Here is a 56,247-nt window from a genome sequence, read left to right on the forward strand (position 1 = left end):
GGTGCAGCCAGCCCTCGAACGTGCCGGGCGTGTAGGTGGACAGGGAGCGGAAGACCCGCACGAAGACCTCTTGGGTGAGATCCTCCGCGTCGTGCTGGTTGCCGGTCAGGCGGTACGCCAGCCGGTAGACCCGGGCACTGTGCGTGCTGACGATCTCCTCCCAGGAGGGAGGCGTCCACGCCTGAGCGTCCCCGTCGGTGGCGAACGTCGCGGTCGCGGTCGCGGGAGTGTTGTCGCGTGAACGATCATCAGCAGTGTTGGTCACGGATTTCGGCTGTCCGGCGGACCGGAGAATACGCCTGAGCGTTCCCCTGTTGTCACCGGCCGCAGCCGCACCTCCCCTGTCGGCTCTGGTGGTGTCCAGTAGAGCCCCTACCATATCCACCTCGCCCGTTAGCTCCGGATAAGTGCGCTGTTGCCATTGCCTTTCCGGGACTTCCGCGGGCCGCGGAGGGCCGAAGTCGCCTTCCGCCCGTATCGTCCCGCCCGTATCAGTCCCGTATGCCTAACGCGCGGTCCCATCAGCGGGTTCCCGCCCCCAGCGGATACAGTCGCCGGGCGGGCCGCAACTGTGACGGGAATCCACTGCGGACAGGGAGAGGGACATTACCGGGAACCGGCAGGCGAGCTGGGCGTTCGCCGACGCCTTCGTCGCCGAGGACGACGCCCTCATACGCGCCCGCGCCCGTGCCCACGCGGCGGGTCTGCGGCCGGTCTCGCCCGGCACCGGCGCGACGCTGCGGCTGCTGGCCGCCGCGGGCGACGCGAAGTCGGTGGTGGAGATCGGCACCGGCACCGGGGTCTCCGGCATCCACCTGCTGCGCGGGATGCGCGCCGACGGTGTGCTGACCACCGTCGACACCGAGCCGGACCGGCTGCAACTGGCGCGCGAGGCGTACCGCGAGGCCGGTTTCGCGGCCAACCGCTCCCGGGTCATCCCCGGCCGCGCCCTGGACGTGCTGCCCCGGCTCACCGACGGCGGCTACGACCTGGTCTTCTGCGACGCCGACCGGCTGGAGTACGTGGACTATCTCGACGAGGCGCTGCGGCTGCTGCGGCCGGGCGGCCTGGTCTGCTTCGAGGGCGCCTTCGCCCGCGGGCGCGCCCTGGACGCCGCGCACCAGGACCCGGAGTCGCTGCGGCTGCGCGAGCTGATGCGGGCGGTGCGGGACAGTCCGCGGCTCGCGCCGGTGCTGCTGCCGACCGACGACGGGCTGCTGTGCGCGGTGCGGCGCAAGTAACGCGTGCGGCCGCGGGCGCGGAATGGCGGGACCGTACGACGACGGCCCCGCGCACGGAGGAAATCCGTGAACGGGGCCGTGACGAATTGTGGGACCGCTGGTCTCAGGCGATGGCCTTCTTCAACGCGTCGCCGAGGGCATCCGCCTCGTCCGGGGTCAGCTCGACAACAAGCCGCCCGCCGCCCTCAAGCGGAACGCGCATGATGATGCTCCGCCCCTCCTTGGTCACCTCGAGCGGGCCGTCACCCGTCCGCGGCTTCATGGCCGCCATGCTCGTTCCCCTTCCTGAAACCAGCTCGGACTCGAACACATTGGTTCTCGGCCATTATCCCGCATCGATCGTCCCGATGACCAACGGCGGTCGTATTTCGTTCGGCAAGGCCCCTCCCCAAAACCGGCCAATTCGCCGAGCGCGCATGGATCGGCCGGGTGGGCCAAGCCTATCGGCCGGGTCCGACGTTTGACGTACGTCACATGCCCGGGCGCCGCGATGTCCGGCATTCTGGCCAGGACCGATGCCGCGACGAAGGGGTTCTGCCATGGCCGACAGCGTTCTGTACGAGGTGACCGAGGGGCTCGCGACCGTCACTTTCAACCGTCCGGAAGCGATGAACGCGCTCGACACGGACACCAAGAACGCGCTGCGGGACGCTCTGCGGGAGGCGGCCGGGGACACGGCGGTGCGGGCGGTGCTGCTGACCGGGACGGGGCGGGCCTTCTGCGTCGGGCAGGACTTGAAGGAGCATGTCGCCGTGCTGGCGGCGGGCGGCGGCATGACGACGGTCTCCGAGCACTACAACCCGATCGTCACGGCGATCGCGACCATGGACAAGCCCGTGGTGGCGGGGGTGAACGGGGTCGCCGCGGGCGCCGGGGCCGGGTTCGCCTTCGCGGCGGACTACCGGGTGGTGGCGGACACCGCGGCCTTCAACACGTCCTTCGCCGGGGTGGCGCTCAGCGCGGACTCGGGTGTGTCGTGGACGCTGCCGCGGCTGGTCGGGCAGAGCCGGGCCTCGGACCTGCTGCTCTTCCCGCGGTCGGTGGGCGCCGAGGAGGCGCTTGCGCTGGGCATCGCGAACCGGGTGGTGCCCGCGGCCGAGCTGGCGGCCGAGGCCGCGGCCGTCGCCCGCCGCCTCGCCGACGGGCCCACCGTCGCGTACGCGGCCATCAAGGCCGCCCTCGCGTACGGCGCCGCCCATTCCCTCCCCGACACCCTCGCCCTGGAGGACACCCTCCAAACCCGCGCCGGCTCCTCCGCCGACCACCGCATCGCGGTCGACGCCTTCCTCAAGAAGGAGGCCCCGAAGTACGTGGGCCACTGAGGGGAGCGCTCATAGCCGCTGGGCCTGGTCCTCAATCGCCGGACGGGCTTGATGGGGCGGGGATATGGCATCCCCGGCGCGGGGCACGGCTTCGCGGGGCCGGGCAGCCCGCCCGCGCTCATTGACCAGCCCGTCCGGCGATTGAGGACCCCCGTCCGGGGAGGACATACAGGGCGGGTGGGTGGGGAAGGCTCAGCGGGCGGTGCAGGTGGGGAGGTGGTCGTTGACGAGGCCGCAGGCTTGCATCAGGGCGTAGGCCGTGGTGGGGCCGACGAAGCGGAAGCCGTGGGATTTGAGGGCCTTGGCGAGGGCGACGGACTCGGGCGTGGTGGCGGGCACGTCGGACAGGCGCCGGGGGCCGGGCCGGGTCGCCGGGTCCGGCGCGAAGGACCAGATCAGGCCGTCGAGCCCGCCCTCGTAGGAGTCCCGCACCCCGCGCGCGGCGGCCGCGTTGACGACGGCCGCCGCGATCTTCGCCCGGTTCCGGATGATCCCCTCGTCCAGCAGCAGCCGCGCCTCGTCCTCCGCCGTGAAAGCGGCCACCTCGTCGATCGCGAACCCCGCGAAAGCGGCCCGGAAATTCTCCCGCCGCCGCAGAATCGTGATCCACGAGAGCCCGGACTGGAACGCCTCCAGGCAGATCCGTTCGAACAGCGCGTCGTCCCCGTGCACCGGCTTGCCCCACTCGGTGTCGTGGTACGCCACGTAATCCGGTGTGGACAGCCCCCACGGGCAGCGCGCGAGCCCGTCGGGCCCGACGACCGTCCCGTCCTCGCGCACCGCCGCGGGCGCCGCCTCACTCACCGGCGTCGTCCCGCCGCGCGGGCCCCTCGTCCTTGGTGAGCGACGGCGCCCCCACCGCACTGGCCTGCGCCCCGGCGAGCGTGGCCTCCAGCTCGGCGATCCGCGCGTCGCGCTCGGCGAGTTCCGCCCCGAGCCGGTCGAGCACCTCGTCGACGTCGAGCATGCGGTAGCCGCGTACCGCGATCGGCAGCCGTACGGCGTCGATGTCGGAGCGGACCAGCGGGCGGTCCGGCGGCAGCCGGTCCTCGATCCGGTCGGGCTCGGAGTCCCGCAGCGTGCCACCGTCGCCGAGCACGGCCATTGCCACCGCGGCGACCACCGCGACCAGCGCGATGAGCATGAACCAGAACAAGTCGATCTCCCGGGTCGGTCCCTCATGCCTTCATGTCAGGCACGATCGTGCCACGATCGCATGAGTCTGAGATGAGGAGCGGCAGTGGCACTTCGGCTGGGCACCCGGGAATTCGCGGATCGGGAGCCGGTGATCATGGCGATCGTGAACCGTACGCCGGATTCGTTCTACGACCAGGGCGCCACTTTCACCGACGAACCGGCGCTGGAGCGGGTCGCGGCGGCGGTCGCGGAGGGCGCGGCGATCATCGACATCGGCGGGGTGAAGGCGGGCCCGGGCGAAGAGGTGTCGGCGGCCGAGGAGATCCGCCGTACGGTCGATTTCGTCGCCGAGGTGCGCCGCCACCACCCCGATGTGGTGATCAGCGTCGACACCTGGCGGCACGAGGTCGGCGAGGCGGTCTGCGAGGCGGGCGCCGATCTGCTGAACGACGCGTGGGGCGGCGTCGACCCGAAGCTGGCGGAGGTCGCGGCGCGGTACGGCGTCGGCCTGGTCTGCACGCACGCGGGCGGGGCGCAGCCGCGGACGCGGCCGCACCGGATCGGCTACGAGGACGTGATGGCCGACATCCTGCGGGTCACGGTGGGCCTGGCCGAGCGGGCGGCGGCGCTGGGCGTGCCGCGCGAGGGCATCCTGATCGACCCGGGGCACGACTTCGGCAAGAACACCCGGCACTCGCTGGAGGCGACCCGGCGGCTGCCGGAGATGGCCGCCACGGGCTGGCCGGTGCTGGTGTCGCTGTCCAACAAGGACTTCGTCGGCGAGACGCTGGACCGCCCGGTCAAGGAGCGCCTGATCGGCACCCTGGCGACCACGGCGGTCTCGGCCTGGCTGGGCGCGCAGGTCTACCGGGTGCACGAGGTCGCCGAGACCCGGCAGGTGCTGGACATGGTGGCGTCCATCGCGGGCCGGCGTCCGCCGGCGGTGGCCAGGCGCGGCCTGGCCTGACCACCGCCGCGCGTGAGCGCTACGCGCTCTCCTTCGTCACCCGGGCCACGGCCTCGTCCACGTCGTCCGTGACGTGGAAGAGGTCGAGGTCGGCGGCGGACGCCTTGCCGCCGGCGATGAGGGTGGAGCGGATCCAGTCGACCAGGCCGCCCCAGTAGGCGGTGCCGAAGAGCACGATCGGGAAGCGCGTGACCTTCTTGGTCTGGACGAGGGTGAGCGCCTCGAAGAGTTCGTCGAGCGTGCCGAAGCCGCCGGGCAGCACGACGAAGCCGCGCGCGTACTTCACGAACATCGTCTTGCGGACGAAGAAGTAGCGGAAGTTGACGCCGATGTCGACGTAGGGGTTGAGGCCCTGCTCGAAGGGCAGCTCGATGCCGAGGCCGACGGAGACGCCGCCCGCCTCCAGGGCGCCCTTGTTGGCGGCCTCCATGGCGCCGGGGCCGCCGCCGGTGATGACGGCGAAGCCCGCCTCGGTCAGCGCGCGGCCGATCCGTACGCCGGCCGCGTATTCGGCGGAGTCCACCGGGGTGCGGGCCGAGCCGAAGACGCTGACGGCCGGGCCGAGTTCGGCCAGCGCGCCGAAGCCCTCGACGAATTCGGACTGGATCCGCATGACCCGCCAGGGGTCGCTGTGCACCCAGTCGGACTCGCCGCGGCTGTCCAGCAGCCGCTGGTCGGTGGTGCCGGGCTGGACGGCGCCGCGCCGCCGGACGACGGGTCCGGTGTGGCGTTCGGGCCAGCCCCTGCCGGTCAGGACGGCCTCGGCCGCCTCGTTGGCCGCCGCGGCCGCGTCCTGCGCGTCGCGTACGTCCGGGTCACGCGCGTCCCGCGCGTCGATCACGTGGTCGGACTTCCCGGAATCCCCGAATACGGATTCCCCGAAAGCTCCCTTGTCTGCGTCGGTCATACCGGAAGCGTACGCATCAAGGGGCCGCCGACGGCGCCAACGGGACGGCCCGTGGCGCCTCGATCCGGCCGCTGACCCAGGTGAAGGCGGCCGGGAACATGCCCGCCCAGGTCTTCCAGTTGTGGCCGCCGTTGTCGATCCGCAGGGTGGTGACGACGGTCGGCGGGTGGCAGGCGCTGGTGATCCAGTCGGCGAATTTCGGCGGGCTCTCCGGGTCCTGCTTGCTGGACTCGACGAGTATCTGCACGTCGGGGTTGGTGTTGCGGGCCAGCCAGACCGGCGAGCGGGCGCCGCGCGCGGCCTGCTCGGGGTTGTCGGGGGCCATGGCGGCGCCGGCCGCGAACCGGTCGGGGTGTTCCAGCGCGAGCCGGGCGGCGCAGTAGCCGCCGGTCGATATCCCCATCACGGCCCAGCCGCGCGGGGCGGGCAGCGTACGGAAATTGTGCGCGATGGTCTGCACGACGTCGTCGGTGAGCCAGGTGCTGACGTGGCTCTTGCCGGGCACGTCGGCGCAGCCGGTGTTGACCCGGTCGGGGGTGATGGTGGGCAGCACGAGTATCGCGGGCTCGGCGCGGCCCGCGGTGATCTCGTTCTGCATGATCCGGCCGAGCCGCATGCCGCGCAGGAAGCTGTGCGGGGTGCCGGGTATGCCGTGCAGCACCTCGATGACGGGGAAGCGGGTGTGCGCGTACTCCGCCTTCTTGTACTGCGGTGGCGTCCAGACGATGACGTCGCCCTTGGTGCCGGATTTCCAGCCGCGGACGCTGGCCTTCTCGAAGCCCTGGGAGTAGGAGGCGAATTTCACCCGGTAGTCGGGCTTGGTGGGGGTGGGCGTGGGGCCGGGGCCCGCGAGGGGCTTGCCGCCGCCGCTGTTGGCGTTGCCGAGCAGGTCGTCCCAGGAGGCGTAGAAGCCGTTCTCGTTGTTGACGGTGACCATGACCACGAAGATCGCGGTGACCTGGCAGAGGACGATCATGCCGACCCGCGCGGCGACCCGTAGCGGCCGCGGGCCCCGCACCCGTGGCCAGAGCAGTACCGCGCCGGCCACCGCGGCGACCGCGACGACCAGGAGCGTCACCGCGAAGGTTCTGCTGGTCAGTCCCACGACACGCCTCTTCCCCCACCCGGTTGCGCACTCGTCCAGAAGTGCTCCGATCACACCATGCCGGGAGAAAGGACCGATGGGCACCCCTGTTCGGTTGCTCCGGCCGGGAGTGACGCGCGGGACACACGGCGGGCGGTGGGGCCGTCAGGACGCCGGGGGCTTCAGGCAATGGGGCCGTCGCGGCCTCAGGCGGTGAGCCAGGCGCGCAGCCGCTCCTCGGCCTCCAGGACGGCGGCGACCGCGACGTGCTCCTCGCGGGCGTGCGCGAGCCTGGGGTCGCCGGGGCCGTAGTTCACGGCGGGGACGCCGAGCGCGGAGAAGCGGGCGACATCGGTCCAGGCGTCCTTGGGCGCAGGTTCCGTGCCGATGGCACGGACGAAGGCGGCGGCGGCCGGGTGCGCGAGGCCGGGCAGCGCGCCGGGGGCGCTGTCGGTGAGCACCACGGGGAAGCCGGCGAAGACCTCCTCGGCGTGCAGCAGCGCGTCGGCCTCGGTGCGGTCGGGCGCGAAGCGGAAGTTGACGATCACCGCGCAGGCGTCGGGGATCACATTGCCCGCGTGGCCGCCCTCGATCATCACCGCGTTCAGGCCCTCGCGGTATTCCAGGCCGTCGATGACGACCCGCCGGGGCTCGTACGACGCCAGCCGGTCCAGGATCGGCGCCGCCTTGTGGATGGCGTTCTCGCCGAGCCAGCTGCGGGCGGAGTGGGCGCGGCGCCCGGTGGTCTCGACCCGGAAGCGCAGGGTGCCCTGGCAGCCGCCCTCGACCTTGCCGTCGGTCGGCTCCATCAGGACGGCGAAGTCGGCCGCGAGCCAGTCCGGGTGCCGCGCGACGAGTCGGCCGAGGCCGTTGAACTCGGCGGCGATCTCCTCGGCGTCGTAGAAGACGTAGGTGAGGTCGCGGTTGGGCTCGGTGAGGGTCGCGGCGAGCCGCAGCTGGACGGCGACGCCCGCCTTCATGTCGGAGGTGCCGCAGCCCCACAGCAGTCCTTCGTCGTCCAGCCGGGACGGCAGATTGTCGGCGATCGGCACGGTGTCGATGTGCCCGGCGAGCAGGACGCGTTCGCCGCGGCCCAGCTCGGTGCGGGCCACGATCGCGTCGCCGTCCCGGTCCACCCGCAGGTGCGGCAGCCCGCGCAGCGCCTCCTCCACCAGATCGGCCAGCGCTTTCTCGTCCCGGCTGACGGACGGTACGTCCACGAGCTGGGCGGTGAGGCGGGCGGCGTCCTGGCCGAGGTCGAGCGTGCGGGAAGACATGCGCCCAGCGTAGGCGGTCGGCGCGGGCTCGCGGGCCGCGCCGCATCGCGGTCGGCGCCGGCGCGCGGTGCGCGCCGCATCGGGGTCCGCGCGGGCTCGCGGGCTCAGACTCCTTCGGTACGCTTCGCCCGTGCCCGGCCGTCCCCCACGAAGCCTGTGAAATCCGCGAGATCCATGTCCCAGAAGTCCGGCAAGTCCGGTAGGTCGACCACGTCGACGAAGCCCGCCAAGCGCAAGCGCCGCGGCCGTACGTTCCTCACGGCGGCCGTGGTGCTGCTCGGCCTGGCCGGCTACGGCCTGTACCACGCGCAGGACAAGGGCCCGGCGGCCGCGGGCTGCACGGTGACGGCGGACGGCGACACGCTGGACCTGAGCCCGTCGCAGGCGGCCAACGCGGCGACGGTCGCGGCGGTGGCGACCTCGCGCGGGCTGCCGGAGCGGGCGCTGACGATAGCCCTGGCGACCGCGCTCCAGGAGTCGCGTCTTGACAATCTGGACCACGGCGACCGGGATTCGCTGGGCCTGTTCCAGCAGCGCCCGTCCCAGGGCTGGGGCACCGCGCAGCAGATCCTGGACCCGGTGTACGCGTCCAACGCCTTCTTCGACGGCCTGGTCAAGATCGAGGGCTATTCGCGGCTGCCGCTGACCGTGGCCGCGCAGCGGGTGCAGAAGAGCGGCTTCCCGCAGGCGTACGCCAAGCACGAGACGGACGCGACGCTGCTGTCGGCGGCGCTGACCGGCCGCAAGGCGGCGGCGCTGAGCTGCACGACCGGCGCCGACACCCCGTACAGCGCGGGCGGCAGGCTGGGGCGTACGGAGCGGGTGACGGACCGGCTGACGCGCGAATTCGGCAGCCAGGTCAAGCCGCGGGCGGCCGTCGAGCCGCGGACGGTCGCGGTGCCGGCGGCCCCGGCGGGCGGCGCGGCGGAGGGCGACGGGGCCCGGCGCGGCTGGGAGCTGGCGCAGTGGGCGGTGGCGCACGCGCACGATCTGAAGGTCGAGCAGGTGACCTTCGGCGGCCGGAAGTGGGCGGCGGCGCAGTCCGGCAAGGGCTGGCAGAAGCAGCGGCCGGACAGCGCGAAGGGCGGTTCGGGCGCCGCGCCGGACGGATTCGTACGGATCACCGTCGCGCAATAGTGCGCGGATTCACCCGCAGGTGCTTCTTCGCGCGGTCAAACACGCCCGCGCGGATTGCCCGGAAAAACCACTCGACGGTATGTCAATTCCCGTGCCGCATAAGGGAAGTGACGTTTCGTCAAAGTCATATGAGCTGTCCGTTATCTCCGATCTGCCGGACTCCGATAATGCGACGCATTACCCACTCTTTACCTTGGACGGCCGCAACCTTCGGCCGCGTCGAGCGGTAGTCACCACGTCCGCCCGGCGGACGTGAGACGTCCCGCCGCCGTGAGCGGCCACCCCGTAAGCCGTCGAAGGAGCACCATGTCCCTCCCCCTGACCCGCCGGTTCGCCCAGGCCGCCCTGCTGATCGGCGCCGCCGCCGCGCCCCTGATCGGTGCGGGCGCCGCGCAGGCCGCCACCCCGTCGCCGACCGACCTGGGCGGGCTGACCAACCTGGACGGCGCGAACATCGGCAATCTGGACGGCGCGAGCGTCGGCAACACGGTGGACGGCGCCGCCCAGCAGGCGACCGGGATCACCGGTCAGGTGGGCACCCAGGCGCTGAAGACCGCGCTGCCGGCCACCGGCCGGGTCGTCGGCACCGCGAGCAAGACCGCCGCGCCGGCCGCGCAGAAGGCCGCGGGCGACGCCGCCGACTCCGCCGGCCGGATCGTCGGCCAGACCGCCGAGTCCGCGACCGCCGCCGCGCCGGGCACCGACACCCTGCCGGTCAGCGCGCTGCCCAACACCGGTGAGCTGCCGACCAACGCGCTGCCCACCACCGACATGCTGCCGCTCAAGGGCCTCCCGCTGGTCTGAGCCGCGTCGGGCGCGTGCGAAAGGGGGGCCCGGGAGCGTCACGCTCCCGGGCCCCCCTTTCGCGCGCCGAAAAGGCGTGCCCCGTACGGGTCAGGCCGCGTCGTCCAGGCGGGCCACGGCCGCCGCCACCCGCTCGTCGACCGCCGTGAAGGCGATCCGCACGAACTGCTCGCCGCCGGGCCCGTAGAACTCGCCCGGCGCGACCAGGATGCCGCGCTTGGCCAGGTCACCGACGGTGTCCCAGCAGTTCTCGCCCCGGGTCGCCCACAGATACAGGCTGGCCTCGCTGTGCTCGATCCGGAAACCCGCGCCCTCGAAGGCCGTCCGCAGGGCGGAACGGCGGCGCGCGTAGCGCTCCTTCTGCTCCACCGCGTGCGCCCGGTCACCGAGCGCGGCGATCATCGCGGCCTGCACGGGCGCGGGCACGATCATGCCGGTGTGCTTGCGCACCGCCAGCAGATCGGCGACCACCGCCGGGTCACCGGCCAGGAAGGCGCCGCGGTAGCCCGCGAAGTTGGAGCGCTTGGACAGCGAGTGCACGGCGATCAGGCCCTCGTGGCTGTCCCCGCACACCTCCGGGTGCAGCACCGAGACCGGCTCGGCGCCCTCCCAGCCCAGCTCGATGTAGCACTCGTCGGAGGCCACCAGCACACCGTGCTCGCGCGCCCAGGCCACGATCCGCCGCAGTTCGGCGGCGGACAGCACCCGGCCGGTCGGATTCGACGGGCTGTTCAGCCACAGCAGCTTCAGCCCGGCCGGGTCCAGTTCGGCCACCGGGTCCTCGTACGTGACCGGCTCCGCGCGGGCCACCAGCGCGCCGATCTCGTACGTCGGGTAGGCGAGCCGCGGATACGCGACCCGGTCGCCCGCCGTCAGGCCGAGCAGCGTCGGCAGCCAGCCGACCAGTTCCTTGGAGCCGATCAGCGGCAGGACGTGCGCCGGATCGGCGCCGGTCACGCCGTGCCACTGCCGCAGGTATCCGGCGGCGGCCTCGCGCAGCACGGCCGTGCCGTACGTCAGCGGATAGCCGGGGCTGTCGGCCGCGGCGGTCAGCGCCTGCCGGATCACCTCAGGCACCGGGTCCACCGGTGTGCCCACCGACAGGTCGACCGCGCCGCCGCTGTGCGCGACGGCCGTCGCCTTGTACGGCTCCAGGCGGTCCCACGGGAAAACGGGAAGGCGGGCGGAGATGCTCACGTGCTCACTCTCGCTTCTGGCGGTCGTGGACGTACGCCACGGCCCCGTACGGCGTCGCTCTGGGCGCCGTACGGGGCCGGGCGGACGTGCGGCCTCAGTGGTCCTGCTCAGTGGTCCTGGTTCTGCGGGGGCAGCGCCGCGATGAAGGGGTGGTCGCGCTCGATGAGGCCGAGCTTGGACGCGCCGCCGGGAGAGCCCAGTTCGTCGAAGAACTCCACGTTCGCCTTGTAGTAGTCCTTCCACTCCTCCGGGGTGTCGTCCTCGTAGAAGATCGCCTCGACCGGGCACACCGGCTCACAGGCGCCGCAGTCGACGCATTCGTCCGGGTGGATGTACAAGGACCGGGAGCCCTCGTAGATACAGTCGACCGGGCACTCTTCGATGCACGCCTTGTCCTTCAGGTCGACACAAGGCTGCGCGATGACGTAGGTCACGCTGTCGTTCCTCCTCGATAGGGCTCATCTCGCGCGGGAGCGCGGCGTCGTCGATGCCCGCACCTAGTATCTCCGTTCCTGAGCACGAACCGAACAGGAGGGGCACGCATGGCAGCCGATTTCTCTTCCGGAGCGCGGCTCGTGGTCCGGATTACCCCGGCTGACGTGGGAAAACGTGTTTCCGTGCGCCAACTGCTGGAGATCACCGACGGGCATCCTACGTTCACCGATACGGTCGGTGTTCTCGTATCGTGGGATGCCGGAGTGGTGTCCGTCACGCGGAAGAGCGGGGAAACGGTACTAATTGATGAGGCCGCGCTGGTCGCCGGGAAGGTGGTGCCGCCCGCGCCGCCGTCACGGAGAATGGTGCGGGTGACGTCCGCGTCCCCCGAGGAGCTGGAGGCCGTCGCCTCGCGCGCCTGGCCCGCCACCGAGACCGAGCCGCTCGGCGGCTGGACGCTGCGTGCGGCCGGCAGGTTTACGAGGCGGGCCAATTCGGCGCTGGTGGACGGTGATCCGGGGCGGCCGCTGGACGAGGCGCTGGCGTACGTCACCGGCTGGTACGGCGAGCGCGGTACGACGCCGTATCTCCAGGTGCCCGACGGGTCGCCGTACGCGGCCGCGCTGGCGGACCGCGGCTGGGTGCGGGAGGCGGACACCGTGGTGCGGACCGCGCCGCTGGCGCCGCTCACCCGGCTGCCCGGCGCGGACGCCGTGACGCTGTCGCGTACCCCTGACGCGGCCTGGCTGGCCGCCTACCACCGCACCGGGGAACTGGCGGACGCGGCACTGAAGGTGGTCTCGGGTGGTCCTTCCGTGTGGTTCGCGACGGCGCCCGGCGCGATCGGGCGGTCGGTCGTCGAGGGGCCGTGGGCGCTGTTCGGCGCGATCGAGGTGGCACCGGAGCACCGCAGGAAGGGCCTGGCCACCGCGGTGATGGGCGCGCTGGCACAGCGCGCCGCCGACGAGGGCGCCACCGTCGCCTACCTCCAGGTCGAGGCCGACAATGCCGCGGCCCGCGCCCTCTACGACGGACTGGGGTTCACCGACCACCACGGCTACCACTACCGTCGACCACCGGTATGAGCGGCGACGTACGGGAACGGTTCGCGGCGGCGGCCCGCGAGGAGCGGCCCGACCTCGCCGAACTCTGCCTGCTCATCGGTGCGGAGGCCGACCCGGCGCTGGACGGCGCCGCGATCGACGCCGCCCACATCGAACTGGACCGGCTCGCCGGGCTGCTGCCGTACGGCCTGGCGACCCCGCTGGAGTGGGCGAACGCCACGCACCGGCTGCTCGGCGCCGGGCTCGGCTTCCACGGCGCGCCCGGCGACTACCAGAAGCTGGCGTCCTCGCTGCTGCAACAGGTGCTGCGGCGCCGCCGCGGGCTGCCGATCCTGCTGTCGGTGGTCTGGACGGAGGTCGCACGGCGGGCCGGGGCGCCGGTCTACGGGGTGGCGCTGCCCGGCCACTACGTCGTCGGCTTCGGCGATCCCGCGGGCGGGTACGTGCTGGTCGACCCGTTCGACCGAGGGCGGGTGCTGTCGGGGCCCGACGCCGAACTCCTGGTCGCCGGCGCCACCGGCGAGGCGCTGTCGCCCACCATGCTCACCCCGGCGGACCCGCTCGACACCGTCCACCGGGTGCTGAACAACATCCGGGCCTGGGCCTCGCCCCGGCTGGAGCAGTCCGCGGTCGAGCTGTGGTCCATCGACCTCGCCCTGCTGCTCCCCCGGCACCCCGCGCGGCTGCGCTACGAGCGCGCCCAACTCCTCGTCCGCCTCGGCGACTTCACCGCGGGCGCCGCAGCGCTCGACGAATACGCCGATCTCATCGGGGGGTTCGACCCGGAGACGGCGGAGAAGATCCGCCGCAAGGCGAACGCGGCCCGCGCACAGCTCAATTGACGTTCCGTCGGATCCTCGTCACAACCAGCCCTTCTCGCGGGCGATACGGACCGCCTCGGCGCGATTGCGCGCGCCGGTCTTCTGGATGGCGGTCGACAGGTAATTGCGGACGGTGCCCTCGGACAGCAGCAGGCGGCGGGCGATCTCGGCGTTGACCGAGCCGTCGGCGGCGGCCCGCAGCACCTCGCGCTCCCGGCCGGTCAACGGGTCCGCGCCGTCCGCGAGGGCGGCCGCGGCCAGGCCCGGGTCGATCACCCGCTCGCCGCGCAGCACCTGGCGGACCGCCTCCGCCAGTTGGGACGCGGGCGCGTCCTTGACCAGGAACGCCTCGGCGCCCGACTCCATCGCGCGGCGCAGATAGCCGGGGCGGCCGAAGGTCGTGACAATCACGATCTTGACCTCCGGGAGTTCCGCGCGCAGGCGGGCGGCCGCCTCGATGCCGGTCAGGCCCGGCATCTCGATGTCCAGCAGCGCCACGTCCGGTGTGTGCTCCCGGGCCGCTGCCAGCACCTCGTCGCCGCGGGCGACCTGCGCCACCACCTCGATGTCGTCCTCGAGGCCCAGCAGGGTCGCCAGTGCCTCCCGCACCATCGACTGGTCGTCGGCGAGCAGGACGCGGACGGTTCTCACGGTCATGCGGACAGGTTAGACACCTCGGGTGTCAGCCGGTGATCCGCATCAGGGTGATGCCGTCGCCCTCGACGGTGAAGGCGAAGTCCGACGGGCCGTTGAAGCCGTTGCCGCCCACCTGGGCGCTGACGACGGTCGTCGGACCCTCGGTCCTGACCGCCGTCACCTCCAGCGAGACCTGCTTCCCGATGAATTCGGCGTCGCTCCATTCCCGGATCGCGTCCCGGCCGCGGAACACCCGGCCCCAGTCGTCCACGGCGCCCTCCGGGGTGAACGCCGCCAGATACGACTCGACGTCGCCGTCGTTCGCGGCTTTCACCGCTGTCGCTACGGGCCCCGACAACTCGGTGCGGCTCATCTCCGTCTTCCCTTCCGTAGGTCCGCCTCGACCGTACCCCGTGGCCCCGGGCCCCGCCCGCCGGAAAAGGGGTGCCCTTTCGCCTGACGGCGAGCGAGGTCTTTTCAGGGGCACCCCCTTACGTGACGCGCGGGTCGCGTATGACATCTGTCATCTGCAAGACACGACGGCAGCCACTGACGGGACCCGGGCGGGGTCCGGGAAGGTGGGGGCATGAGCGCAACTGAAGTGATGACGGGGGACGGCCCCGGAGCCGTGGACAGGGCCGGGGCCGTGGTGGCCTTCACGGACGTGAACAAGAGCTTCGGCGCCGTACGGGCCGTGGCGGACCTGAGCCTGACACTGCACCCGGGCGAGACCGTGGCGCTGCTGGGCCCGAACGGCGCGGGCAAGTCGACCGCGCTCGACCTGATGCTGGGCCTGCGCAACGCGGACACCGGCACGGTGCGGCTGTTCGGCACGACACCGGCGCAGGCGATCGCGGCCGGCCGGGTCGGCGCGATGCTGCAGAGCGGCGGCCTGATGGAGGAGGTCACCGTCAAGGAGCTGGTGAGCCTGGCGTGCGACCTGCACCCGAAGGCGTACCGCGTCGAGGACGTCCTCAAGGGCGCCGACATCGCGGACATCGCCGACCGCAAGGTCAACAAGCTCTCCGGCGGCCAGGAACAGCGCGTCCGCTTCGCGCTCGCGACGGCCGGCGCGAACGACCTGATCGTGCTGGACGAACCCACCGTCGGCATGGACGTGAGCGCCCGGCAGGCGTTCTGGGCGACGATGCGCGGCCAGGTGGACGAGGGCAGGACCGTCCTGTTCGCCACGCACTACCTGGAGGAGGCGGACGCGATCGCCGACCGCGTCCTGGTGCTGCACCGCGGCCGGCTGATCGCCGACGGCACCGCCGCCGAGATCAAGGCGCGGGCCGGCGCCCGCCGGATCACCTTCGACCTGGACGGCACCGTGGACGAGCCGGCGCTGCGCGCGCTGCCGAGCGTGGTGGGCCTGGACGTGACGGGCCCGACCGTCCGCATCCGCTCCGACGACGCGGACGCCACGATGCACTCCGTGTACGCCGCCGGGCTCTACCCGCGCAATCTGGAGGTCTCCGGCCTCGGCCTGGAGCAGGCCTTCCTCGCCATCACCGACGCAGCGTCCGCCGAGGAGGCGGAGAACCGATGAAGACCCTGGTCAGACTGGAGATCGTCCGCACCCTGCGGAACCGCAAGTTCATGTTCTTCTCGGTGCTCTACCCGGGCCTGCTCTTCCTGATCATCACCGCGGGCGCCGACAAGACGAAGAAGATCGACGGCCTGGACCTGACGCTGGTCGCGTACTACATGGTCGCGATGTCGGCGTTCGGCGCGATGACGGCGGTGCTGATGGGCAACGCCGAACGGATCGCCCGGGAGCGCGAGAAGGGCTGGGTGCGGCAGCTGCGGCTGACGGCGCTGCCCGGCCGCGGCTATGTGACCGCGAAGATCGCCTCGGCGGCGACGGTCAGCCTGCCGTCGATCCTGATCGTGCTGATCCTCGGCGCGACGGTGAAGGACGTCCGGCTCGACGCCTGGCAGTGGGTGGCGATCCTCGCCGCGACGTGGGCGGGCAGCATGGTCTTCGCGGCGCTCGGCGTCGCCATCGGCTACGTGGCCACCGCCGATGTCGCCCGCCCGATCTCGATGCTCTTCTACTTCGTGCTGGCGATGCTCGGCGGCCTGTGGGTGCCGATCACCACCTTCCCGCACTGGCTGCGCACCCTCGCGGACTACCTGCCGGGGCGGCCGTACGCCTCGCTCGGCCAGTCCATCGAGTTCGGCAACGCGCCGCACGCCCGGGACGTGGTCGTGCTGATCTGCTACCTGCTGCTGTTCACCGGCACGGCCGCCTGGCTGTACCGCAAGGACACCCAGAAGGCGTGACGCGGACGATGCGTGAGACGACGTCGTCGGCGGCGCGCGAGCGGCCCTGGCCCAAGTGGCGGCAGGAGGTGGAGGATTCGGACACCACCTCGATGGGCCGCGCCCCGGAGACCCGCGGCCAGATGCTGGTCAAGCTGATGTGGATCGGCATCTGGCTGCTCTATCTCGGCTCCCCCGTCAGCGACTTGGCGAGCGGCCACCACAACGCGCTCGTCACGACACTGGCCGGCTGCGGCCTGCTCGCCTTCGTCGTCTCCTACCTCGCCGTCGTCTTCCTGCGCACCAACACCCCCTACATGCCGCAGAGCTGGGTGTACGGGGTGCTGGCCGCGCAGACCGTGCTGACGTTCACGCTGTCGGCGACGCTCGGCAAGGACTGGCTGGTGATGTTCGTGTACGTGGCGGTCGCCTGCGGTGCGGCGCTGCCGGGTACACAGTCGCGGTTCGCGATTCCCGCGGTCACGGCGGCACTCGCCGGGGTCGGCGCCTGGGTGGACAGCAGCGGCGACCTGTACCCGGCGCTGGTGATCCCGGCCCTGCTGGGCGGCTTCGCGATGGTCGGGGTCAGGCAACTGGTCCGTACGATGCGGGAGTTGCGCGAGGCGCGGGAGACGGTGGCGCATCTGGCGGCGACCGAGGAACGGCTGCGGCTCGCCCGCGACCTGCACGATCTGCTGGGGCACTCGCTGTCGTTGATCACCCTGAAGAGCGAACTGGCCGGGCGGATGCTGCCGGACCGGCCGCAGGACGCGGCGCAGCAGGTCGCCGACATCGAGAACGTCAGCCGGCAAGCGCTGGTCGACGTCCGCGAGGCGGTCAGCGGCTACCGCAGGCCCCGGCTCGACGCCGAACTGGCCTCCGCGCGCTCGGCGTTGGCCTCCGCCGGGATCGCGGCCCGGATCCACCAGCCGGAACGGCTGCCGGGGCTGACCCCGGACGGCGAGGGTGCGCTCGCCTGGGCGCTGCGCGAGGCGGTGACCAATGTGGTGCGGCACAGCGGCGCGGTCACCTGTGTCATCGCGCTGGGCGCCACGCCGGACGGCGAGGGCGCCGCGCTGACCGTCTCCGACGACGGCCGCGGCCCGGCGGCCGGCCACTCCCCCGGCAACGGCCTGACGGGTCTGACCGAGCGGCTGATCCTGGCCGGCGGCACCCTGCGCACCGAGCGCGCGGGCGACGGCGGTTTCCGGCTGACGGCGACGGTCCCGATGGGCGCGGACCGTACGGCGTCGTCCACCGGCACCCGGCCGACGCCCCCTTGACCGCCCGGCTCCCGGACGACCGGACCCTGACGGACCTGACGGGTCGTCAGGAGGACGTCGGGAGCGTCACGTCGCGCTTGGCACCGGTCGCGTCCAGCGCCGGGATCAGCGCGTTGGCGATGTCCTGCGGGGTGGCGGCGGTCGTGGTGCCGTCCTTCCGCTTGATCAGCGCGTTGTCGAAGGTGTGCCCGTACAGGCCCTTGAGGACGTCGAGGTCGATGTGCGGCTGGAGCTTGCCGTTCCCGTCCGGGACCATCGTCAGGAATTTCGGTATCGACTTGGTGGGGCCGAAGCTGATGAACCGGCCGCCGCCGCGGACGGTGACCAGGCCGGACATGGCGTGCTTGCCGAATCCGTTGACCGCGGCGTCGAGTTCGGCCTGGGTGACCCTCGGCGGGGCCGTGGTGACCGGCAGCGCGATGGCCGGGTCGGCGCCGGTCTCGGCGCGGGTGCGGTAGGCGGCGGCGACCTTGGCCGCGGCGGCGTCCACGTCGAAGGACTGGCCCGGCTTGCCCGGTACGGCGACGGCCTTGCCGTTGTCGAAGCGGACCATGCCGTCGCTGCCCGAACCCGTCTTCCCGGCAAGGGACTTGAGGGCGACCTTCAGCTTGTCCTCGTCCACGACGATGACCGGGTCGGCGTCACGGCTGCCGCCGAAGAGGGAGCCGATGACGGAGACCGGGTTGTAGTCGGAGTGCGCGACGCCACGCACCGTCGCGTCGGTGTCGACGGACAGGCCCGCCACGGACGGCTTGAGCGTCTGCTTGCGGTCGCCGATGGTGAGGTTGAGCGGCGCGGTCGTACGGTTGCCGAGCGCGTCGTCCAGCATCTTGACGGCGTTGCCCTTGCTCTGGTTGCCGATGTCGACGCCCAGCACGGTGGTGCCCTTGGGCACGTCGCCGTGGTCCATCAGCAGGCCCGCGCCGTACGCGAGCACCACGACGGTGCCGACCGCGACGCCGACCAGCGCCACCTTGGAGCGGCCCTTCTTCTTCGCGGCCGGCCGCGCGGGTTGCGCCGCGCGCGGCTCGGCGGGTTCGGGCCGTACGGGCGCGGGGGCGGCCGGTCCTCCCGGACCCATGGGGGCCCCGGGCCCCTTCGGCTCCGGCGCCCGCGGCGACCTGGCCGCGGGACCCGGCCCCTGCACGGCGGGGATGCCGCTCACCAGGGTGTCGCCGGACAGCCCCGCGTCCGGCGCGGCCGGCCCCCGGAAGCCCCCGCTGGTGTCCTCGGGCCCGAGCCCGTTCTGCCCCATGGGCACCCGGAAACCGCCGGTGTCCTCACGCCCCGGCTGCCCGGGTTGACCGGGCTGCCGGAAACCACCGGTGTCCTCGTGCCCGAGACCCGGACCGGGCTGACCCGGCTGACCCGGCACCGGGAAACCACCACTGGTGTCCTCGGGGCCCAGCCCCTGACCGGGCGGCGGAGCCATCGGCTGCCGGAAACCACCCGTGTCCTCACGACCCGGCTGACCCGGCGCCGGGAAGCCGCCGCTGGTGTCCTCGGGGCCGAGGCCGTTCGGGCCGTTCGGGGGGCGGAAGGCGCCGGTGTCCTCGCGGCCGGGGGCGGGGGCAGGGGCGGGGAAACCGCCGCTGGTGTCCTCCGGTCGGAAAGCGGAAGCACGCTGATCGGTCGCCGGAGGGACCTGCATCGAGCCGGTGACCGGGCCCGTGGTGGGGCCGGCGGGCGGCTGGTAGCCGGGGAAGGGATCGTCGGGGCCCTCGGGGCCCTGGCCCGGGTAGTCGCCGGACGGCCGGGGCACTCCGGGCGGGAACGCGTCGATGCCGAACGGCGGTTCCGTCTGCGGGTCGGTCGCGAAAGGCGACGCGAAGCCGGCGGCCGGGGTGTCGTGCGGGCCGCGCGTACCGTCGGGCGGGGTGCCGACCGGCGGCGGCAGATACGGCGCCTGACCCGTACCGCCCGCACCGGGACCGGGCGCGGGCGGCGGCGGGGACGACGGCGCGGAACCGGCGGAACCCCCGCCGGCGGCGGGCGGCTTGCGCGGCGCGAACCAGTCGCTGGTCTTCTCCGGCTCCGGCTCGGCGGCGGCCTGCGCGGCCGGCGGCTCGGGAGCGGCGGGCGCGGGCTCGGCGGCCGGTGCCTCAGGCGCCGGCGCGCTCTCGTCGACCGGCGTGCGGACGACGACCGGCGGAATCGGGCGCGAGCCCGGGATGTTGATCCGGATCCGCGTCGTCAGCGTCGTCTCGGTCCTCGGCTCGTCGGCGGCCGGCGGCTCGGGAGCCGCGGGCTCCTCGGGCGCGGCGGGCTCGCCCGGACGCGTGCGCTCCTGCGGGTGCAGCGAGGGAAACGGGCGGCTTCCGTACGGCGGAGTGCCGGAAGGGTACGCGGCACCCCCGCGGCCCTGCGGCCCGGACGACGAACTGTCAGTTTCACGACTCAAAGCAGGCTCTCCCGGTTAGCTTCGCCACCCGTCACGGATCCCCGCGGGCGGCTCGCCGGCGCGCACCACCATACCGACCGGCGGATACCGACGGTTCCGGTCGGGCGGAGCGCTCGGTCTCAGCCAACCACGAGCGCGCCCCCGCCCGCCAAGTCAGGCGCTATTCGCCCCTGATGGGGGCAGTTGGGGCAAGGTGGCGCAGATCACGCCGGCCATCGCGCCGCCGAGCAGGTACACGTACGGTCCGAGTCCGGCCGCGAACAGGAAGTCACCTTCCGGACGGGTGGAGCTGAGCAGCATGACGCACACCACCCACACCGCGGCAGGCGCGATCGCGCCGACCCGGGTGCCGGTGAGCTTCACCCCGCCGTAGAAGACGGCCACGCAGCCCGCGAGGCCGAGCAGCAGGCCGCCGGGGAACCAGCCAGCCTGCACCAGCGCCCCGGCGCCGGCGACCAGCGCGCCGAGCACCCCGAGCAGCACGTACGACACGATCCGCGCCTGCTTGCTCACCGCGCACCGCCCTCGGCGCCGTCAGTGCCGTCGGTGCCGTCGATGTCCGCCGGGAAGAGGTCGCCGCCGCGGCCCGCGGTCACGGCCTCGCCGCGCACCTGCCGGTAGTGCTCGATGGCGAAAAACGGCTGCCCGAGGTCGTTGGAGAGCGCGAAGAAGGGGCCGTCCACGGCGATCTGCGTGGCGTGCGCGCGCATCGCCGCCGTCTTGCGGTCCGCGAAGCCGGAGCCGTCGACGGAGACGGTCACGAGGTCGTCGTCGACGACGCCCGGCACGTCGTCCACGGACGCGATTCCCCCGAACGGGAACTCCTTGCCCGCCTCCGCCAGCCGCGCGAAGCCCGCCTCGACGACGGAGCGCGGGGTGCAGATCTCGTAGACCCGGGCGATCCGGTGGCCCTGGTCGGCGGCGAGTTCGTAGCCGCGCAGCGCGACGCGGTGGGCCTGGATGTGGTCGGGGTGACCGTAGCCGCCGTTGCTGTCGTACGTGACGAGCGCCTGCGGGCGGGTGTCGAGGATGACCTCGGCCAGGTGTCCCGCGGCCTCGTCCACGTCGGCCTGCCAGAAGCAGTCGGGGTGGTCGTTCTGGACGACGCCCATCATCCCGGAGTCGCGGTAGCGGCCGGGGCCGCCGAGGAAGCGGTGGTCGGTGACGCCCAGCTCGGCCATGGCCGCGTCGAGTTCGCCGATGCGGTGCTCGCCGAGGGTGTCGTCGCGGTCGGCGGCCAGGTGCGCCAGCTCCCCCGGAATCACCTCGCCCTCCTCGCCGAGGGTGCAGGTGACCAGGGTGACAAGGGCGCCCTCGGCCGCGTACTTGGCCATGGTCGCGCCGTTGTTGATCGTCTCGTCGTCCGGATGGGCATGGACGAGCAGCAGCCGCCGCGCGGGAAGATCGGTCATGAGGGGAAGCCTACGGCTCCGCGGGACCCCCTCCGTCCGGGGCGGGAGTCACGACACCACCCCGGTCCGGCGGCCCGGAACCCTCAGAACTTGATGTCCGAGATCATCCCCGCCACGTTGTTGGTGAGATCCGTGATCTGCGGCGCCCATGACGAACTCGCCAGGTAGAAACCCAGCAAGGTACAGGCGATGGCGTGCCCGGCCTTGAGCCCGGACCGGCGGATCAGTAAGACGACGATGATCAGCAGCAGCAGCACCGCTGAAATCGAGAGCGCCACGGTGACTCACCTCCCGGTACGCAGGGTCATGTCAGTTGCCACATGCTTATTACCCACCCACGGCTACTGATCATAACTTTCCGTGCCACCGCATATGTCGGGGCACGGAAGCACGCGGGGGCGCATGACCAGATCCGGCCACCGGGCGCCGGGCCCGCGGTGGTGCTCCGGCGCAGGTGAGGCGGTACGGGGGCGGCCGGTCGCGTATATCAGCGGCGAGTGTCGTACCCACCGCCTAGTGTCACGGATATGACGCAGCTCTCATTCCCCCGGCAGCACGCACGTACGCAGCGGTTCACGCTCGGCGCCCCGCGGTCCTTCACCGTGGCGCCGGACGGCGGGCGGGTGGTGTTCCTGCGGTCGCGCGCCGGCGACGACCCGTCGCACCTGCTGTGGGTGCTGGACCTCGGTGCGTCGCAGGGCCCGAGCGAAGGCGCGGGCGCGGGCGGGGAGTTCGCGGCGGCCGATCCGGCGGTGCTGCTGGGCGGCGGCGAGGAGGAGCTGTCGGCGGCCGAGCGGGCCCGCAGGGAGCGCAGCCGGGAGGGCTCGGCGGGCGTGGTCGGTTACGCGGTGGACGACGCGGTGTCGGTCGCCGCCTTCGCGCTGTCCGGGCGGCTGTTCACCGCCGGGCTGCTGCCGGGGGCGCAGGGCGCGCGGGAGTTGGCGGTGCCGGGTCCCGTGGTCGACCCGCGGCCCTCGCCGGACGGCCGGTGGGTGGCGTACGCCTCGGGCGGCGCGCTGCGGGTCGTGGCGGCCGACGGCGGTCAGGACAGGGCGCTGGCCGAGCCGGACGGCGAGCAGGTGTTCTGGGGGCTCGCGGAGTTCATCGCGGCCGAGGAGATGTCGCGCAGCCGCGGCTTCTGGTGGGCGCCGGACAGCTCGGCGGTGCTGGCGGCGCGGGTGGACGAGTCGCCGGTCGGCCGCTGGTGGATCGCCGACCCGGCGCACCCGAACCGCCCGCCGGCCGAGGTGGCCTACCCGGCCGCGGGCACGGACAACGCCGAGGTGACGCTGGCGCTGCTGGGCCTGGACGGCTCCCGGGTGGACGTGGAGTGGGACCGCGCGCGCTACCCGTACCTGGCGGCGGTGCACTGGTCGGCGGCCGGTGCGCCGATCCTCCTGGTGCAGGCCCGCGACCAGCGCGAACAGCTGTATCTGACGGTGGACACCGCGACCGGCGCGACGCGGCTGCTGCACGCGGAAGAAGATCGAATTTGGCTTGATCTCTTCCCCGGCGTCCCGGCGCGGACCCCGGCGGGCACGCTGGTGCGGATCGCCGACGAGGGCGGCGCCCGGGTGCTGGTGGTCGGCGACCGGGCGCTGACCGGACCGGAGTTGCACGTCCGCGCGGTGCTGGACGCGGGCGCCGAGGACGTCCTGGTGTGGGCGTCGGCGGGCGCGGCTGCGGCGGAACCGGAGATCGGCGAGCTGCATGTGTACCGGGTGGGCGAGCACGGTACGGAGCGGGTCTCGTCCGGGCCGGGTGTGCACTCGGCGACGCGCTCGGGTGCGGTGACGGTGCTGACGTCCGCCGTGCCGGGCGGCCCGGAGCGGACCTTCCGGGTGCTGCGGGACGGCAAGCAGGTCGCGGAGATCGCCTCGTACGCCGAGACGCCGTCGCTGACCGCCCGGCCGGTCTTCACCGAGGCGGGCGAGGACCGCATCCCGGCCGCGGTGCTGCTGCCGGCCGGCTACCGCGAGGGCGACGGCCCGCTGCCGGTGCTGCTCGACCCGTACGGCGGCCCGCACGGCCAGCGCGTGGTCGCGGCGCACAACGCGCACGCGGTGTCGCAGTGGTTCGCCGACCAGGGCTTCGCGGTGGTCGTCGCGGACGGCCGCGGCACCCCCGGGCGCTCACCGGCCTGGGAGAAGGCCATGGTCAACAAGCTGATCGAGGTGTCGCTGAACGACCAGATCGCGGCGCTGCACGCGCTGGCGGAGTCCTTCCCGCTGGACCTGGGGCGGGTCGCGATCCGCGGCTGGTCCTTCGGCGGGACACTGGCCGCGGCGGCGGTGCTGCGCCGGCCCGATGTCTTCCACGCCGGTGTCGCGGGCGCGCCGCTCACCGACCAGCGGCTCTACGACACGCATTACACCGAGCGCTATCTCGGTCACCCGGACGAGCAGCCCGGGGTGTACGACGCGAATTCGGTGGTCACCCTCGACGGGATCACCGAACTCGCCGAGCCCGCACGGCCGTTGATGATCGTACACGGTCTCGCGGACGACAATGTGCTGGTCGCCAACAGCCTGCGGCTGTCGACCGCGCTGCTGGCGGCGGGCCGCCCGCACGAGGTGCTGCCGCTGTCGGGGATCACGCACATGACGCCGCAGGAGCAGGTCGCGGAGAATCTGCTGCTGCTCCAGGTGGACTTCCTCAAGCGGTCCCTCGGTATGAAGCCCTCGTTGAAGCCCTCGGCATGACGTGACCTTCGGCGCCCGGCGGGTTCGGCTCGCGCCGGGCGCCCGGCCGGCCTCCCGGATCAGCTTCCGCCGGGCCGGTCGCCCGGCGGGAAGTCGGGCGGGAGCGGCGGGGGCGGGCCGAACCCGCCGCCGGCCGGTGGCTGTTGGGGCAGCCGGGGAGCCTGTGACATCGGGGGCGCCGGTGGCGACTGTGTATAAGGGGACAGCGGCGGCGACTGAGGCGGCGTCCCCCAGCCGCCGGGCGCGGGCGGCGCGCCGAACCCCTGCCGCGGCGGCCCCCAGCCGGCGGCCACCGGCCGCGGCGCCGCTTCTCCCCCCGGCACCGCGAGCAGCACCAGGATGACGATCCCCAGCAGCAGCTCGACCACCAGGAAGATCTGCTGGGCCTTGAGGTACGTCGGCAGGTGGTCGAACTTGAAGAGGATCTTCTCGGTGTGCCAGACATCCAGGCCGACGATCGCCAGGACGACCTCACTGAGGGCGAAGGCCAGACCGAGCGGCCGGGCCGCCGGTGACTTCGCGAAGGCCGCGACCGCCGCCGCCAGCGCGATCAGCGCGCCGAGCCAGCCGGCGTAGGCGGAAGGCGCGGCGAGCAGCGAGGAGATCGTGGTCTCGCCGGTGAGCAGGTGCTCGTACAGGTGCCCGGGGAAGCCGTTGTCCGTCGTGTACTTCTGGACGTAGAAGATCTCCCAGCCGATCTCCTGGACGGCGATCAGCACCAGCAGCACCCCGGCGGCGACCGCCGCTCCCCGGCGCGAGGGCACCGGCGCCGCGCCCGGGTCGACGGGGCGCCGCCCCGCCAGGCCGATCACCACCAGTGCGATCCCGCCCAGCGTGAAGGCCACCGCGGTGGCCAGGGCCCGGCTGTGCAGCGGGGCGCCGTCGGTCCAGTCGGACTGGAAGATCCACAGACCCGGCAACCGGTATCCGGACGCGAAGACCCCGGCGGCCACGAACGCCCAGCCCGCGCCCGGTCGCCGGGCCCGGGTCAGCGCGCCCGCGAGGATCACGATCAGCAGCGCGTCGATCGTGCCGGTGGCCAGAAGTGAGTGCTCCCGTCCGGGCAGGTCGAGCCCGAGCCAGGACCGGAGCACGTCGTGGAATCCGACGTCCCTGATGTCCCTGACCGCCCAGGCGATCTCGACGGCGAGCAGAACGCCGCAGATCAGCGCGCCCGCGATCCGTGCCCCCCGCGCGAGTGCGCGCGGCGCCGCCGGGCCCGGCCCGAAGGCGGGCCGCTGTCCGTACGGAAACTGCGGCTGCATACCCTGCTGCATGGCCTTCTCCCCCGGCGGCCCAGTGTTCCCTCAGATATACCCGCGCCACTCGGGGTAGGAACAGTCGGTTCACCAACCGGAAGGAGACTTCGGGGAGTTGTGGAGCGGCCGGCCGGAGCCCCTTCGGAGCCCCGACCGGCCTACGGCACCCGCACGGCCGTACGTTGTTCAGACTGCTACGTCCGTATATCGGAGCTGCGACGGTTAAGTTGCGCTGATGTTAACGCGCTTGGCCCGGATATATCCGATATGCCCGATGTTTTGGATCACTGTCAAGCACGTACGGAGGACGATCTGCAAAATCTTCGCTCAAGATGCCAAACAACAAGCTTTCTTCCCTCCTTCCCCCCTTGACTGAAGGTTGATTCCATTGCGAAAGTCCGCTCAACCCGCGACGCGCACGAGCGTCGCAACGCACGCTCTCGGTCCCGGGGGATGTAACCAATGACCAGTCCAAGCCAGGCCGCCGCAGACGCCGGCGACCTCACCCTCGAGCCCGAGGGCGAACCCGGTACCCCGGGCAACAAGGGCACCCCGGAGTTGGCCGGCCGAACGCCGCGCCAGCTGGCGTGGCTACGCTTCAAGCGCGACCGCGTCGGCGTCATATGCGCGTTCGTCGTCGGCTTCTTCATCCTGGTGGCCGCCGCCGCCCCCCTGATCGTCAAGCTCTACGGCAAGAACGCGTACGACCTGTACGGCCAGGACGACGGCCTGCTCAACAGCAGCGGCATCCCGATCAAGCCCAACGGCGGCATCAGCAGCGACCACTGGTTCGGCGTCGAGCCCGCGCTCGGCCGCGATGTCCTCGCGCTGCTCGTCTACGGCATCCGCACGTCACTGCTGATCGCGCTCGCGGTGACGGTGATCTCGGTCGCCACCGGCGTCCTCTTCGGTCTCACCCAGGGCTACCTGAGCGGCAAGACCGACTACTTCATGGGCCGGCTCTCGGACTTCATGCTGGCCTTCCCCCAGCAGCTGTTCTTCATCGCCTTCTCCCCCGTGGCGATCTCGCTCCTGGTCAACCCCGGTGAGCAGGAAAGCTGGTGGGTCCGCCCGTTCGTGCTGATCAGCGTGCAGTTCATCCTCGGCTGGATGAGCATCGGCCGCCTGGTCCGCGCCCAGGTGCTGAGCCTGCGTGAGCGCGAGTTCGTCGAGGCGGCCCGGATCAGCGGCGCGTCCTCCTGGCGGATCATCTCCAAGGAGCTGCTGCCCAATCTCTGGAGCACCATTCTCGTCCAGGCGACGTTGCTGCTCCCGGTGTTCGTGACGGCGGAGGCGGGCCTGTCCTTCCTCGGCGTCGGCATCCTGGACCCGACCCCCGACTGGGGTCTGATGTTCCAGACCGGCGCGAACAACTACCAGAGCGACATCACCTTCATGTTCTTCCCGGGTATCGCGATGGTGATCTTCGTGGTCGCCTTCAACCTGCTCGGGGACTCGGTTCGGGACGCTCTCGACCCGAAGACCCTCCGCTAGCCACGCGGTTCGGGCCGCCCCGGTGCACACCGGTACGGCTCGATCGGCGCGGCCGGCGCAAGCAAGTCGTCCAGGTCGTCGCACCGTCCCGCATCTGTGGGGGGAAAACGGGTCGTCGGCATCGGTGGCAGTTCAGTCCAGTCCAGTGACAGGCAGGATTTCATGAGAAACAGTAGAGTGCGCTTGGGCGCGGCGGCTGTGGCCGTCGCGGCGCTGTCGCTGACAGCCGCGTGCAGCAGCGGCGGTGGCGACGACACGGGTGGCAAGGGCGGCGCCTCGTCGAAGCCCACCAAGGCTCCCGTCCCGAACTACGGCCTCGGCACGGCGGCCGACTCCACCGGCCCGGCGAAGGCCGTTCCGGGCGCCGTCAAGGGCGGCACCGTGCACGACCTGGACCAGGCGGGCTTCGACTACCTGGACCCGGCCCAGCAGTACGTCAGCGACCAGCTGTCGGTCTCGCTCCTCTACGCGCGTACTCTGACCGCGTACAAGATCGACCCGACGACGAAGAAGACCGTCCTGGTCGGCGACCTCGCGACCGACACCGGCAAGATGTCGGACGGCGGCAAGACCTGGACGTACACGCTGAAGAGCGGCCTGAAGTTCGAGGACGGCACGCCGATCACGTCCAAGGACATCAAGTACAGCATCGAGCGGCTCTTCGCCGACTTCGAGACGCAGGGCCCGCAGTACATCCAGAGCTGGCTGTACGGCCCCGACTACCGCAAGCTGTACAAGGGCCCGTACTCCGGCCAGGAGATCCCGGCCAACATCCTTGACACCCCGGACGACAAGACCGTCGTCTTCCACTTCAAGGACGCCCACGCCGACGCCCCGTACGCGATGGCCATGCCGGTCACCGCCCCGGTGCCGAAGGCCAAGGACGACAAGGCCGCGTACAACAACCACCCGGTCTCCTCGGGCCCGTACAAGATCGCGTCCTACAAGCCGGGCAAGTCCCTGGTGTTCGTCCGCAACACCAACTGGGACCCGGCCACCGACCCGATCCGCAACGCGTACCCGGACTCGTGGAACTTCTCGCTGGGCATCGCCCAGCCGGGTCTGACCCAGCGCATCATGGCCGGCTCCGGTGACGACAAGTACGCCATCGACCTGTCCGGTGTCGCCGACCCGACGCAGATGGCGGCGCTGACCAGCGACGCGCAGTACAAGTCGCGCACGGTCAACGAGTACCAGCCGTACGTCGAGACCCTCGACATCAACACCAAGCGGATCACCGACCCGAAGGTGCGCCAGGCCATCGCCTACGCGTTCCCGATGTCGCAGGTCCAGCAGGTCTTCGGTGGCGCGGCCCAGGGCGACCTCGGCACCACGCTGCTGAGCCCGACCATCGCGGGCTGGAAGGACTTCGACCCGTTCGGCAAGAAGGCCAAGCCCGCCGGTGACCCGGAGAAGGCCAAGGCGCTGCTGAAGGAGGCCGGCAACGAGCACCCGACGCTGGTCTTCCCGTACGCCAACACGCCGCGCTGGCAGAAGATCTCGCTGACCATCGCCAACAACCTGGAGAAGGCCGGCTTCAAGGTCGTCCGCAAGGCGATCGACCCGACCTCGTACTACACGGTCGTCGGCAAGGTCAACAACCAGTACGACATCTACCGCACCGGCTGGGGCGCGGACTGGCCGAACGCGTCGACCGTGGTCCCGCCGACCATGGACGGCCGCAACCTGCAGGACGGAACGAACAACTACTCCTTCCTGAACGACGACCACATCAACACCGAGATCGACCGCATCAAGGCCATCACCGACCTGACCAAGCAGGCCGATGAGTGGCGGACCCTCTCGGAGTACTCGCTGCAGCACGACACCGCCCAGGTGCCGTTCCTGTTCGACAAGTACTTCAACATCTACGGCACCGGTCTCGGCGGCGTCACCTACAACTCGGTGACCGGCACGATCAACGCCAGCACTGTGTTCGTCAAGCAGTAGTTCCAACGAAGGGCGGCCGGTCCCGGGTGTCATCACCGGGACCGGCCGCCCCCGGATCTGTCCGCGCGGCCGCCCGCGCCCCCAAGGAAGAGCCTCACCGATGCTCCGTTTCCTCACGCGCCGCGTACTGGGCGCGATCGTGATTCTGTTGGCGATCACCGCCGTCACGTATTTCCTGTTCTTCGTCCTCCCCTCCGACCCGGCCAGACTCGCGTGCGGGAAGAACTGCTCCAATCCTGACGTGGTGAAGGCCATCCATCACCGGATGGGGCTCGACCTGCCGGTCTACCAGCAGTACTGGGACTACATCCGCGGCATCTTCGTCGGCCGCCACATGCCCGACGGGCAGAACTGCCCGGCCCCCTGCTTCGGCTTCTCCTTCGTCAACGACCAGCCGATCTGGCCGACCCTGACCGACCGTTACCCGACCACGCTGTCGCTGGCCGTCGGCGGTTCCGCCGCCTTCCTCGTCATCGGCGTGGGCCTGGGCATGCTGTCCGCGTGGCAGCAGGGCAAGACCTTCGACCGTGTCGCCAGCTCGATCTCGCTGGTCGGCAACTCGGTGCAGATCTACTTCATCGGCCCGCTGGCGATCGCGCTGTTCGCGGACAACCTCGGCTGGCTGGACCACGGACACGACCCGACCTGGGGCTCCGACCCCACCGGTTCGTTCTCCGGCCTCGTCCTGCCGTGCCTGGTCATGTCGGTGATCTTCTGGTCCAACTACAGCCGCCAGACCCGGTCGCTGATGGTGGAGCAACTCGCCGAGGACCACATCCGTACCGCCCGGGCCAAGGGCATGTCGTCCAGATACGTGTTCTTCCGCTACGCGCTGCGCGGTGCGGCGGCCTCGATCATCACCATCTTCGGCATCGACCTCGGCAGCGTCTTCGGCGGCGCGATCATCACCGAGGCCACCTTCGGTCTGCACGGCCTCGGCACGCTCGCGGTGAACGCGGTCCTCGGCCTCGACCTGCCGATGGAAATGGCCGTGATGATCTTCAGCGCCAGCGCCATCGTCATCTTCAACATCCTCGTCGACACCGCCTACGCCATCATCGACCCGCGGATCCGGCTGTCGTGACCGTGGCACCGACCCCCGCCGCGACCAGCGCATCACCCGGTAGGAGAACCCGCCCGTGACCATCCTTACGAAGCCCGAGGCCGAACCCGTACCTCAGGGATCCGAGCATTTCCTCTCCGTGCGCGATCTGTATGTGCAGTTCGCCACCGAGGACGGCACCGTGAAGGCCGTCGACGGGCTCTCCTTCGATCTCGACCGGGGCAAGACCCTCGGCATCGTGGGTGAGTCCGGGTCCGGCAAGTCGGTGACCAACATGGCGATCCTGGGGCTGCACAACCCCCGGAACACCACCATCGCCGGGGAGATCGTCCTCGACGGCCAGGAGCTGACCGGCGCCTCCCCGAAGACGCTGGAGAAGCTGCGCGGCAAGAAGATGTCCATGGTCTTCCAGGACTCGCTGACCGCCCTGTCGCCGTACTACACGGTCGGGCGGCAGATCGCCGAGCCGTACATGAAGCACATGGGCGCCTCGAAGAAGGAGGCGCGGGACCGCGCCGTCGAGATGCTCCGCAGGGTCGGCATCCCGCAGCCGCAGACCCGGGTGGACGACTACCCGCACCAGTTCTCCGGCGGTATGCGGCAGCGCGCCATGATCGCCATGGCGCTGGTCTGCGACCCCGACCTGGTGATCGCCGACGAGCCGACCACCGCGCTGGACGTCACCGTGCAGGCCCAGATCCTGGACCTGCTCAAGGACCTCCAGCAGGAGTCCGGCACGTCGATCATCCTGATCACCCACGACCTGGGCGTGATCGCGCACACCGCGGACGACGTCGTGGTGATGTACGCGGGCCGGGCCGTGGAGCGCGGCACCGTGCGCGACATCCTCAAGACGCCCGAGCACCCGTACGCGTGGGGCCTGCTGGGCTCCATCCCGCGGCTGTCGTCGTCGGTCGACGTCCCGCTGGCCCCGATCCCCGGATCGCCGCCCAGCCTGCTGAACCCGCCGCCCGGCTGCCCCTTCCACACCCGGTGCGCGTTCGTGGACCAGGTCGAGGGCGACCGGTGCCGGACCGAGCGGCCGGTGCTGCCGGAGGGCCGGGGGTCCGCGTGCCACCTCACGGCGGACCAGAAGCGTGACATCTTCATCGAGCAGATCCAGCCGCGGCTGCGCTGACCAGGAGTCGAGGAACCAGCAATGAGTGAACAGACCACCCTGGACAAGGTCCCGGCGCCGCGTCCCGCCTCGGGTGAGAAGCTCCTGGAAGTCACCGGACTCCAGAAGTACTTCCCGATCAACGGCGGTTTCATCTTCCAGCGCCGCGTCGGCGACGTGCGCGCGGTGGACGGTGTGGACTTCCACATCAACGCCGGCGAGTCGCTCGGCATGGTCGGCGAGTCCGGCTGCGGCAAGTCCACCACCGGACGCCTGGTGACCCGGCTGCTGGAGCCGACCGGCGGCAAGGTCAGCTACGCGGGGAAGGACATCACGCACTCCTCCCGCAAGGAGCTGGCGCCGATCCGGTCCGAGATCCAGATGATCTTCCAGGACCCGTACGCGTCGCTGAACCCGCGGCAGACGGTCGGCAGCATCATCGCCGGGCCGATGGAGATCAACGGCATCAACCCGACCGGGGGCCGCGAGCGCCGGGTGCGCGAGCTGCTGGAGATCGTGGGTCTCAACCCCGAGCACTACAACCGCTTCCCGCACGAGTTCTCCGGCGGCCAGCGGCAGCGTATCGGCGTGGCCCGGGCGCTCGCCCTGGACCCGAAGCTGATCGTGGCGGACGAGCCGGTCTCCGCGCTCGACGTGTCGATCCAGGCGCAGGTGGTCAACCTGCTGCAGAAGGTGCAGCAGGAGCTGGGCATCGCCTTCCTGTTCATCGCGCACGACCTGGCGATCGTCCGGCACTTCTCGCAGCGCATCGCGGTCATGTACCTCGGCAAGATCGTCGAGATCGGCGACCGGGAGTCCATCTACGGCGGCCCGCGCCACCCGTACACGCACGCGCTGCTGTCCTCCTCCCCCGAGGCCGACCCGGACGACGACGGCCGCGAGCGGATCCGCCTGGCCGGTGACGTCCCGTCGCCGATCAACCCGCCGTCGGGCTGCCGCTTCCGCACCCGCTGCTGGAAGGCGCAGGACAAGTGCGCCACCGAGGAGCCGCCGCTCGTGCGGCTCGGCGGCAACGCCGAGGGTCACCTCACGGCCTGCCACTTCCCCGAGGAGCCGACGATCGAGGCACGCGAAGAGGACATCGTCCTCGACCCCGCGCTCGCCGCGATCGAGGAGGCGGCTGACGAGACCCCTTGACCCGGGCTCAGTAGCCTCCGCTCGGAAACCGGCCCGTACCCGAACACCCCAGCACCACCGGGTACGGGCCGACCCATGTCCGGCCCCGGGTCCCCGGCGGTCACTCCCCCGGCACGACCTGCTTCTCCTCGGCGAAGTGGCACGCCGACTCGTGTTCTGCCGGGCCCGCGGTGCCGCGGAAGACCGGGGGGACGGCGAGCAGCGGCTCTTCGAGGGAGCAGCGCTCCTGGGCCTTCCAGCAGCGGGTGCGGAAGCGGCAGCCGGACGGCGGGTTGGCCGGGGAGGGCACGTCGCCGGCGAGGATGATGCGTTCGCGGTGCTCGCGCGCCTCCGGATCCGGGACGGGCACGGCCGAGAGCAGGGCCTGGGTGTACGGATGCGTGGGGTGCTCGTAGATCTCCTCGTCGCCGCCGATCTCGACGATCTTGCCGAGGTACATCACGCCGACGCGGTCGGAGATGTGCCGGACGATCGACAGGTCGTGCGCGATGAACATGTACGAGAGGTCGAACTCGTCCTGGAGCCGCCCCATCAGGTTGACGACCTGTGCCTGGACGGACACGTCGAGGGCGGAGACCGGCTCGTCCGCGACGATGATCTCGGGCCGCAGCGCGAGACCGCGGGCGATGCCGATGCGCTGGCGCTGGCCGCCGGAGAACTGATGCGGGTAGCGGTTGATGTACTCGGGGTTGAGACCGACGACGTCGAGCAGGTCCTGCACCCGCTTGCGCCGGTCGCCCTTGGGCGCCACCTCGGGGTGGATCTCGTACGGCTCGCCGATGATGTCGCCGACCGTCATCCGCGGGTTGAGCGAGGTGTACGGGTCCTGGAAGACCATCTGGATGTTGCGGCGCACCGCCTTCAGGGCGCGCCCGGACAGCTTGGTGATGTCCTCGCCCTTGTACCGGATCTGCCCGGCGGTGGCCTCCTCCAGATTGACCAGCAGCCGCGCCACCGTCGACTTGCCGCAGCCGGACTCGCCGACGATGCCGAGCGTCTCGCCGGGGAAGAGGTCGAAGGACACCCCGTCGACGGCCTTGACGGCGCCGATCTGCTTCTTGAAGAGGATGCCCTGGGTGAGCGGGAAGTGCTTGACCAGGTCGCGGACTTCGAGGATCGGCTCGTGGGAGGGCCGCACGGGCTCCTTCACCATCACAGGCTGCTCACTCACCGAGCGTCTCCTTCCAGTAGTGGCAGGCGCTCGCCCGGACCGGGCCGACCTCGTACAGCGGCGGGACCTCGGTACGGCACCGGTCGCGGGCCTGCGGGCAGCGCGGGTTGAAGGCGCAGCCCGGCGGGATCCGCAGCAGGTTGGGCGGCAGCCCCTTGATCGCGTACAGCTCCTGGCCCTTCTGGTCCAGGCGCGGGATCGACTGGAGCAGGCCCTTGGTGTACGGGTGGGCCGGCGCCTTGTAGATCTCGTGGACGGGCGCGGTCTCCACGATCCGGCCCGCGTACATCACCGCGATCTTGTCGGCGACGTCGGCGACCACACCGAGGTCGTGGGTGATCAGGATCAGGCCCATGTTCAGCTCGCGCTGCAACTCCGCGAGCAGGTCCATCACTTGGGCCTGCACGGTGACGTCGAGCGCGGTGGTCGGCTCGTCCGCGATGATCAGGTCAGGTTCCAGGGCCATCGCCATGGCGATCATCACGCGCTGCCGCATACCGCCGGAGAACTGGTGCGGATACTGCTTGACGCGTTCGGCGGCGGCCGGGATGCGGACCCGGTCCATCAGCTCGACGGCCTTGGCCCGGGAGTCCTTCTTCGACATGCCCTGGTGGGTGGTGAACATCTCGCCGAGCTGCTCGCCCACCGTCAGCACGGGGTTGAGGGACGACAGCGCGTCCTGGAAGATCATCGCCATCTTGGCGCCGCGGACCTTGCGCCGCTCCTCGGCGCCCAGCTTGAGCAGGTCGCGCCCCTGGAAGACGATCTCGCCCTTGGTGACGAAGCCGGGCGGCGAGTCGAGGATGCCCATGATGGCCTGGGCGGTCACGGACTTGCCGGAGCCGGACTCGCCGAGCACGGCCAGCGTCTCCCCCTCGGCCACCGAGTAGTTGACGCCGTTGACCGCCTTGGCGACGCCGTCCCTCGTACGGAATTCGACGTGCAGGTCGCGTACGTCCAGCAGGACGCCGCTGTCCGGTGTCCTCGCCTGCTCGGCGGCCAGGTACTCGGTGCTCATGTACGGGCTCCTCAGCGCAGCTTGGGGTCGAGGGCGTCGCGCACCGCGTCGCCGAGCATGATGAACGCCAGCACCGTCAGGCTCAGCGCGCCCGCGGGCCACAGCAGCATGTGCGGCGCATTGCGGATCTGGGAGGAGGCGTCGGAGATGTCGATGCCCCAGGACACCGTCGGCGGCCGCAGGCCCACACCGAGGTAGGACAGGGTCGCCTCCAGCGAGATGTACGTGCCGAGCGCGATGGTGCCGACGACGATGACGGGGGCGAGCGCGTTGGGCGCGATGTGCCGCAGCAGGATCCGTTTGTTGCCGGCGCCGAGCGCCCGCGCGGCCTGCACGTAGTCGTTCTGTTTGGCGGTGATGACCGAGCCGCGCGCGATACGGGCGATCTGCGGCCAGCCCAGCAGGATCATGAAGCCGACGACCGGCCAGACCGTGCTGTTGGTGATGACCGAGAGGAACACCAGGCCGCCGAGGATGACGGGGATGCCGAAGAAGACGTCGGAGATCCGGGAGAGGATCGCGTCCCACCAGCCGCCGAAATAGCCGGCCAGGCCGCCCAGCGCACTGCCGAGGATGACGACGCCGAGCGTCGCGCAGACGCCGACGGTGACCGAGGCGCGGGCGCCGTAGATCACCCGGGTGTAGACGTCGCGGCCCTGCTGGTCGTAGCCGAAGGGGTGGCCGGGGCCCGAACCCTGCTGGGCCTTGGACAGGTCGGCCTGCAACGGGTCCTGGCTGGCGAGGACGCCGGGCCACAGCGAGATGAAGATCAGGAAGAGGATGATCAGCGCCGAGATGATGAAGATCGGATTGCGGCGCAGGTCGCGCCAGGCGTCCGACCACAGGCTGCGCGGCTTCTCCGAGAGGTCGCCGCCACCGCCCTGGCCGGGCACCTTGTCCAGCGTGCCGGCCTCCTCGGCGGCCAGGTCGAAGCCGCCGCCGGCGCCGCCGCCGGGTGCGACGGCCTGGCGCCCGTCGTCGAAAGGATTCTGCGGCTCAGGCATATCGGATCCTCGGGTCCAGGACCGCGTAGAGCAGGTCGACGAGCAGATTCGCCAGCAGGAAGACCAGGACCAGGATGGTGACGAAGCCGACGACGGTCGGCGCGTTGTTGCGCAGGATGCCCTGGTAGAGCTGGAAGCCGACGCCGTGGATGTTGTAGATCCGTTCGGTGACGATGGCGCCGCCCATCAGCGCGCCGATGTCGGTGCCGATGAAGGTCACCACGGGGATCAGCGAATTGCGCAGCAGGTGCCGGACGACCACCCTGCGGCGCGGCAGTCCCTTGGCGACGGCGGTGCGTACGTAGTCGGCGCGGGTGTTCTCCGCGACGGAGGTCCGGGTCAGCCGGGTGACGTAGGCCAGTGAGACCAGGGCGAGCACGAGTCCCGGCAGGATCAGTTCGTTGAAGGGCGCGCTCGGTGACACCGATGGGCTGACCCATTTGAGCTTGACGCCGAACAGGTACTGGAGCACGTAACCGATGACGAAGGTGGGGATGGACACCACGATCAGCGTCAGCAGCAGCGCGCCGGTGTCGATCGGCCGGCCGCGCTTCATGCCGGTGACCACGCCCAGCGTGATGCCGATGACGATCTCGAAGAGGATCGCCACGATGGTGAGCCGGATCGTGATCGGGTACGCCGACCGCAGCAGTTCGGTGACGGGCTGTCCGTTGAACGCGGTGCCGAAGTCGCCGCGGAAGATGTTGCCCATGTAGAGCAGGTACTGCTTCCACAGCGGGTCGTTGAGGTGCAGGTCCGCGCGGATCCGGGCGGCGGTGGCCGGGTCGGGCGCGCGGTCGCCGAAGAGGGCGGCGACCGGGTCGCCGAGCGCGTAGACCATGAAGAAGATCAGGAATGTGCTGCCGATGAACACCGGGATCATCTGGAGCAGCCGCCGGATCACATAGCGTCCCATGCGGAGCCTTCCGAAGGGCCTTCCGAGCAGTGGCGGGGGCGAACGTGGAAGTGCCGGAGGCCGCACCGGGGTTCCCGGTGCGGCCTCCGGCCGTGGTCAGTTGACCTTGATCTCGTTGTAGACCGGCACGCTGAAGGGGTTCAGCAGGACGTTGCTGACCTTGTCCGAGTAGCCGGCGCTGCCGTTCTGGTACCAGAGCGGGATGGCGGGCATGTCCTTGACGAGCTGCTTCTCCGCGTCCTGGAACAGGCTGACGGCCTTGGCGGTGTCGGGCTCGGCGTTGGCCTCGTTCACCAGCTTGTCGAAGTTGGCGTTGCTGTAGTGCGAGTCGTTCGACGAGGCGTTGGTGAAGTACAGCGGCTGCAGGAAGTTCTGGATCAGCGGGTAGTCCATCTGCCAGCCGGACCGGAACGGGTTGTTCATCTGCTTGTTGGTGATCTTGTTGCGGAAGTCCGCGAAGGTGCCGGTGGGGGCGCCGACGCACGCCTTGTTGTTGCCCAGCACGTTGTTGATGCTGTTGCAGACCGCGTCGACCCACTCCTTGTGGGAGCCGGTGTCGGCGTTGTAGCCGATGGTGATGGAGCCGCCCGGCAGGCCGCCGCCCTCCTGGATCAGCTGCTTGGCCTTGGTCGGGTTGTACGTGCACTCGTCGCCGCACAGCCCTTCCTTGAAGCCGCCGGAGTCGCCGAGCACCGGGGAGGTCCAGTCGGTGGCCGGGGTGCGGGTCTGCTGGAAGATCTGGTCGGTGATCTGCTTGCGGTTGATCGCCATCGACAGGCCCTGCCGGACCTTGGCGGAGTCCGCCGCGGACCACCGCGAGTTGTACAGCGGGAAGGCGAGGGTCTGGATGATGCCGGCCGGCTGGTTGATGTACCGGTCGCCGAGGTCGCTCTTGACGTTCTTGAGCTGCGAGGCCGGGATGTCGTCGACGAGGTCGAGGTTGCCGGCCTGGAGGTCGGTGTACGCCGTGTTGTTGTCGGTGTAGACGCGCAGGTCCACGCCGCCGTTCTGGGCCGGGTCGGGGCCCTTGTAGCCGTCCCACTTCTTCAGGCTCATTTGCGAGCCCTTCTGGTACGACTGGACGGTGTACGGGCCGTTGCCGATAGGCTTCTTCAGCCAGTTGGCGTGGTCGTCGAAGAACGCCTTCGGCAGCGGGTAGTACGCCGAGTACCCGAGGGTGTCGGGGAAGGTGGAGAACTTCTGATTGAGCTTCACCTTGAACTCGGTGTCGCTGACCTTGGTCAGGCCGGAGAGCGTGGTCGCGGTGGACTTGGCGCCCTCGGAGTCCGGGTGGACCTTGTCGTACCCGTCGATGTACTGGAAGAAGTACGCGTTGAGCTGGGCGTTCTTCAGCAGGGCGCCGTAGTTCCAGGCGTTGATGAAGGAGTCGGCGGTGACCTTCTCGCCGTTGCTGAAGGTCCAGTCCGGCTTGATCTTGATGTCGAAGTTCTGCGAGTCCGTGGTGGTGATCGAGTCGGCGATCATGTCGGTCGCCTTGCCGGTCTTCGGGTCGTACTTCTTCAGACCCCGGAAGATCATGTCGAGCACCTTGCCGCCCTGCACCTCATTGGTGTCGGCCGGCTCCAGCGGGTTCTGCGGGTCGCCCCAGGAGGCGCGCACGACACCGGAGCCGCTGCCGCCCCCGCCGCCGCTGTCGTCGCTGCTGCTCCCGCAGCCGACTGCCGCCAGGGCGACGGCCGTCGCACAGACGGCCCACTTCAAGCGCGTGGCTCCGCGCATCGCGTGCCTCCTCATGGGTCACAAATGACACTTAGTCACCCATGACACCGCAATACGGGCATCGGCGCACTTCTACTACTCCGTGTCGGTACGACCAATGCGTTGGCCAAGGCACCACCCGCCGTCAGACGCGCGTGTCACGGCCCGCATGAAGTGACCGGTCCGCGTCAAGAATGGGGGCGACGTATCCGGCCCGTACCTCTTCGAGGAGTGTGAGGCTTCCGGGTTTTCCGCCCGGCGTAAGGCGGTGGCGCGCGGCGCCGGGATCGGGGAGGCTCGGGCGCATGGTTTCGGTAGTGCAGAACGTGGCGGTCGACTGTGCCAACGCTTACGAGCTGGCGCGCTTCTGGAGTGCGGTGACGGGCCGCCCCCAGCATCCGACGGACCGGCCGGGCGACCCGGAGGCCCAGGTGCTGCTGGACGGCGGCCCCGTCCTGCACTTCAACCAGGTCCCCGAGCCGAAGACGGCCAAGAACCGCCTCCACCTGTGCCTGCGCCCCGCCGACACCACTCGCGACGAGGAGGTGACCCGCCTCCTCGCCCTCGGCGCCACTTTCCTCGCCGACCACCGCGAGCCCGACGGCACCGGCTGGGCCGTCCTCGCCGACCCCGAGGGCAATGAATTCTGCGTCCTGCGCGGCGAGGCGGAGCGGGCGGCGACGGATTCCTGACGATGTCGAGATCCCGTCCCCGGCTCCGTCCCCCGGACAGCGTCGGCCGGGAGGGCCGGGCCCGATGTGAGGAGGATGCCGTGGGACTTCTGCGGATGGACAACGTGGCCGTGGTCGTGGACGACCTGGACGCCGCCGTCGGCTTCTTCGCGGAGCTGGGGATGGAGCTGGAGGGGAAGGCGGAGCTGGAGGGGGACGTGCCGGACCGGATGGTGGGCCTCACGGGGGTGCGCACGTCCATCGCCATGATGCGGATGCCGGACGGGCACGGCCGGCTGGAGCTGACGACATTCCACAGCCCCGCCGCCGTCACGGCGGCACCGGCCGTACCGCCGGCAAACACCCTCGGCCTGCACCGCGTGATGTTCGCCGTCACCGACATCGAGGACACGGTCACCCGTCTCCGCACCCACGGCGCCGAACTCGTCGGCGAGATCGTCCGCTACGGCGACGCCTACCGCCTGTGCGACCTGCGCGGCCCGTCGGGGATCATCGTCGCGCTGGCGGAGGAGCTGGGTTAGGCGGGGCCGAGGACGGCGAGGCGGTCGGTCAGGACCGCGACGCGGGTCTCGGTGAATTCGGGGGGCAGGCGGCCCGCGCGGGTGAGGGTGGCCAGGCCGTGCAGGGAGGACCAGAAGACCTCGGTGAACAGGCCCGGTTCGACGCCGGGGCCGGCGACGTCGCCGAGGGTTTCCAGGAGGGCGGCGAAGGCGTCCTTGAGCGGTTCCGGGGTGTCGTCACGGGCGTACGGGAGTCCGCCGTCGAGCTGGAAGATGGCGTCGTAGACCGCCGGGTGGCGTTCGGCGAAGTCCAGGTAGGCGTGGGCGAGGGCGGCGACCCGCGCGCGGGGGCCGTCCGCGGCGGCGGTCGCGGCCCGGAGCGCCGCGGCCAGCTCGGCGGCGCCTTCGAGCGCTACGGCGCCGATGATCTCGCGTTTGCCGCGGAAGTGGCTGTAGAGCACGGGCTGGCTGTACTCGATGCGCTCGGCCAGCCGCCGGGTGGTGACCGCGTCCCACCCCTGCCGCTCGGCGAGTTCGCGGGCCGTCGCCACGATGAGGCGCTCGCGGTCCGCCCGTTCGCGCTGCTTGCGTTCCTGTACCGACATAACTCGATTCTAGCACCGCTAGACATTCGAGCGGCAGCAGGTCTAGCATCGCATCAATCGCTAGCAGCGCTAGATCCGCTACAGTCGCAAGGAGTCGTCATGCTCAACGCATTCGAAGTCGTCACCACCGTCGTCGTCGGCGTACTGGTGGGCGTCGAGTTCGCCGTCGCCTTCGTCATGAACCCGATCCTCAACGCACTCCCCGACGACAGCACCCAGCTCGGCAACGCCCACGGCGGCCGGATGCTCGGCGCCGTCATGCCGTTCTGGTACATAGGCTCGCTCGTCCTGTGCGCGGTCTGGGCGGCCGCCGGCTGGGGCGACCACCACACCGGCCTCGTCGTCACCGCCGCCGGACTGCTGCTCCTCAGCGTGGTCATGTCGATCGTGCTGCTCGTCCCGATCAACAACCGCAACAAGACCTGGACCCCGGAGAACCGCCCCGCGGACTGGAAGCAGCAGCTCGCCCGCTGGAACCGCTACCACTACGTCCGTGTCGCCGACCTCATCGCCGCCTTCGCCCTGCTCGCCACCGCCCGCGCCTGAAAGGGAGTCCACCATGGCCGCGGCCACCTCATGGAGATCCTCACCCCGGGTGTGTCATAGCCGTCCGCTACGGTCTGCGGGCATGACTGACATCAGCGCGGAAGAGTGGCCCGAGCCCCCGCTCGCCGGGAGCGAGGCGGAAGCTGTTGTGGGGGCGCTGGAACGGCAGCGGGCGACGGTGGCGTGGAAGTGCTCCGGGCTGGACGCGGCCGGGATGCGGGTGAGCGTCGGGGCGTCCACGGTCACGCTGGGCGGGCTGCTCAAGCACTTGGCGCGCATCGAGGACAGCCACTTCGCGCGGCTGTGGCTCGGTACGCCGGTCGGGCCGCCGTGGGACGCGGTGGACTGGGCGAACGACGCCGACTGGGACTACCGTACGGCCGCCGACGACTCCCCCGGCGAACTGCTCGCGCTCTGGCGGCAGTCCGTCGCCCGCTCACGGGCGGTCGTCGACCGGGCGCTCGCCGAGGGCGGGCTTGAGCAGCTCGGCGCGTACACCACCCGTAGCGGCGAGCGCCCCAATCTGCGCCGGATCCTGCTCGACCTGGTCGAGGAGTACGCCCGGCACGCCGGCCACGCCGACCTCATCCGCGAGTCGATCGACGGCCTGGCGGGCGAGGACCCGCCCCGGTAACGGCCGGCGCCGCCCGCCGTACGCGGTCAGGCGGCGTGCGAACCGACCGGGTCCTTCTCCTCGGCGAAGTGGCAGGCCGACTCGTGTTCGGCCGGGGTGCCCGCGCCCTGGAAACGGGTGGGGACCGCAAGCAGCGGGGTCTCCTCGGCGCAGCGGTCCTCGGCCTTCCAGCAGCGGGTGCGGAAGCGGCAGCCCGACGGCGGGTTGGCCGGCGATGGCACGTCGCCGGCGAGAATAATGCGTTCGCGGTGCTCGCGCGCCTCCGGGTCCGGGACGGGTACGGCCGAGAGCAGGGCCTGGGTGTACGGGTGGGTCGGGTGCTCGTAGATCTCGGCGTCCGTGCCGATCTCCGCCATCCGGCCCAGGTACATCACGCCGACGCGGTCGGAGATGTGCCGGACGATCGACAGGTCGTGCGCGATGAAGACGTAGGACAGGTCGAACTCGTCCTGGAGCTTCTCCATCAGGTTGACGACCTGCGCCTGCACCGAGACGTCGAGCGCCGAGACGGGCTCGTCGCAGATGATGATCTCCGGGTTGAGCGCGAGGCCGCGGGCGATGCCGATGCGCTGGCGCTGGCCGCCGGAGAACTGGTGCGGGTAGCGGTTGATGTACTCGGGGTTGAGACCGACCACGTCGAGGAGTTCCTCGACCTTCGCGCGGCGCGAACCCTTCGGGGCCACCTCGGGGTGGATGTCGAAGGGCTCACCGATGATGTCGCCGACCGTCATCCGCGGGTTGAGCGAGGTGTACGGGTCCTGGAACACCATCTGGATGTTGCGGCGGACCGCCTTCAGGGCGCGCCCGGACAGCTTGGTGATGTCCTGGCCCTTGTAGAAGACCTCGCCGGAGGTGGCCTGTTCCAGGTTCATCAGCAGCTTGGCGACGGTGGACTTGCCGCATCCTGACTCGCCGACGATGCCGAGCGTCTCGCCCCGGTAGAGGTCGAAGGAGATCCCGTCGACGGCCTTGACCGCGCCGATCTGCTTCTTGAACAGGACCCCCTGGGTCAGCGGGAAGTGCTTGACCAGGTTGCGTACTTGGAGGATGGGCTCACTCACCGAGGGTCTCCTTCCAGAAGTGGCAGGCGCTGCCGCGCCGGTCGCCGACCGTGTGCAGGACGGGCACCTCGGTGCGGCAGATGTCCTGTGCCATCGGGCAGCGCGGGTTGAAGGCGCAACCGGACGGGATCCGCAGCAGGTTGGGCGGCAGCCCCTTGATCGCGTACAGCTCCTGGCCCTTCTGGTCCAGCCGGGGAATCGACTGGAGCAGGCCCTTGGTGTACGGGTGCGCGGGGCGCTTGTAGATCTCGTGGACGGGCGCGTCCTCCACGATCCGGCCCGCGTACATCACCGCGATCTTGTCGGCGACGTCGGCGACGACACCGAGGTCGTGGGTGATCAGGATCAGGCCCATGGTGAACTCCTGCTGGAGTTCGGCCAGCAGGTCCATCACCTGGGCCTGCACGGTGACGTCGAGCGCGGTGGTCGGCTCGTCCGCGATGATCAGGTCCGGTTCGAGGGCGAGCGCCATCGCGATCATGATGCGCTGGCGCATGCCGCCGGAGAACTGGTGCGGGTAGTCGTTGACCCGCTCCTTGGCGGCCGGGATACGGACCCGGTCCATCAGCTCGATCGCCTTGGCCTTGGCGGCCTTGCGCGACAGGCCCTGGTGCGCCCGGAACATCTCGCCGAGCTGGTAGCCCACCGAGAGCACGGGGTTGAGGGAGGACAGCGCGTCCTGGAAGATCATCGCGATCTTCCGCCCGCGCAGCTTGCGCCGCTCCTCGGCCGACATCTTGAGCATGTCGCGGCCCTGGAAGAGGATCTCGCCGCGCGGGATACGGCCGGGCGGCATGTCGAGGATGCCCATGATCGCCTGCGCGGTCACGGACTTGCCGGAGCCGGACTCGCCGAGCACCGCGAGCGTCTCCCCGGCGTTCACCGAGTAGTTGACGCCGTTCACGGCCTTGGCGACGCCGTCGCGGGTGTGGAACTCCACGTGCAGGTCGCGTACTTCGAGCAGCGGAGCGGTCGTGGTGCCGGGGGCGGGGGCGCCCGCGGTCTGGTCGATGACGGTCAACGCCGTACCTCCTAGCGCAGCTTGGGGTCGAGGGCGTCGCGCACCGCGTCGCCGAGCATGATGAACGCCAGTACCGTCACGCTCAGCGCGCCCGCGGGCCACAGCAGCATGTGCGGGGCGTTGCGGATCTGGCTGGACGCCTGGGAGATGTCGATGCCCCAGGACACGGCCGGCGGCTTGAGGCCCACGCCGAGGAACGACAGGGTCGCCTCCAGCGAGATGTACGTGCCGAGCGCGATGGTCGCCACGACGATGATCGGGGCGAGCGCGTTGGGCGCGATGTGCCGCAGCAGCATCCGGGCGTTGCCGGCGCCCAGTGCCCGCGCGGCCTGCACGTAGTCCTGCTGCTTTGCGGTGATGACCGCGCCGCGGGCGATACGGGCGATCTGCGGCCAGCCGAGCAGGATCATGAAGATCGAGACGGTGGTGACGTTGCCGCCCTTGACGACGGAGAGGAAGACCACGCCGCCGAGGAGGATCGGGATGCCGAAGAAGATGTCGGAGATCCGGGAGAGGATCGCGTCCCACCAGCCGCCGAAGTAGCCGGCCAGGCCGCCGAGGACCGAGCCGAGGACGGTGACGCCCGCGGTCGCGAACAGGCCGACCGACACCGAGGCGCGGGCGCCGTGCACAACGCGGGTGTAGACGTCGCAGCCCTGCTGGTCGAAGCCGAAGGGGTGGCCGGAGGTCGGCCCGTCCTGCGACTTGGCGAGGTCGCACGCCAGCGGGCTGGCGGAGGCGATCAGTCCCGGCCAGATCGAGATCACGATCAGGAAGAGGATCAGCAGCCCGGACACGTAGAACATCGGCTTGCGGCTGAGGTCGTGCCAGGCGTCGTTCCACAGGCTGCGCGGCTTCTCGCGGGCGCCGTCGGGCGACGGCTTCGCGGGCTCGCCGGGGCCGTGCGGCTCCTGGACGGGCAGGCCGCCGGGCGCGCCGCCCGCCGCGTTGACGAGGCTCTGGGTGTCGTACATGTCAGACATAGCGAATCCTCGGGTCCAGGACCGCGTAGAGCAGGTCGACGAGCAGGTTGGCGGCGAGGAAGACGATCACCAGGATCGTCACGAAGCCGACCACGGTCGGCGGGTTCTGCCGCAGGATGCCCTGGTAGAGCTGCCAGCCGACGCCGTGGATGTTGAAGATCCGCTCGGTGACGACCGCGCCGCCCATCAGGGCGCCGAGGTCGGTGCCGAGGAAGGTCACCACGGGGATCAGCGAGTTGCGCAGCAGGTGGACGGTGACCACGCGCCGCTTGGGCAGGCCCTTGGCGACGGCGGTGCGCAGGTAGTCCGCGCGGGAGTTCTCCGCGACCGACGTACGGGTCAGCCGGGCGACGTAGGCGAGCGAGACGCCGGCCAGCACGACGCCGGGCAGGATGAGGTCGCCGAAGGGGGCGCCGTCGGCGACCGCCGGACTGGCCAGGCCCCACTTGACGCCGACGAAGTACTGCAGCAGGTACGCGGTCACGAAGGTCGGGATGGACACGACGAGCAGCGTGAACGCGAGCACGCCGCTGTCGGCGAACCGGCCGCGGCGCAGGCCCGCGAGCAGCCCGAGCCCGATGCCGATGACGGCCTCGAAGGCGAAGGCGACCAGCGTGAGCCGGATGGTGACCGGGAAGGCCGAGCCCATCAGCTCGGTGACCGGCTGCCCGGTGGCGGCCTTGCCGAAGTCGCCGGTGAAGATCTGCCCCATGTAATGGACGTACTGGGCGGGCAGTGAGTGGTCCAGATACAGGTCGTGTCTGATCTGCGCCGCCGTGGCGGGGTCGGGTGCGCGGTCGCCGAACATGGCGGCCACCGGGTCGCCGAGCGCGTAGACCATGACGAAGATCAAGAAAGTGGTGCCGATGAAGACCGGAACCATCTGGAGCAGGCGTCGTATGACGTAGCGCCCCATCTGCCCTCCAGGGATCGGGCAGGCGTCGGCCGCCGGAGCTTGTGGCCCCGGGCCGGTGCCCGCACCGCGAGCGGTTGCTGTCGGTTCCCCCCGAACGCGCGCCCGCCATGGGGTGCCATGGCGGGCGCGGTGACGCGATCAGGTCAGTTGGCGACCGTGATGTCGGTGAAGACGGGGTAGCTGAAGGCGTTCTCCGTCACGTTGGACACGCGGGAGGACCAGCCGGCGCCGCCGTTCTGGTACCAGAGCGGGATGACCGGCATGTCCTTCATCAGGATCTTCTCGGCCTGCTGGTACAGCGTGATCGCCTTGGCGGTGTCCGGCTCCGCGTTCGCCTGCTTGATCAGCGCGTCGAACTGCGGGTTGCTGTACTTCGAGTCGTTCGAGCTGCCGCCGGTCGCGTAGAGCGGCGTCAGGAAGTCGTCGATCAGCGGGTAGTCCATCTGCCAGCCGGAGCGGAACGGCTGCTTCATCTCACCCTTGGTGATCTGGTTGCGGAAGTCCGCGAAGGTACCCGTGGGGGCGCCGACGCACGCCTTGTTGTCGCCCAGCACGTTGTTGATGCTGTTGCAGACCGCGTCGACCCACTGCTTGTGCGAGCCGGAGTCGGCGTTGTAGCCGATGGTCATGTGACCGCCGGGGATGCCGCCGCCCTCCTGGATCAGCTGCTTGGCCTTGGTCGGGTTGTACGTGACCGACTCGCCGCCGATGGAGTCGCTGTAGCCGCCGGCCGCGCCCAGCACCGGGGAGGTGAGGTCGTTGGCCGGGGTGCGGGTGCCCTGGAAGATCTTCTGGGTGATGGTCTTCCGGTCGATCGCCATGGACAGGCCCAGGCGGACCTTCTCCATGCCGGGGGCGTTCCACGCCTTCTGGTTCAGCGGGAAGGAGACGGTCTGGATGATGCCGGCCGGCTGGTTGAGGTAGCGGCCGCCCAGGTCCGACTTCACGTGGCTGAGCTGCTCGGCCGGGATGTCGTCGAGGACGTCCAGATTGCCCGCCTGCAGGTCGGCGTAGGCGGTGTTGCTGTCGGTGTAGACCTTCAGCAGCACGCCCTTGTTCTTGGGCTTGCTCGGACCCGTGTAGTTCGGGTTCGGGACCAGCTTCATGCTGGAGCCCTTGGTGTAGGACGCCACCATGTACGGGCCGTCGCCGACCGGCTTGTTGAGGTAGCCGGCGTGGTCGGTGAAGAACGACTTCGGCAGCGGCGCGAACGCCTTGTAGCCGAGGCGGTCGGGCCACGTGGAGAACTTCTGGGTGAGCTTGACGGTGAAGGTGGAGTCGTTGACGACCTTCAGGCCCGACATCGTCTTGGCGGTCGGGGCCGCGCCCTCCTTGGCCGGGTGGACGGCGTCGTAGCCGTCGATGTCGGCGAAGAAGTACGAGTTGAGCTGCTTGTTGGTGACCAGGGCGCCGTAGTTCCACGCGTCCACGAAGGAGGCGGCGGTGACCGGCGTGCCGTCGGAGAACTTCAGCCCGGCCTTGAGCTTGATGGTGAAGTTCTGCTGGTCGGTGGTGGTGATGGAGTCCGCGGCCTCGAGGTTGGCCTTGCCCGTCTTCGGGTCGTACTCCTTGAGGTTCATGAAGATCATGTCCAGGACCTTGCCGCCCTGCACCTCATTGGTGTTCGCCGGCTCCAGGGGGTTCTGGGGGTCTCCCCACCACGCCCTGACAATGCCGTCGTTGGAACCGCCGGCCTTGCTGTCCGAGTCGCTCGAACCGCAGGCGGTTGCTGCGAGGGCGACGACTGCCGCGCCTACGACCCACTTGGCGCTCTTGGCACCGCGCATGGGTTTGCCTCCTCAGGAGTCACTGTCGATACGTGAAAGGAAGGCCGGTCGCCGCTGACACTCCTGACACCCCTGCCGGAGATGGGCCTGGCCTTCCGTGCTCGTGAGTCGGCGCTCCCCATCAGCGCGTGACCCATTGACCCGAGCTCAACTTCGTCCACTATCGGGCACGTTTGAGGATGCTTGGTACCAGCACGGGTTTCGCTTCGATCACGATGAGCGGATCCGGGCGTCCGAAATTCGGACAATCCCGAACGTACGCAGACAGGTCCTAAACGGACAGTGTGATCTTTCTTACGCCGCTGAGCGGCACTCATTGTCCGAATAACGGACGGACGGGAAGCCCAAAGGGGCGCGGGGAACTGCGCGACCAGCCACCACCGGCGGACGGTCGCGCGGCTCCCCGCGCCCCTACGAGCGCTTCGCGCTCAGCGCTTGGCCCGAGCGGCCGAGCGGCCCCGCTCCTTCTGGTCCAGGACGACCTTGCGGATGCGGACCGTCTCCGGGGTCACCTCGATGCACTCATCGTCGCGGCAGAATTCGAGCGACTGCTCCAGGGAGAGCTTGCGCGGCGGCACCACGTTCTCGGTGTTGTCCGCGGACGCGGCCCGCATGTTGGTGAGCTTCTTCTCCTTGGTGATGTTCACGTCCATGTCGTCGGACCGCGAATTCTCACCGATGATCATGCCCTCGTAGACCTCGGTGCCGGCCTCGGTGAAGATCACCCCGCGCTCCTGGAGGTTGATCATCGCGAACGGCGTGACCGTGCCCGAACGGTCGGCGACCAGCGAGCCGTTGTTCCGGGTGCGCAGCTCGCCGAACCACGGCTCGTGGCCCTCGAAGATGGAGTGCGCGATGCCGGTGCCGCGGGTCTGGGTGAGGAACTCCGTCCGGAATCCGATCAGGCCGCGGGACGGCACGATCCACTCCATCCGGATCCAGCCGGAGCCGTGGTTGGTCATCGTCTCCATGCGGCCCTTGCGGGTCGCCATCAGCTGCGTGATCGCGCCCAGGTGCTCCTCGGGCGAGTCGATCGTCATCCGCTCGATCGGCTCGTGCAGCTTGCCGTTGATCTCCTTGGTGACCACCTCGGGCTTGCCGACGGTCAGCTCGAAGCCCTCCCGGCGCATGGTCTCCACCAGGATGGCCAGCGCCAGCTCGCCGCGGCCCTGCACCTCCCAGGCGTCCGGGCGCTCGGTGGGCAGCACGCGGAGCGAGACGTTACCGACCAGCTCGCGGTCCAGGCGGTCCTTGACCAGGCGGGCGGTGACCTTGTGTCCCTTGCCGCCCTTGCCGACCAGCGGCGAGGTGTTCGTACCGATGGTCATCGAGATCGCGGGCTCGTCGACCGAGATCAGCGGCAGCGCGATCGGGTTCTCCGGGTCGGCCAGCGTCTCGCCGATCATGATCTCCGGGATGCCCGCCACCGCGCAGATGTCACCGGGGCCGGCCTCCTCGGCGGGCTTGCGGGTCAGCGCCTCGGTCATCATCAGCTCGGTGATCCGGACGTTGCTGATCGTGCCGTCGCGCTTGATCCAGGCGACCGTCTGGCCCTTGCGCAGGTGGCCCTCCTCGACCCGGAGCAGGGCGATACGGCCGAGGAAGTTGTCCGCGTCCAGGTTGGTGACGTGCGCCTGGAGCGGCGCGTCCTCGGTGTACGTCGGGGCCGGGACGGTGGACAGGATCGTGGAGAAGAACGGCTCCAGGCTGTCGCTGTCGGCCGGGACCGTACCGTTGTCCGGCTTGGTCAGCGAGGCGACGCCGTCGCGGGCGCAGGCGTAGACGATCGGGAACTCGATCTGGTCCTCGGTGGCGTCCAGGTCCAGGAAGAGGTCGTACGTCTCGTTGATGACCTCGTCGATCCGGGAGTCCGGGCGGTCGGTCTTGTTGATGCAGAGGATGACCGGCAGATTCGCGGTGAGTGCCTTGCGCAGTACGAAGCGGGTCTGCGGCAGCGGGCCCTCGGAGGCGTCCACCAGCAGCACGACCGCGTCCACCATGGACAGGCCGCGCTCGACCTCGCCGCCGAAGTCGGCGTGGCCGGGGGTGTCGATGATGTTGATCGTGATCACATCGCCGCCACCCTTGGGGTGGTACTTCACGGCGGTGTTCTTCGCGAGAATGGTGATGCCCTTCTCGCGCTCCAGGTCGTTGGAGTCCATCATCCGGTCGTCGAGATGCTGGTGGGCGGCGAAGGCGCCGGCCTGCTTGAGCATCGCGTCGACGAGGGTCGTCTTGCCGTGGTCGACGTGGGCGACGATGGCGACGTTGCGAATATCGTGGCGCGTGGACATGCTGCGGCGCTTCTCCCGGATTCGTGGATGACGTCGCGTTCCTCGTTGACGCGCTCGCCTGCCGGGCAAGGACACGCCGCGGCCTTACCCCATGGTACGGGCCCCGGCCCCCTCCGGCCGCCGCAGGCGGTGCGTGAGGGGGCCGGGGCCCGGTTTCGCGCCCTTGTACGTGCTACTTCCGGAAGCCGAGGTTCTGGTAGACGGGGGTCTCGAAGCCGAAGACGCCCGCGTTGGCGACGGTGGTGCGCAGGCCGACCAGGCCGGGGCGCTGGTAGAGCGGGACGGAACCGGCCGCGGCCCAGATCCTGGCGTCGGCCTTGGTGGTCAGGTCACGGGCCTGGCCGGCGTCCAGCTCGCCGCCGGCCCGGTCCAGCAGCTGGTCGATCTGGTCGGTGCCGACCCGGGTGTAGTTCTGGGCGACGGTCAGCGAGCCGTCGGGGGCGGGCACCGGCTTGGCGAAGATCGGGGTGTCGTCGGTGGCCGGGTAGGCGGTGCCGGGCCAGGAGTAGAGCGCCAGGTCGAAGTCGCCGGAGGCGATGTGGTCCTGGAAGTAGCTGTCGCCGTCGACCTTGGTGATCTCGGTGCGGATGCCGATGCCGGAGAGCATGGTGGCGATCCTGCTGCCGACCGCGTCGAGCGTCGGGGAGCCGGCCGGGAGCACGAAGCGCATGCTCAGCTGCTTGCCGGACTTGGTGACGGCGGCGGCGGGCTCCACCACGGTGACGGCGCCGGAGGCGGCGGTACGGCCGGGGCCGCCGGCCGCCTGGTCGCCGGTCTTGGCGGTGCTGCGCTTCCAGCCGGCGTCGGCCAGCAGCGCCTGGGCCTGCTGGATGTCGTTGGAGCCGAGCGCCGAGCTGTTGTCGTGGTAGCCGTTCTGCGAGGGCAGCACCAGGTGGTTGCCGAGCGCCTCGGCGGGCAGGCCGAGCGGCTTGAGCACGGAGCTGGCGATGGCCTTGCGGTCGATGGCGCGGGCCACCGCGTGCCGGACCCGCTCGTCGGCCAGCGGACCCGTACTGCCGTTGATGGCCAGCTGCGCGTACGCCGCGTCCGGGGCCTTCCGTACGGCCAGGCCCTTGGTCGCGGCGACCTTCGACACCGTCTCCGGGTCGATCTCGGCCAGGTCCAGGGTGCCGGCGGCCAGGGCGGCGGCGCGCTTGTCCATGGGGACGGCGGTCAGCACCAGCTGGTCGAGCTTGGCGCGGTCGCCCCACCAGGAGGGGTTGCGCACCAGGGTGACGGTGCCCTTCTTGCTGTCCACGGCCTTGACCGCGAAGGGGCCCGCGACCACCGGCAGCTTGGTGCGGACGCCGTCGTTGAAGGTGTCGGCGTCGGAGGTGACGGACTTCGGGTACAGCGGGCTGAACAGCGAGCGCCAGTCGGCGTACGGGGTGGCGAAGGTGACCTCGACCTGCTGGGCGTCCTTGCCCTGGCGGACGTCGGAGATCCGGTCGTAGCCGGCGTTGCGGGAGGTCCAGTAGGCGCTGTTCTTGCCGTTCAGCGCCTTCCACTGGGCGATGAAGTCGGCGGCGCCGACGGCCCGGCCGTCGCTCCACTTCGCCTTCGGGTTGAGGTGGTACGTCACCGTCTGGCGCGGGGACTGGGCGACGTCGGCGCCGGTGAGGAAGTCGGTGTCCTCCTGGGGGGCGCCGTGGCCGTCGAGGCGGTACATCGCGGGGAGGGTGGCGCCCGCGATCGTCTCGGTGTCGGCGCTCGCGTCCGCCTGGTACGCGTTGAGCGTCTGCGGCAGTTCGTCGGTCGCCCAGCGCAGGGTGCCGCCGTCGCGGACGCCGGTCCTGGCGACCGAGGCGATGTCGGTGCCCGCGGTGCCGGCGGCGCCGCTGCCGCCGGAGGAGCAGGCGGTCAGGGTCATGGCCGCGCCGGCGGTGAGCGCCATGGCGGCGCGCAGCGCGCGGGCCTGGCGGCCCGGGGACGCGGCGGTTGGGTTCGCGCTGCGGATCATGTCCGGCACCTCCAGCGGGTCCGGCTTGCGCCGGGGACATCCTCATTTGGGCTGATTTACGTCTTATCGGTCCCCACCTCACGTGACGTCATCCCCCGCCTCGCGTCGACACTCCGGCCTCCCCCTCGGGTTCCACCCATACGGCCCCCTCGCCGGGGCGGGCGGGAAAAGGGGTGCACGTGTCTTCACAAGGCGGGGCGGGAAGCGCGACACTCACAGGCGCGGCCGAGTGTGAGCCGCGTCACTCACTCCGGCCGGAGGCCGTATGAGCCTGCAAGAGGATCTGACCTCGGTCCAGCGGAGGCTGGACGATCTGATGCGCTGCGTCGGACGGCTCGACGAGCACGTGGGCGACAGCCTGGACATGCGCAGGGTGCGGGCGGACGCGGGCCATCTGCGGGAGAGCCTCGCCCTGCTCCAGGACGCGGCCCCGGCGGCGGCCGGCAGGCAGACCGTCGAGATGGTGACCATCCCGGACGCGCCGTACGACCGCGGCCTGTGGGCCGACGCGGAGGACGAGGGGCTCGGCTCGCCGCACCGCCACGCGCCGTAGCCCGTACGCCCGTAGCCCGTACGAGCACCGCAGCGCAGCCCCCTCCCCCTGTTCCTTCGGAGTCCTCCTTGGCCACCGGAACCACACCCACCCCATCAGCCACTCCCACCGCGCGCCGCGGCGTCCTGACGCCGGGGCGCGCCGCCATCTCCGCCCGTCATCTGCGGACCGACCGGTGGTGGCTGCCGCCGCTGGTCACCGCGCTGGGCCTGGCGGCCTTCATCGGCTACTCGACCTGGCGGGCGTTCGCCAACAGCCACTACTACGCGGCGCCGTACGTCTCGCCGTTCTACTCGCCGTGCCTGGCGACGAACTGCGCGGACATGAAGGGCGGCGCCGACTGGGCGCTGTTCGGCGACTGGTGGGGCCTGTCACCGGCCCTGCTGGTGCTGATCTTCCCGCTCGGCTTCCGGCTGACCTGCTACTACTACCGCAAGGCGTACTACCGGGGCTTCTGGGCCTCGCCGCCGGCCTGCGCGGTCGCCGAGCCGCACGCGAAGTACACCGGCGAGACCCGGCTGCCGCTGATCCTGCAGAACGTCCACCGGTACTTCTTCTACCTGGCGCTGCCGGTGGCCGGCATCCTCACGTACGACGCGGTGCTCGGTTTCCGCGACGAGCACGGGAGGTGGGGCCACATGGGCCTCGGCACCCTCGTGCTGCTGGTGAACATCACCCTGATCTGGGCGTACACCCTGTCGTGCCACTCCTGCCGGCACATCATGGGCGGCAAGCTCAGGCACTTCTCCGCGCACCCGGTGCGCTACCGCCTCTGGGGCTGGGTCGGCGTCCTCAACGGCCGCCACATGCTGCTCGCCTGGTCGTCCCTGATCAGCGTCGGCCTCGCCGACCTCTACATCTATCTGGTCTCCAGCGGCGCTTTCGACGATCCGAGGTTCTTCTGAGATGACACAAGTCGAACGGCACGCGTACGACGTGGTCGTGGTCGGCGCGGGCGGCGCCGGGCTGCGGGCCGCGATCGAGGCCCGGGAACGGGGCATGCGCACTGCCGTGATCTGCAAATCGCTGTTCGGCAAGGCCCATACGGTGATGGCCGAGGGCGGCATCGCGGCCAGCATGGGCAATGTCAACTCCGGCGACAACTGGCAGGTGCACTTCCGCGACACGATGCGCGGCGGGAAATTCCTCAACCAGTGGCGGATGGCCGAGCTGCACGCCAAGGAGGCCCCCGACCGCGTCTGGGAGCTGGAGACCTGGGGCGCGCTGTTCGACCGCACCGCGGACGGAAGGATCTCGCAGCGCAATTTCGGCGGCCACGAATACCCGCGGCTTGCGCACGTCGGCGACCGTACGGGCCTGGAGCTGATCCGTACCCTCCAGCAGAAGGTGGTCTCGCTCCAGCAGGAGGACTTCGCCGAGACCGGCGACTACGAGGCGCGGCTGAAGGTCTTCCAGGAGTGCACGGTCACCCGCGTGCTGAAGCGGGACGGCGCGGTGGCGGGGGTCTTCGGCTACGTCCGCGAGTCCGGGCGGCTGTTCGTGATCGACGCGCCCGCGGTGGTGCTGGCGACCGGCGGCATCGGCAAGTCGTTCAAGGTGACCTCCAACTCGTGGGAGTACACCGGCGACGGGCACGCGCTGGCGCTGCTGGCCGGGGCGCCGCTGATCAACATGGAATTCATCCAGTTCCACCCGACGGGCATGGTCTGGCCGCCGTCGGTGAAGGGGATCCTGGTCACCGAGTCGGTGCGCGGCGACGGCGGGGTGCTGCGCAACAGCGACGGCAAACGCTTCATGTTCGACTACGTGCCGGACGTCTTCAAGGAGAAGTACGCGCAGTCCGAGGAGGAGGCCGACGGCTGGTACACCGACCCGGACACCCACCGCCGCCCGCCGGAGCTGCTGCCCCGCGACGAGGTGGCGCGCGCGATCAACTCCGAGGTGAAGGCCGGCCGCGGCACCCCGCACGGCGGGGTCTTCCTCGACGTGTCGACGCGGCTGCCCGCCGAGGAGATCACCCGGCGGCTGCCGTCGATGCACCACCAGTTCAAGGAGCTGGCGGACGTCGACATCACCGCGGAGCCGATGGAGGTCGGCCCGACCTGCCACTACATGATGGGCGGGGTCGATGTGGACCCGGACACCGCGGCGGCCCGCGGCGTCCCCGGGCTGTACGCGGCGGGCGAGGTCGCCGGCGGCATGCACGGCTCCAACCGGCTGGGCGGCAATTCGCTGTCGGACCTGCTGGTCTTCGGCCGCAGGGCCGGGCTGCACGCGGCCGAGTACGCCGCCGCACTGGGCGCCGACGAGCGGCCCGTCGTCCCCGAGGAGCAGATCGACACCGCGGCGGCCGAGGCGCTGCGGCCGTTCAGCGCCGAGGAGGCGGGTCCCGACGAGCCCGGCGGCCAGGGTCCGGCGGAGAATCCGTACACCCTGCACCAGGAACTCCAGCAGGTGATGAACGACCTGGTGGGCATCATCCGGCGCGGGCCGGAGATGGCGGACGCGCTGACCCGGCTGACGGAGCTGCGGGCCAGGTCGCGGCGGGCGGGCGTGGAGGGCCACCGGCAGTTCAACCCGGGCTGGCACCTGGCGATCGACCTGCGGAACATGCTGCTGGTCAGCGAGTGCGTGGCGCGGGCCGCGCTGGAGCGCACCGAGAGCCGCGGCGGCCACACCCGCGACGACCATCCGGAGATGGACCGCGCCTGGCGGAAGGTCAATCTGGTCTGCGAGCTGACCGACCCCACCGGGGGCCTGGCGGCCACCGACCCCGAGCACGGCCAGATCGGGCTGCGCCGACGCGACACGGACCCGATCCGGGCCGATCTGCTCGCCCTCTTCGACAAGGACGAGCTGCGGAAATACCTGACGGACGAGGAGCTCGACGGGTGAGTTACGAAGCGCACTTCAGGGTGTGGCGCGGCGACGCCGAGGGCGGCGAGCTGCGGGACTACCAGGTCGAGGTCAACGACGGCGAGGTCGTGCTCGACATCATCCACCGCCTCCAGGCGACACAGGCGGGCGATCTGGCGGTCCGCTGGAACTGCAAGGCCGGCAAGTGCGGGTCGTGCAGCGCGGAGGTCAACGGCCGGCCCCGGCTGATGTGCATGACGCGGATGTCGGTCTTCACACCGGAGGAGACCGTCACGGTCACCCCGATGCGGACCTTCCCGGTCGTGCGGGACCTGGTCACCGATGTGTCGTTCAACTACGACAAGGCCCGGCAGGTCCCGGCCTTCGTGCCGCCGAAGGGGGTGGCGGCGGGCGAGTACCGGATGCGGCAGGTGGACGTGGAGCGCTCGCAGGAGTTCCGCAAGTGCATCGAGTGCTTCCTGTGTCAGGACACCTGCCATGTGGTGCGCGACCACGAGGAGAACAAGACCTCCTTCGCCGGGCCGCGCTTCCTGATGCGGATCGCGGAGCTGGACATGCACCCGCTGGACGCCGCCGCCGAGGTGGGTCTGACCCGGTCCTCGTCGGCGCAGGAGGACCACGGGCTCGGCTACTGCAACATCACCAAGTGCTGCACGGAGGTCTGCCCCGAGCACATCAAGATCACCGACAACGCGCTGATCCCGCTCAAGGAGCGGGCGGTGGACCGCAAGTACGACCCACTGGTCTGGCTCGGCAACAAGATCCGCCGCAGGGACGCCTGACCCCGGCGGGTCCCCTCCGGTCGCGCTCCCGACACACCGGACATAGCCTCCGGAAAGGAGCACGCGGCAAGCGGCCGTGGCGCGGCGAAGGGGCGCGGAACGCATGCGGCGACTCGCGGGAATCGTTGCGGCGCTCGGCGCCCTGACGCTGCTCACCGGTCTCACCGGGCTGACCGGCATATCGGCGGCGCAGGCACACGCCGGCGCCCCCCTCGTACTGGCCGGGACCGACGACCCGATCACGCTGTCCAGGTCCGGCCAGATCACCGACAAGGTCGGCGCCCTCGGCGACCGCGAGCCGCAGGTCGTCACGGCCCTGGACGGGCTCTACGACAAGGAGCGCGTCCAGCTCTTCGTGGCGTACGTCCGCGGCTTCTCCGGCCGCAGCCCACAGGACTGGGCGAACGCCACCGCCACCAAGAACGGTCTCGGCCAGAAGGACGTCCTGCTGGCGGTGGCCACCCACGACCGGCAGTACGCGGTCTCCGCCGACCAGGACTCGGGCCTGACCGAGGCCCAGCTCAACGAGGTCAGCAGCGCCGCGGTCGAACCCGCGCTGCGGCAGAACGACTGGGCGGGCGCCGCCATCGGCGCGGCGAACGGCTACACCGCCGTCCTCAACGGCGTGCCCGTCACCGCCCCCACCATCACCCCGGGCACCGCCGACCCCGGCGGCGCCGCGCAGGACGACGGGGCGGGCGAGCTGTGGATCCCGGTGGTCGCGGTCGGCGCCGCGGGCGCGGTCGGCATCTGGGCCTTCCGCCGCCGGCGGACCCAGCAGCCGCCCGCCCGGCCGCAGCCCGGCGAACGCGGCTGGGGCGCGCCGCAGCCCACCCCGCTGCCCGAACTCGACTCGCAGGCCAAGCAGTTGCTGGTCGCCACCGATGACGCGGTGCGCACCAGCCAGGAGGACGTGGGCTTCGCGGCGGCGCAGTTCGGCGAGGAGGCGGCTCAACCCTTCGCCGAGGCCGTCGAGTACGCCAAGGGCGAGCTGACGGCGGCCTTCCGGCTGCGGCAGCAGCTCGACGACGCGATCCCGGAGGACGACGCGGTCCGCCGGCAGATGCTGGACGAGATCCTGTCCCGCTGCACCCAGGCCAACCGGCGTCTTGAC

The 56,247-nt window shown here is 70.7% G+C and carries 54 protein-coding genes (2 of these 54 cut by a window edge); 25 read left to right on the top strand and 29 right to left on the bottom strand.

What is annotated here, in order from left to right:
* Positions 1 to 379 carry the 5' end (the start) of an RNA polymerase sigma factor SigE gene (gene sigE / locus BM076_RS31295; protein WP_093717175.1) on the bottom strand. The gene continues 395 nt to the left of window position 1, outside the view, so the window shows 379 of its 774 coding nt (coding positions 1-379); its start codon is at positions 377 to 379; its stop codon lies beyond the left edge, outside the window.
* 226 nt (positions 380 to 605) lie between these two features.
* On the opposite strand from sigE, the gene BM076_RS31300 reads away from it, so the two are divergent.
* Positions 606 to 1,241 carry an O-methyltransferase gene (locus tag BM076_RS31300; RefSeq protein ID WP_093717121.1) on the top strand — a complete coding sequence of 212 codons (636 nt, stop codon included), beginning with the start codon at positions 606 to 608 and terminating at the stop codon, positions 1,239 to 1,241.
* 103 nt (positions 1,242 to 1,344) lie between these two features.
* Here the strand turns inward: BM076_RS31300 and BM076_RS31305 are convergent, their stop codons facing one another.
* The gene (locus BM076_RS31305) at positions 1,345 to 1,512 is read right to left on the bottom strand and encodes a DUF3117 domain-containing protein (protein WP_069464762.1); all 168 of its coding nucleotides are present in this window, start codon (positions 1,510 to 1,512) and stop codon (positions 1,345 to 1,347) included.
* A gap of 268 nt (positions 1,513 to 1,780) precedes the next feature.
* On the opposite strand from BM076_RS31305, the gene chcB reads away from it, so the two are divergent.
* Entirely contained in the window at positions 1,781 to 2,563 is a 783-nt protein-coding gene (gene chcB, locus BM076_RS31310; RefSeq protein WP_093717122.1) for a 2-cyclohexenylcarbonyl CoA isomerase, read from the top strand.
* A gap of 192 nt (positions 2,564 to 2,755) precedes the next feature.
* On the opposite strand, the gene BM076_RS31315 is transcribed toward chcB, so the two are convergent.
* Positions 2,756 to 3,367 carry a DNA-3-methyladenine glycosylase I gene (locus tag BM076_RS31315; protein WP_322936758.1) on the bottom strand — a complete coding sequence of 204 codons (612 nt, stop codon included), beginning with the start codon at positions 3,365 to 3,367 and terminating at the stop codon, positions 2,756 to 2,758.
* Entirely contained in the window at positions 3,360 to 3,719 is a 360-nt protein-coding gene (locus BM076_RS31320; protein WP_093717123.1) for a DivIVA domain-containing protein, read from the bottom strand. The genes BM076_RS31315 and BM076_RS31320 overlap by 8 nt, the downstream gene beginning before the upstream one ends.
* Positions 3,720 to 3,854: 135 nt before the next feature.
* Here BM076_RS31320 and folP point away from each other — a divergent pair, with 135 nt between their 5' ends.
* Positions 3,855 to 4,667, top strand: coding sequence for a dihydropteroate synthase (gene folP / locus BM076_RS31325; protein ID WP_093717177.1), 813 nt, complete (start codon positions 3,855 to 3,857; stop codon positions 4,665 to 4,667).
* A gap of 19 nt (positions 4,668 to 4,686) precedes the next feature.
* Here the strand turns inward: folP and BM076_RS31330 are convergent, their stop codons facing one another.
* The 3 genes from BM076_RS31330 to dapE all read right to left on the bottom strand — a co-directional run bounded on the left by BM076_RS31330 (position 4,687) and on the right by dapE (position 7,935).
* Positions 4,687 to 5,574, bottom strand: coding sequence for an LOG family protein (locus tag BM076_RS31330; RefSeq protein WP_245796568.1), 888 nt, complete (start codon positions 5,572 to 5,574; stop codon positions 4,687 to 4,689).
* Positions 5,575 to 5,590: 16 nt separating this feature from the next.
* Entirely contained in the window at positions 5,591 to 6,679 is a 1,089-nt protein-coding gene (locus BM076_RS31335; RefSeq protein ID WP_093717124.1) for an alpha/beta hydrolase, read from the bottom strand.
* Positions 6,680 to 6,864: 185 nt separating this feature from the next.
* On the bottom strand, positions 6,865 to 7,935 hold the full coding sequence (dapE, locus tag BM076_RS31340) for a succinyl-diaminopimelate desuccinylase (protein WP_093717125.1): 1,071 nt from the start codon (positions 7,933 to 7,935) through the stop codon (positions 6,865 to 6,867).
* 174 nt (positions 7,936 to 8,109) lie between these two features.
* Between dapE and BM076_RS31345 the strand changes: the two genes are divergently transcribed.
* Together BM076_RS31345 and BM076_RS31350 are read left to right on the top strand one after the other, a co-directional pair.
* On the top strand, positions 8,110 to 9,072 hold the full coding sequence (locus BM076_RS31345; RefSeq protein WP_093717126.1) for a heavy metal transporter: 963 nt from the start codon (positions 8,110 to 8,112) through the stop codon (positions 9,070 to 9,072).
* A 306-nt stretch (positions 9,073 to 9,378) separates the two neighbouring features.
* Positions 9,379 to 9,876 carry a hypothetical protein gene (locus BM076_RS31350; protein ID WP_093717127.1) on the top strand — a complete coding sequence of 166 codons (498 nt, stop codon included), beginning with the start codon at positions 9,379 to 9,381 and terminating at the stop codon, positions 9,874 to 9,876.
* 90 nt (positions 9,877 to 9,966) lie between these two features.
* Here the strand turns inward: BM076_RS31350 and dapC are convergent, their stop codons facing one another.
* Both dapC and fdxA read right to left on the bottom strand, forming a co-directional pair.
* Complete coding sequence (gene dapC, locus BM076_RS31355) at positions 9,967 to 11,073, bottom strand: succinyldiaminopimelate transaminase (protein WP_093717128.1); 1,107 nt, start codon at positions 11,071 to 11,073, stop codon at positions 9,967 to 9,969.
* A gap of 107 nt (positions 11,074 to 11,180) precedes the next feature.
* The gene (fdxA, locus tag BM076_RS31360; protein WP_093717129.1) at positions 11,181 to 11,507 is read right to left on the bottom strand and encodes a ferredoxin; all 327 of its coding nucleotides are present in this window, start codon (positions 11,505 to 11,507) and stop codon (positions 11,181 to 11,183) included.
* 108 nt (positions 11,508 to 11,615) lie between these two features.
* On the opposite strand from fdxA, the gene BM076_RS31365 reads away from it, so the two are divergent.
* Together BM076_RS31365 and BM076_RS31370 are read left to right on the top strand one after the other, a co-directional pair.
* Positions 11,616 to 12,593, top strand: a complete 978-nt coding sequence (locus tag BM076_RS31365; protein WP_093717130.1) for a GNAT family N-acetyltransferase — start codon at positions 11,616 to 11,618, stop codon at positions 12,591 to 12,593.
* Entirely contained in the window at positions 12,590 to 13,414 is an 825-nt protein-coding gene (locus tag BM076_RS31370) for a transglutaminase family protein (protein ID WP_093717131.1), read from the top strand. Before BM076_RS31365 ends, BM076_RS31370 begins: the two co-directional genes overlap by 4 nt.
* 18 nt (positions 13,415 to 13,432) lie before the next feature.
* On the opposite strand, the gene BM076_RS31375 is transcribed toward BM076_RS31370, so the two are convergent.
* Positions 13,433 to 14,050: a response regulator transcription factor gene (locus BM076_RS31375; RefSeq protein WP_093717132.1), complete on the bottom strand. Its 618-nt coding sequence runs from the start codon at positions 14,048 to 14,050 to the stop codon at positions 13,433 to 13,435.
* 25 nt (positions 14,051 to 14,075) lie between these two features.
* Positions 14,076 to 14,402 (bottom strand): nuclear transport factor 2 family protein, encoded by a 327-nt coding sequence (locus tag BM076_RS31380; protein ID WP_093717133.1) that lies wholly within the window; start codon positions 14,400 to 14,402, stop codon positions 14,076 to 14,078.
* A 213-nt stretch (positions 14,403 to 14,615) separates the two neighbouring features.
* Between BM076_RS31380 and BM076_RS31385 the strand changes: the two genes are divergently transcribed.
* The 3 genes from BM076_RS31385 (at position 14,616) to BM076_RS31395 (ending at position 17,577) form a co-directional block, all read left to right on the top strand.
* Positions 14,616 to 15,578, top strand: a complete 963-nt coding sequence (locus tag BM076_RS31385; protein ID WP_093717134.1) for an ABC transporter ATP-binding protein — start codon at positions 14,616 to 14,618, stop codon at positions 15,576 to 15,578.
* Positions 15,575 to 16,315, top strand: a complete 741-nt coding sequence (locus BM076_RS31390) for an ABC transporter permease (protein WP_093717135.1) — start codon at positions 15,575 to 15,577, stop codon at positions 16,313 to 16,315. Before BM076_RS31385 ends, BM076_RS31390 begins: the two co-directional genes overlap by 4 nt.
* 92 nt (positions 16,316 to 16,407) lie before the next feature.
* Positions 16,408 to 17,577, top strand: coding sequence for a sensor histidine kinase (locus BM076_RS31395; protein ID WP_093717179.1), 1,170 nt, complete (start codon positions 16,408 to 16,410; stop codon positions 17,575 to 17,577).
* 46 nt (positions 17,578 to 17,623) lie between these two features.
* Here the strand turns inward: BM076_RS31395 and BM076_RS31400 are convergent, their stop codons facing one another.
* From BM076_RS31400 to BM076_RS31420, 4 genes are all read right to left on the bottom strand, one after another.
* On the bottom strand, positions 17,624 to 19,978 hold the full coding sequence (locus BM076_RS31400) for a hypothetical protein (RefSeq protein ID WP_177246697.1): 2,355 nt from the start codon (positions 19,976 to 19,978) through the stop codon (positions 17,624 to 17,626).
* 153 nt (positions 19,979 to 20,131) lie between these two features.
* The gene (locus BM076_RS31410; protein ID WP_093717138.1) at positions 20,132 to 20,491 is read right to left on the bottom strand and encodes a DUF6113 family protein; all 360 of its coding nucleotides are present in this window, start codon (positions 20,489 to 20,491) and stop codon (positions 20,132 to 20,134) included.
* A complete protein-coding gene (mshB, locus tag BM076_RS31415) occupies positions 20,488 to 21,390 on the bottom strand; it encodes an N-acetyl-1-D-myo-inositol-2-amino-2-deoxy-alpha-D-glucopyranoside deacetylase (RefSeq protein WP_093717139.1) in 903 nt (300 codons plus the stop codon). The genes BM076_RS31410 and mshB overlap by 4 nt, the downstream gene beginning before the upstream one ends.
* An 83-nt stretch (positions 21,391 to 21,473) precedes the next feature.
* A complete protein-coding gene (locus tag BM076_RS31420) occupies positions 21,474 to 21,668 on the bottom strand; it encodes a DUF2304 family protein (protein WP_093717140.1) in 195 nt (64 codons plus the stop codon).
* A gap of 249 nt (positions 21,669 to 21,917) precedes the next feature.
* Here BM076_RS31420 and BM076_RS31425 point away from each other — a divergent pair, with 249 nt between their 5' ends.
* Positions 21,918 to 24,092 (top strand): S9 family peptidase, encoded by a 2,175-nt coding sequence (locus tag BM076_RS31425; RefSeq protein ID WP_093717141.1) that lies wholly within the window; start codon positions 21,918 to 21,920, stop codon positions 24,090 to 24,092.
* A gap of 59 nt (positions 24,093 to 24,151) precedes the next feature.
* On the opposite strand, the gene BM076_RS31430 is transcribed toward BM076_RS31425, so the two are convergent.
* Positions 24,152 to 25,369: a proline-rich domain-containing protein gene (locus BM076_RS31430; protein WP_093717142.1), complete on the bottom strand. Its 1,218-nt coding sequence runs from the start codon at positions 25,367 to 25,369 to the stop codon at positions 24,152 to 24,154.
* A gap of 444 nt (positions 25,370 to 25,813) precedes the next feature.
* Between BM076_RS31430 and BM076_RS31435 the strand changes: the two genes are divergently transcribed.
* The 5 genes from BM076_RS31435 (at position 25,814) to BM076_RS31455 (ending at position 32,133) form a co-directional block, all read left to right on the top strand.
* Positions 25,814 to 26,845 carry an ABC transporter permease gene (locus tag BM076_RS31435; protein WP_093717143.1) on the top strand — a complete coding sequence of 344 codons (1,032 nt, stop codon included), beginning with the start codon at positions 25,814 to 25,816 and terminating at the stop codon, positions 26,843 to 26,845.
* A 162-nt stretch (positions 26,846 to 27,007) separates the two neighbouring features.
* Complete coding sequence (locus tag BM076_RS31440) at positions 27,008 to 28,795, top strand: ABC transporter substrate-binding protein (RefSeq protein WP_093717144.1); 1,788 nt, start codon at positions 27,008 to 27,010, stop codon at positions 28,793 to 28,795.
* A gap of 100 nt (positions 28,796 to 28,895) precedes the next feature.
* Positions 28,896 to 29,879 (top strand): ABC transporter permease, encoded by a 984-nt coding sequence (locus BM076_RS31445; protein WP_093717145.1) that lies wholly within the window; start codon positions 28,896 to 28,898, stop codon positions 29,877 to 29,879.
* A 55-nt stretch (positions 29,880 to 29,934) separates the two neighbouring features.
* A complete protein-coding gene (locus BM076_RS31450) occupies positions 29,935 to 30,996 on the top strand; it encodes an ABC transporter ATP-binding protein (RefSeq protein WP_093717146.1) in 1,062 nt (353 codons plus the stop codon).
* Between the two features lie 21 nt (positions 30,997 to 31,017).
* The gene (locus BM076_RS31455) at positions 31,018 to 32,133 is read left to right on the top strand and encodes an ABC transporter ATP-binding protein (RefSeq protein ID WP_093717147.1); all 1,116 of its coding nucleotides are present in this window, start codon (positions 31,018 to 31,020) and stop codon (positions 32,131 to 32,133) included.
* A gap of 100 nt (positions 32,134 to 32,233) precedes the next feature.
* Here BM076_RS31455 and BM076_RS31460 read toward each other — a convergent pair whose 3' ends face one another.
* The 5 genes from BM076_RS31460 to BM076_RS31480 form a co-directional block, all read right to left on the bottom strand.
* Complete coding sequence (locus BM076_RS31460; RefSeq protein ID WP_177246700.1) at positions 32,234 to 33,286, bottom strand: ABC transporter ATP-binding protein; 1,053 nt, start codon at positions 33,284 to 33,286, stop codon at positions 32,234 to 32,236.
* A 10-nt stretch (positions 33,287 to 33,296) separates the two neighbouring features.
* Positions 33,297 to 34,322 carry an ABC transporter ATP-binding protein gene (locus BM076_RS31465; protein WP_093717148.1) on the bottom strand — a complete coding sequence of 342 codons (1,026 nt, stop codon included), beginning with the start codon at positions 34,320 to 34,322 and terminating at the stop codon, positions 33,297 to 33,299.
* An 11-nt stretch (positions 34,323 to 34,333) separates the two neighbouring features.
* A complete protein-coding gene (locus BM076_RS31470) occupies positions 34,334 to 35,326 on the bottom strand; it encodes an ABC transporter permease (RefSeq protein WP_093717149.1) in 993 nt (330 codons plus the stop codon).
* Positions 35,319 to 36,242: an ABC transporter permease gene (locus tag BM076_RS31475; protein ID WP_093717150.1), complete on the bottom strand. Its 924-nt coding sequence runs from the start codon at positions 36,240 to 36,242 to the stop codon at positions 35,319 to 35,321. The genes BM076_RS31470 and BM076_RS31475 overlap by 8 nt, the downstream gene beginning before the upstream one ends.
* Positions 36,243 to 36,338: 96 nt before the next feature.
* A complete protein-coding gene (locus BM076_RS31480) occupies positions 36,339 to 37,982 on the bottom strand; it encodes a peptide ABC transporter substrate-binding protein (RefSeq protein WP_093717151.1) in 1,644 nt (547 codons plus the stop codon).
* A 284-nt stretch (positions 37,983 to 38,266) separates the two neighbouring features.
* On the opposite strand from BM076_RS31480, the gene BM076_RS31485 reads away from it, so the two are divergent.
* Both BM076_RS31485 and BM076_RS31490 read left to right on the top strand, forming a co-directional pair.
* Positions 38,267 to 38,653, top strand: coding sequence for a VOC family protein (locus BM076_RS31485; protein WP_093717152.1), 387 nt, complete (start codon positions 38,267 to 38,269; stop codon positions 38,651 to 38,653).
* An 80-nt stretch (positions 38,654 to 38,733) separates the two neighbouring features.
* A complete protein-coding gene (locus tag BM076_RS31490) occupies positions 38,734 to 39,174 on the top strand; it encodes a VOC family protein (RefSeq protein WP_093717153.1) in 441 nt (146 codons plus the stop codon).
* Here BM076_RS31490 and BM076_RS31495 read toward each other — a convergent pair.
* The gene (locus tag BM076_RS31495) at positions 39,171 to 39,758 is read right to left on the bottom strand and encodes a TetR/AcrR family transcriptional regulator (protein ID WP_093717154.1); all 588 of its coding nucleotides are present in this window, start codon (positions 39,756 to 39,758) and stop codon (positions 39,171 to 39,173) included. The genes BM076_RS31490 and BM076_RS31495 overlap by 4 nt on opposite strands.
* A 99-nt stretch (positions 39,759 to 39,857) precedes the next feature.
* Here BM076_RS31495 and BM076_RS31500 point away from each other — a divergent pair, with 99 nt between their 5' ends.
* Positions 39,858 to 40,304 carry a DUF1772 domain-containing protein gene (locus BM076_RS31500; RefSeq protein WP_093717155.1) on the top strand — a complete coding sequence of 149 codons (447 nt, stop codon included), beginning with the start codon at positions 39,858 to 39,860 and terminating at the stop codon, positions 40,302 to 40,304.
* Positions 40,305 to 40,386: 82 nt separating this feature from the next.
* Complete coding sequence (locus BM076_RS31505) at positions 40,387 to 40,938, top strand: DinB family protein (protein WP_093717156.1); 552 nt, start codon at positions 40,387 to 40,389, stop codon at positions 40,936 to 40,938.
* Between the two features lie 26 nt (positions 40,939 to 40,964).
* Here the strand turns inward: BM076_RS31505 and BM076_RS31510 are convergent, their stop codons facing one another.
* The 7 genes from BM076_RS31510 to BM076_RS31540 all read right to left on the bottom strand — a co-directional run bounded on the left by BM076_RS31510 (position 40,965) and on the right by BM076_RS31540 (position 50,960).
* A complete protein-coding gene (locus BM076_RS31510) occupies positions 40,965 to 41,999 on the bottom strand; it encodes an ABC transporter ATP-binding protein (RefSeq protein WP_093717157.1) in 1,035 nt (344 codons plus the stop codon).
* The gene (locus BM076_RS31515; RefSeq protein WP_093717158.1) at positions 41,992 to 43,020 is read right to left on the bottom strand and encodes an ABC transporter ATP-binding protein; all 1,029 of its coding nucleotides are present in this window, start codon (positions 43,018 to 43,020) and stop codon (positions 41,992 to 41,994) included. Before BM076_RS31515 ends, BM076_RS31510 begins: the two co-directional genes overlap by 8 nt.
* A gap of 11 nt (positions 43,021 to 43,031) precedes the next feature.
* Entirely contained in the window at positions 43,032 to 44,003 is a 972-nt protein-coding gene (locus BM076_RS31520; RefSeq protein WP_093717159.1) for an ABC transporter permease, read from the bottom strand.
* Positions 43,996 to 44,919, bottom strand: coding sequence for an ABC transporter permease (locus tag BM076_RS31525; RefSeq protein WP_093717160.1), 924 nt, complete (start codon positions 44,917 to 44,919; stop codon positions 43,996 to 43,998). Before BM076_RS31525 ends, BM076_RS31520 begins: the two co-directional genes overlap by 8 nt.
* Before the next feature lie 143 nt (positions 44,920 to 45,062).
* Positions 45,063 to 46,706 carry a peptide ABC transporter substrate-binding protein gene (locus BM076_RS31530; RefSeq protein WP_093717161.1) on the bottom strand — a complete coding sequence of 548 codons (1,644 nt, stop codon included), beginning with the start codon at positions 46,704 to 46,706 and terminating at the stop codon, positions 45,063 to 45,065.
* A 428-nt stretch (positions 46,707 to 47,134) separates the two neighbouring features.
* Positions 47,135 to 49,000 carry a translational GTPase TypA gene (gene typA, locus BM076_RS31535; protein ID WP_093717162.1) on the bottom strand — a complete coding sequence of 622 codons (1,866 nt, stop codon included), beginning with the start codon at positions 48,998 to 49,000 and terminating at the stop codon, positions 47,135 to 47,137.
* Between the two features lie 172 nt (positions 49,001 to 49,172).
* Positions 49,173 to 50,960: an ABC transporter family substrate-binding protein gene (locus tag BM076_RS31540; RefSeq protein ID WP_093717181.1), complete on the bottom strand. Its 1,788-nt coding sequence runs from the start codon at positions 50,958 to 50,960 to the stop codon at positions 49,173 to 49,175.
* A gap of 265 nt (positions 50,961 to 51,225) precedes the next feature.
* On the opposite strand from BM076_RS31540, the gene BM076_RS31545 reads away from it, so the two are divergent.
* The 5 genes from BM076_RS31545 to BM076_RS31565 all read left to right on the top strand — a co-directional run.
* The gene (locus BM076_RS31545) at positions 51,226 to 51,513 is read left to right on the top strand and encodes a hypothetical protein (RefSeq protein WP_093717163.1); all 288 of its coding nucleotides are present in this window, start codon (positions 51,226 to 51,228) and stop codon (positions 51,511 to 51,513) included.
* A 68-nt stretch (positions 51,514 to 51,581) separates the two neighbouring features.
* Positions 51,582 to 52,418, top strand: a complete 837-nt coding sequence (locus BM076_RS31550) for a hypothetical protein (protein ID WP_093717164.1) — start codon at positions 51,582 to 51,584, stop codon at positions 52,416 to 52,418.
* Position 52,419: 1 nt separating this feature from the next.
* Positions 52,420 to 54,369, top strand: a complete 1,950-nt coding sequence (locus tag BM076_RS31555; RefSeq protein WP_093717165.1) for a fumarate reductase/succinate dehydrogenase flavoprotein subunit — start codon at positions 52,420 to 52,422, stop codon at positions 54,367 to 54,369.
* Positions 54,366 to 55,133: a succinate dehydrogenase/fumarate reductase iron-sulfur subunit gene (locus BM076_RS31560; RefSeq protein WP_093717166.1), complete on the top strand. Its 768-nt coding sequence runs from the start codon at positions 54,366 to 54,368 to the stop codon at positions 55,131 to 55,133. The genes BM076_RS31555 and BM076_RS31560 overlap by 4 nt, the downstream gene beginning before the upstream one ends.
* Positions 55,134 to 55,236: 103 nt before the next feature.
* On the top strand, positions 55,237 to 56,247 hold the 5' portion of the coding sequence (locus tag BM076_RS31565; RefSeq protein WP_093717167.1) for a TPM domain-containing protein. The gene runs 1,095 nt beyond the window's last position; 1,011 of the gene's 2,106 nt are visible here — the first part of the coding sequence; its start codon is at positions 55,237 to 55,239; its stop codon lies off the right edge, out of view.

This window comes from Actinacidiphila alni, assembly GCF_900112845.1.
Taxonomy (GTDB): Bacteria; Actinomycetota; Actinomycetes; order Streptomycetales; family Streptomycetaceae; genus Actinacidiphila; species Actinacidiphila alni.

Coding starts and splice junctions, on each gene's coding strand:
- BM076_RS31530 (WP_093717161.1), bottom strand. CDS start 46,706: ATGCGCGGTGCCAAGAGCGCCAAGTGGGTCGTAGGCGCGGCAGTCGTC.
- BM076_RS31430 (WP_093717142.1), bottom strand. CDS start 25,369: ATGCAGCAGGGTATGCAGCCGCAGTTTCCGTACGGACAGCGGCCCGCC.
- dapE (WP_093717125.1), bottom strand. CDS start 7,935: ATGTCTTCCCGCACGCTCGACCTCGGCCAGGACGCCGCCCGCCTCACC.
- BM076_RS31385 (WP_093717134.1), top strand. CDS start 14,616: ATGAGCGCAACTGAAGTGATGACGGGGGACGGCCCCGGAGCCGTGGAC.
- BM076_RS31435 (WP_093717143.1), top strand. CDS start 25,814: ATGACCAGTCCAAGCCAGGCCGCCGCAGACGCCGGCGACCTCACCCTC.
- BM076_RS31555 (WP_093717165.1), top strand. CDS start 52,420: ATGACACAAGTCGAACGGCACGCGTACGACGTGGTCGTGGTCGGCGCG.
- BM076_RS31370 (WP_093717131.1), top strand. CDS start 12,590: ATGAGCGGCGACGTACGGGAACGGTTCGCGGCGGCGGCCCGCGAGGAG.
- BM076_RS31390 (WP_093717135.1), top strand. CDS start 15,575: ATGAAGACCCTGGTCAGACTGGAGATCGTCCGCACCCTGCGGAACCGC.
- BM076_RS31455 (WP_093717147.1), top strand. CDS start 31,018: ATGAGTGAACAGACCACCCTGGACAAGGTCCCGGCGCCGCGTCCCGCC.
- typA (WP_093717162.1), bottom strand. CDS start 49,000: ATGTCCACGCGCCACGATATTCGCAACGTCGCCATCGTCGCCCACGTC.
- BM076_RS31375 (WP_093717132.1), bottom strand. CDS start 14,050: ATGACCGTGAGAACCGTCCGCGTCCTGCTCGCCGACGACCAGTCGATG.
- BM076_RS31330 (WP_245796568.1), bottom strand. CDS start 5,574: ATGACCGACGCAGACAAGGGAGCTTTCGGGGAATCCGTATTCGGGGAT.
- mshB (WP_093717139.1), bottom strand. CDS start 21,390: ATGACCGATCTTCCCGCGCGGCGGCTGCTGCTCGTCCATGCCCATCCG.
- BM076_RS31465 (WP_093717148.1), bottom strand. CDS start 34,322: ATGAGCACCGAGTACCTGGCCGCCGAGCAGGCGAGGACACCGGACAGC.
- BM076_RS31445 (WP_093717145.1), top strand. CDS start 28,896: ATGCTCCGTTTCCTCACGCGCCGCGTACTGGGCGCGATCGTGATTCTG.
- BM076_RS31485 (WP_093717152.1), top strand. CDS start 38,267: ATGGTTTCGGTAGTGCAGAACGTGGCGGTCGACTGTGCCAACGCTTAC.
- BM076_RS31480 (WP_093717151.1), bottom strand. CDS start 37,982: ATGCGCGGAGCCACGCGCTTGAAGTGGGCCGTCTGTGCGACGGCCGTC.
- BM076_RS31520 (WP_093717159.1), bottom strand. CDS start 44,003: ATGTCTGACATGTACGACACCCAGAGCCTCGTCAACGCGGCGGGCGGC.
- folP (WP_093717177.1), top strand. CDS start 3,855: ATGGCGATCGTGAACCGTACGCCGGATTCGTTCTACGACCAGGGCGCC.
- BM076_RS31495 (WP_093717154.1), bottom strand. CDS start 39,758: ATGTCGGTACAGGAACGCAAGCAGCGCGAACGGGCGGACCGCGAGCGC.
- BM076_RS31440 (WP_093717144.1), top strand. CDS start 27,008: ATGAGAAACAGTAGAGTGCGCTTGGGCGCGGCGGCTGTGGCCGTCGCG.
- BM076_RS31470 (WP_093717149.1), bottom strand. CDS start 35,326: ATGCCTGAGCCGCAGAATCCTTTCGACGACGGGCGCCAGGCCGTCGCA.
- BM076_RS31505 (WP_093717156.1), top strand. CDS start 40,387: ATGACTGACATCAGCGCGGAAGAGTGGCCCGAGCCCCCGCTCGCCGGG.
- BM076_RS31395 (WP_093717179.1), top strand. CDS start 16,408: ATGGGCCGCGCCCCGGAGACCCGCGGCCAGATGCTGGTCAAGCTGATG.
- BM076_RS31305 (WP_069464762.1), bottom strand. CDS start 1,512: ATGGCGGCCATGAAGCCGCGGACGGGTGACGGCCCGCTCGAGGTGACC.
- BM076_RS31545 (WP_093717163.1), top strand. CDS start 51,226: ATGAGCCTGCAAGAGGATCTGACCTCGGTCCAGCGGAGGCTGGACGAT.
- BM076_RS31425 (WP_093717141.1), top strand. CDS start 21,918: ATGACGCAGCTCTCATTCCCCCGGCAGCACGCACGTACGCAGCGGTTC.
- BM076_RS31345 (WP_093717126.1), top strand. CDS start 8,110: ATGTCCCAGAAGTCCGGCAAGTCCGGTAGGTCGACCACGTCGACGAAG.
- BM076_RS31525 (WP_093717160.1), bottom strand. CDS start 44,919: ATGGGGCGCTACGTCATACGACGCCTGCTCCAGATGGTTCCGGTCTTC.
- BM076_RS31475 (WP_093717150.1), bottom strand. CDS start 36,242: ATGGGACGCTATGTGATCCGGCGGCTGCTCCAGATGATCCCGGTGTTC.
- chcB (WP_093717122.1), top strand. CDS start 1,781: ATGGCCGACAGCGTTCTGTACGAGGTGACCGAGGGGCTCGCGACCGTC.
- BM076_RS31350 (WP_093717127.1), top strand. CDS start 9,379: ATGTCCCTCCCCCTGACCCGCCGGTTCGCCCAGGCCGCCCTGCTGATC.
- BM076_RS31540 (WP_093717181.1), bottom strand. CDS start 50,960: ATGATCCGCAGCGCGAACCCAACCGCCGCGTCCCCGGGCCGCCAGGCC.
- BM076_RS31460 (WP_177246700.1), bottom strand. CDS start 33,286: ATGGTGAAGGAGCCCGTGCGGCCCTCCCACGAGCCGATCCTCGAAGTC.
- BM076_RS31500 (WP_093717155.1), top strand. CDS start 39,858: ATGCTCAACGCATTCGAAGTCGTCACCACCGTCGTCGTCGGCGTACTG.
- BM076_RS31380 (WP_093717133.1), bottom strand. CDS start 14,402: ATGAGCCGCACCGAGTTGTCGGGGCCCGTAGCGACAGCGGTGAAAGCC.
- BM076_RS31365 (WP_093717130.1), top strand. CDS start 11,616: ATGGCAGCCGATTTCTCTTCCGGAGCGCGGCTCGTGGTCCGGATTACC.